This is a genomic window from Mariprofundus ferrooxydans PV-1 (assembly GCF_000153765.1).
GTDB classification, from domain to species: domain Bacteria; phylum Pseudomonadota; class Zetaproteobacteria; order Mariprofundales; family Mariprofundaceae; genus Mariprofundus; species Mariprofundus ferrooxydans.
The window spans coordinates 1143863-1198938 of record NZ_DS022295.1 but is presented as its reverse complement, the minus strand read 5'-3'; the positions used below and the strand labels follow the sequence as shown (position 1 = coordinate 1198938).

53 protein-coding genes and 1 tRNA gene are annotated in these 55076 nt (G+C 47.3%); 41 read left to right on the top strand and 13 right to left on the bottom strand.

Going from position 1 to position 55076, the window contains the following annotated elements; translation table 11 throughout:
* The 3 genes from SPV1_RS12400 to SPV1_RS12390 all read left to right on the top strand — a co-directional run.
* Nucleotides 1-858, top strand: an 858-nt coding sequence (locus SPV1_RS12400) for an AAA family ATPase (RefSeq protein ID WP_009851574.1), incomplete at its 5' end; no start/stop codon positions are given.
* 14 nt (nucleotides 859-872) lie between these two features.
* Nucleotides 873-1583, top strand: coding sequence for a metallophosphoesterase (locus tag SPV1_RS12395; RefSeq protein ID WP_407942779.1), 711 nt, complete (start codon nucleotides 873-875; stop codon nucleotides 1581-1583).
* Between the two features lie 605 nt (nucleotides 1584-2188).
* Entirely contained in the window at nucleotides 2189-2773 is a 585-nt protein-coding gene (locus tag SPV1_RS12390; RefSeq protein WP_009851571.1) for an NIF family HAD-type phosphatase, read from the top strand.
* Nucleotides 2774-2799: 26 nt separating this feature from the next.
* On the opposite strand, the gene SPV1_RS14410 is transcribed toward SPV1_RS12390, so the two are convergent.
* The 4 genes from SPV1_RS14410 to SPV1_RS12375 form a co-directional block, all read right to left on the bottom strand.
* Nucleotides 2800-3582: a hypothetical protein gene (locus SPV1_RS14410; protein WP_155806681.1), complete on the bottom strand. Its 783-nt coding sequence runs from the start codon at nucleotides 3580-3582 to the stop codon at nucleotides 2800-2802.
* Between the two features lie 490 nt (nucleotides 3583-4072).
* Nucleotides 4073-5089 (bottom strand): AcrVA2 family anti-CRISPR protein, encoded by a 1017-nt coding sequence (locus SPV1_RS12380; RefSeq protein ID WP_009851569.1) that lies wholly within the window; start codon nucleotides 5087-5089, stop codon nucleotides 4073-4075.
* 60 nt (nucleotides 5090-5149) lie between these two features.
* Complete coding sequence (locus tag SPV1_RS14405) at nucleotides 5150-5608, bottom strand: hypothetical protein (protein ID WP_155806679.1); 459 nt, start codon at nucleotides 5606-5608, stop codon at nucleotides 5150-5152.
* A 138-nt stretch (nucleotides 5609-5746) separates the two neighbouring features.
* Complete coding sequence (locus tag SPV1_RS12375) at nucleotides 5747-6457, bottom strand: hypothetical protein (RefSeq protein WP_009851568.1); 711 nt, start codon at nucleotides 6455-6457, stop codon at nucleotides 5747-5749.
* A 250-nt stretch (nucleotides 6458-6707) separates the two neighbouring features.
* Between SPV1_RS12375 and SPV1_RS12370 the strand changes: the two genes are divergently transcribed.
* The 11 genes from SPV1_RS12370 to SPV1_RS14400 all read left to right on the top strand — a co-directional run bounded on the left by SPV1_RS12370 (nucleotide 6708) and on the right by SPV1_RS14400 (nucleotide 20212).
* The gene (locus SPV1_RS12370) at nucleotides 6708-8426 is read left to right on the top strand and encodes a type I restriction-modification system subunit M (RefSeq protein ID WP_009851567.1); all 1719 of its coding nucleotides are present in this window, start codon (nucleotides 6708-6710) and stop codon (nucleotides 8424-8426) included.
* The gene (locus SPV1_RS12365; protein WP_009851566.1) at nucleotides 8426-8836 is read left to right on the top strand and encodes a hypothetical protein; all 411 of its coding nucleotides are present in this window, start codon (nucleotides 8426-8428) and stop codon (nucleotides 8834-8836) included. The genes SPV1_RS12370 and SPV1_RS12365 overlap by 1 nt, the downstream gene beginning before the upstream one ends.
* Nucleotides 8826-10043, top strand: a complete 1218-nt coding sequence (locus tag SPV1_RS12360; RefSeq protein ID WP_081442006.1) for a restriction endonuclease subunit S — start codon at nucleotides 8826-8828, stop codon at nucleotides 10041-10043. The genes SPV1_RS12365 and SPV1_RS12360 overlap by 11 nt, the downstream gene beginning before the upstream one ends.
* Before the next feature lie 3 nt (nucleotides 10044-10046).
* Complete coding sequence (locus tag SPV1_RS12355) at nucleotides 10047-10958, top strand: toll/interleukin-1 receptor domain-containing protein (RefSeq protein WP_009851564.1); 912 nt, start codon at nucleotides 10047-10049, stop codon at nucleotides 10956-10958.
* A gap of 5 nt (nucleotides 10959-10963) precedes the next feature.
* On the top strand, nucleotides 10964-12166 hold the full coding sequence (locus SPV1_RS12350; protein ID WP_009851563.1) for a hypothetical protein: 1203 nt from the start codon (nucleotides 10964-10966) through the stop codon (nucleotides 12164-12166).
* Nucleotides 12167-12268: 102 nt separating this feature from the next.
* Nucleotides 12269-13195, top strand: a complete 927-nt coding sequence (locus tag SPV1_RS12345) for an Abi family protein (RefSeq protein WP_009851561.1) — start codon at nucleotides 12269-12271, stop codon at nucleotides 13193-13195.
* Entirely contained in the window at nucleotides 13180-13596 is a 417-nt protein-coding gene (locus SPV1_RS14040) for a hypothetical protein (RefSeq protein ID WP_155806677.1), read from the top strand. The genes SPV1_RS12345 and SPV1_RS14040 overlap by 16 nt, the downstream gene beginning before the upstream one ends.
* A gap of 15 nt (nucleotides 13597-13611) precedes the next feature.
* Nucleotides 13612-15696 carry a DUF262 and DUF1524 domain-containing protein gene (locus SPV1_RS12335; protein WP_009851559.1) on the top strand — a complete coding sequence of 695 codons (2085 nt, stop codon included), beginning with the start codon at nucleotides 13612-13614 and terminating at the stop codon, nucleotides 15694-15696.
* Entirely contained in the window at nucleotides 15697-18657 is a 2961-nt protein-coding gene (locus SPV1_RS12330) for a type I restriction endonuclease subunit R (RefSeq protein ID WP_009851558.1), read from the top strand. It abuts the gene before it with no gap.
* Entirely contained in the window at nucleotides 18654-19361 is a 708-nt protein-coding gene (locus tag SPV1_RS12325; protein WP_009851557.1) for a M48 family metallopeptidase, read from the top strand. The genes SPV1_RS12330 and SPV1_RS12325 overlap by 4 nt, the downstream gene beginning before the upstream one ends.
* Nucleotides 19358-20212, top strand: a complete 855-nt coding sequence (locus SPV1_RS14400) for a trypsin-like serine protease (RefSeq protein WP_155806675.1) — start codon at nucleotides 19358-19360, stop codon at nucleotides 20210-20212. The genes SPV1_RS12325 and SPV1_RS14400 overlap by 4 nt, the downstream gene beginning before the upstream one ends.
* Here SPV1_RS14400 and SPV1_RS12320 read toward each other — a convergent pair.
* Together SPV1_RS12320 and SPV1_RS12315 are read right to left on the bottom strand one after the other, a co-directional pair.
* Nucleotides 20184-21431, bottom strand: coding sequence for a DNA polymerase Y family protein (locus tag SPV1_RS12320; protein ID WP_231288397.1), 1248 nt, complete (start codon nucleotides 21429-21431; stop codon nucleotides 20184-20186). The genes SPV1_RS14400 and SPV1_RS12320 overlap by 29 nt on opposite strands.
* Nucleotides 21403-21987 carry a LexA family protein gene (locus SPV1_RS12315; protein ID WP_009851555.1) on the bottom strand — a complete coding sequence of 195 codons (585 nt, stop codon included), beginning with the start codon at nucleotides 21985-21987 and terminating at the stop codon, nucleotides 21403-21405. Before SPV1_RS12315 ends, SPV1_RS12320 begins: the two co-directional genes overlap by 29 nt.
* A gap of 129 nt (nucleotides 21988-22116) precedes the next feature.
* Between SPV1_RS12315 and SPV1_RS12310 the strand changes: the two genes are divergently transcribed.
* Nucleotides 22117-23043: a UPF0149 family protein gene (locus SPV1_RS12310; protein WP_009851554.1), complete on the top strand. Its 927-nt coding sequence runs from the start codon at nucleotides 22117-22119 to the stop codon at nucleotides 23041-23043.
* A gap of 13 nt (nucleotides 23044-23056) precedes the next feature.
* Here the strand turns inward: SPV1_RS12310 and SPV1_RS12305 are convergent, their stop codons facing one another.
* Nucleotides 23057-23596 carry a 3'-5' exonuclease gene (locus SPV1_RS12305; protein WP_009851553.1) on the bottom strand — a complete coding sequence of 180 codons (540 nt, stop codon included), beginning with the start codon at nucleotides 23594-23596 and terminating at the stop codon, nucleotides 23057-23059.
* A 205-nt stretch (nucleotides 23597-23801) separates the two neighbouring features.
* Here SPV1_RS12305 and SPV1_RS14395 point away from each other — a divergent pair, with 205 nt between their 5' ends.
* The 5 genes from SPV1_RS14395 (at nucleotide 23802) to SPV1_RS12280 (ending at nucleotide 29626) form a co-directional block, all read left to right on the top strand.
* Nucleotides 23802-23966, top strand: a complete 165-nt coding sequence (locus tag SPV1_RS14395; protein WP_155806673.1) for a hypothetical protein — start codon at nucleotides 23802-23804, stop codon at nucleotides 23964-23966.
* A gap of 313 nt (nucleotides 23967-24279) precedes the next feature.
* Nucleotides 24280-26427: an AlbA family DNA-binding domain-containing protein gene (locus SPV1_RS14035; protein ID WP_050754742.1), complete on the top strand. Its 2148-nt coding sequence runs from the start codon at nucleotides 24280-24282 to the stop codon at nucleotides 26425-26427.
* Nucleotides 26428-26990: 563 nt separating this feature from the next.
* The gene (locus tag SPV1_RS12290; protein ID WP_155806671.1) at nucleotides 26991-27938 is read left to right on the top strand and encodes a hypothetical protein; all 948 of its coding nucleotides are present in this window, start codon (nucleotides 26991-26993) and stop codon (nucleotides 27936-27938) included.
* A gap of 366 nt (nucleotides 27939-28304) precedes the next feature.
* The gene (locus SPV1_RS12285; protein ID WP_040881872.1) at nucleotides 28305-28673 is read left to right on the top strand and encodes a hypothetical protein; all 369 of its coding nucleotides are present in this window, start codon (nucleotides 28305-28307) and stop codon (nucleotides 28671-28673) included.
* The gene (locus tag SPV1_RS12280; protein WP_009851546.1) at nucleotides 28673-29626 is read left to right on the top strand and encodes a hypothetical protein; all 954 of its coding nucleotides are present in this window, start codon (nucleotides 28673-28675) and stop codon (nucleotides 29624-29626) included. Before SPV1_RS12285 ends, SPV1_RS12280 begins: the two co-directional genes overlap by 1 nt.
* Before the next feature lie 59 nt (nucleotides 29627-29685).
* Here the strand turns inward: SPV1_RS12280 and SPV1_RS12275 are convergent, their stop codons facing one another.
* Nucleotides 29686-30861, bottom strand: coding sequence for a tyrosine-type recombinase/integrase (locus tag SPV1_RS12275; protein WP_009851545.1), 1176 nt, complete (start codon nucleotides 30859-30861; stop codon nucleotides 29686-29688).
* 150 nt (nucleotides 30862-31011) lie between these two features.
* Here SPV1_RS12275 and SPV1_RS14390 point away from each other — a divergent pair.
* The 4 genes from SPV1_RS14390 (at nucleotide 31012) to SPV1_RS12260 (ending at nucleotide 34561) form a co-directional block, all read left to right on the top strand.
* Nucleotides 31012-31074 (top strand) — tRNA-Arg (locus SPV1_RS14390).
* Nucleotides 31075-31322: 248 nt separating this feature from the next.
* Nucleotides 31323-33476, top strand: coding sequence for an FAD-dependent oxidoreductase (locus SPV1_RS12270; RefSeq protein ID WP_081442004.1), 2154 nt, complete (start codon nucleotides 31323-31325; stop codon nucleotides 33474-33476).
* 4 nt (nucleotides 33477-33480) lie between these two features.
* Nucleotides 33481-34275 (top strand): DUF547 domain-containing protein, encoded by a 795-nt coding sequence (locus SPV1_RS12265; RefSeq protein ID WP_009851543.1) that lies wholly within the window; start codon nucleotides 33481-33483, stop codon nucleotides 34273-34275.
* Between the two features lie 94 nt (nucleotides 34276-34369).
* Nucleotides 34370-34561 carry a CPXCG motif-containing cysteine-rich protein gene (locus SPV1_RS12260; protein WP_009851542.1) on the top strand — a complete coding sequence of 64 codons (192 nt, stop codon included), beginning with the start codon at nucleotides 34370-34372 and terminating at the stop codon, nucleotides 34559-34561.
* A gap of 208 nt (nucleotides 34562-34769) precedes the next feature.
* On the opposite strand, the gene SPV1_RS12255 is transcribed toward SPV1_RS12260, so the two are convergent.
* The 5 genes from SPV1_RS12255 to SPV1_RS12235 form a co-directional block, all read right to left on the bottom strand.
* On the bottom strand, nucleotides 34770-35303 hold the full coding sequence (locus SPV1_RS12255) for a P-loop NTPase family protein (RefSeq protein WP_018294570.1): 534 nt from the start codon (nucleotides 35301-35303) through the stop codon (nucleotides 34770-34772).
* Between the two features lie 295 nt (nucleotides 35304-35598).
* Complete coding sequence (locus tag SPV1_RS12250) at nucleotides 35599-36087, bottom strand: DoxX family protein (protein ID WP_050754756.1); 489 nt, start codon at nucleotides 36085-36087, stop codon at nucleotides 35599-35601.
* 5 nt (nucleotides 36088-36092) lie between these two features.
* Nucleotides 36093-36863, bottom strand: coding sequence for an HvfC/BufC family peptide modification chaperone (locus SPV1_RS12245; RefSeq protein ID WP_009851539.1), 771 nt, complete (start codon nucleotides 36861-36863; stop codon nucleotides 36093-36095).
* Nucleotides 36838-37707, bottom strand: coding sequence for an MNIO family bufferin maturase (bufB, locus tag SPV1_RS12240; protein WP_040881871.1), 870 nt, complete (start codon nucleotides 37705-37707; stop codon nucleotides 36838-36840). Before bufB ends, SPV1_RS12245 begins: the two co-directional genes overlap by 26 nt.
* Nucleotide 37708: 1 nt before the next feature.
* Nucleotides 37709-37969, bottom strand: a complete 261-nt coding sequence (locus SPV1_RS12235; RefSeq protein WP_009851537.1) for a BufA1 family periplasmic bufferin-type metallophore — start codon at nucleotides 37967-37969, stop codon at nucleotides 37709-37711.
* A 331-nt stretch (nucleotides 37970-38300) separates the two neighbouring features.
* Between SPV1_RS12235 and galU the strand changes: the two genes are divergently transcribed.
* From galU to SPV1_RS12150, 17 genes are all read left to right on the top strand, one after another.
* Nucleotides 38301-39137: a UTP--glucose-1-phosphate uridylyltransferase GalU gene (galU, locus tag SPV1_RS12230; protein WP_009851535.1), complete on the top strand. Its 837-nt coding sequence runs from the start codon at nucleotides 38301-38303 to the stop codon at nucleotides 39135-39137.
* Nucleotides 39137-40051 carry a hypothetical protein gene (locus SPV1_RS12225; RefSeq protein ID WP_009851534.1) on the top strand — a complete coding sequence of 305 codons (915 nt, stop codon included), beginning with the start codon at nucleotides 39137-39139 and terminating at the stop codon, nucleotides 40049-40051. The genes galU and SPV1_RS12225 overlap by 1 nt, the downstream gene beginning before the upstream one ends.
* A complete protein-coding gene (locus SPV1_RS12220; RefSeq protein WP_009851533.1) occupies nucleotides 40048-40899 on the top strand; it encodes an HAD-IIB family hydrolase in 852 nt (283 codons plus the stop codon). Before SPV1_RS12225 ends, SPV1_RS12220 begins: the two co-directional genes overlap by 4 nt.
* Nucleotides 40892-42115 carry a glycosyltransferase family protein gene (locus tag SPV1_RS12215; protein WP_009851532.1) on the top strand — a complete coding sequence of 408 codons (1224 nt, stop codon included), beginning with the start codon at nucleotides 40892-40894 and terminating at the stop codon, nucleotides 42113-42115. Before SPV1_RS12220 ends, SPV1_RS12215 begins: the two co-directional genes overlap by 8 nt.
* The gene (locus SPV1_RS12210; protein ID WP_009851531.1) at nucleotides 42112-43860 is read left to right on the top strand and encodes a sugar phosphorylase; all 1749 of its coding nucleotides are present in this window, start codon (nucleotides 42112-42114) and stop codon (nucleotides 43858-43860) included. Before SPV1_RS12215 ends, SPV1_RS12210 begins: the two co-directional genes overlap by 4 nt.
* Nucleotides 43861-44220: 360 nt before the next feature.
* On the top strand, nucleotides 44221-45312 hold the full coding sequence (locus SPV1_RS12205) for a putative urea ABC transporter substrate-binding protein (RefSeq protein WP_009851530.1): 1092 nt from the start codon (nucleotides 44221-44223) through the stop codon (nucleotides 45310-45312).
* 127 nt (nucleotides 45313-45439) lie between these two features.
* Nucleotides 45440-46321, top strand: a complete 882-nt coding sequence (locus SPV1_RS12200; RefSeq protein WP_009851528.1) for a DMT family transporter — start codon at nucleotides 45440-45442, stop codon at nucleotides 46319-46321.
* Nucleotides 46318-47109, top strand: a complete 792-nt coding sequence (locus SPV1_RS12195; RefSeq protein WP_009851527.1) for a hypothetical protein — start codon at nucleotides 46318-46320, stop codon at nucleotides 47107-47109. The genes SPV1_RS12200 and SPV1_RS12195 overlap by 4 nt, the downstream gene beginning before the upstream one ends.
* Complete coding sequence (locus SPV1_RS12190) at nucleotides 47102-48160, top strand: isopenicillin N synthase family dioxygenase (RefSeq protein WP_009851526.1); 1059 nt, start codon at nucleotides 47102-47104, stop codon at nucleotides 48158-48160. The genes SPV1_RS12195 and SPV1_RS12190 overlap by 8 nt, the downstream gene beginning before the upstream one ends.
* Complete coding sequence (locus tag SPV1_RS12185) at nucleotides 48157-48918, top strand: MBL fold metallo-hydrolase (RefSeq protein ID WP_009851525.1); 762 nt, start codon at nucleotides 48157-48159, stop codon at nucleotides 48916-48918. The genes SPV1_RS12190 and SPV1_RS12185 overlap by 4 nt, the downstream gene beginning before the upstream one ends.
* 265 nt (nucleotides 48919-49183) lie before the next feature.
* The gene (locus SPV1_RS12180; protein WP_009851523.1) at nucleotides 49184-49963 is read left to right on the top strand and encodes a creatininase family protein; all 780 of its coding nucleotides are present in this window, start codon (nucleotides 49184-49186) and stop codon (nucleotides 49961-49963) included.
* Nucleotides 49953-51314: a type III glutamate--ammonia ligase gene (gene glnT, locus SPV1_RS12175; protein WP_009851522.1), complete on the top strand. Its 1362-nt coding sequence runs from the start codon at nucleotides 49953-49955 to the stop codon at nucleotides 51312-51314. Before SPV1_RS12180 ends, glnT begins: the two co-directional genes overlap by 11 nt.
* A gap of 211 nt (nucleotides 51315-51525) precedes the next feature.
* Nucleotides 51526-52311 (top strand): TorF family putative porin, encoded by a 786-nt coding sequence (locus tag SPV1_RS12170; protein WP_231288396.1) that lies wholly within the window; start codon nucleotides 51526-51528, stop codon nucleotides 52309-52311.
* Nucleotides 52312-52446: 135 nt separating this feature from the next.
* Complete coding sequence (locus tag SPV1_RS12165) at nucleotides 52447-53271, top strand: ABC transporter permease (protein WP_026195496.1); 825 nt, start codon at nucleotides 52447-52449, stop codon at nucleotides 53269-53271.
* Complete coding sequence (locus SPV1_RS12160; RefSeq protein WP_009851519.1) at nucleotides 53268-54089, top strand: ABC transporter ATP-binding protein; 822 nt, start codon at nucleotides 53268-53270, stop codon at nucleotides 54087-54089. The genes SPV1_RS12165 and SPV1_RS12160 overlap by 4 nt, the downstream gene beginning before the upstream one ends.
* Nucleotides 54086-54835, top strand: a complete 750-nt coding sequence (locus SPV1_RS12155) for an urea amidolyase associated protein UAAP1 (RefSeq protein ID WP_009851518.1) — start codon at nucleotides 54086-54088, stop codon at nucleotides 54833-54835. Before SPV1_RS12160 ends, SPV1_RS12155 begins: the two co-directional genes overlap by 4 nt.
* A gap of 13 nt (nucleotides 54836-54848) precedes the next feature.
* On the top strand, nucleotides 54849-55076 hold a 228-nt coding region (locus SPV1_RS12150), incomplete at its 3' end, for a DUF1989 domain-containing protein (RefSeq protein WP_009851517.1).

Sequence of the window (55076 nt, the reverse complement as noted above, 5' to 3'; positions counted from 1 at the left end):
GTCGCTCAGCCGGATGGTTACGAGGGTATCCTGAATGCGCTTGAACTGAAGTATCCGCATTTTGGGAATGTTACTGATTTCCTCCGGAATCGGATGCGGCTTAATGCTCTGAAGAAGCATCCTATTCTGAACTTTGGAGCCAACTTGTTGCTTAATGGTCCTGCCGGTTGCGGGAAGAGTTCGTTCATGCTTGAACTCGCTGAGAGCTTTGAAACTAAGTTTGTATCCGTTTCATGCGCCTCGGCCACGAATGGTTTTGACCTGACTGGATTAAGCGCCGGTTGGGGGAATGGTAAGGCCGGAAAGATACATGCTGTGCTTGCTGACGAGCGTTGTCCTAACCCATTTGTGCTGCTGGATGAGCTGGATAAAACCGGCGATGACAATGATAGGCATAGCTTTACTGGTGCTCTTTTTGGCTTACTTGAGAAAAATAACGCCAAAAAGTTCACAGATGAGTTCGTTGGCGTTGAGATGGATGCAAGCATGATTAACTGGTTTGGTACCAGTAATGATACGGCGTGCATGGATACAGCGATTCTGGACCGTTTTACGGTGCTTCAGGTTAATGCACCCAGCAAGAAGGATTTGCTGAAAATCATTCCGCATATATTCCGCCAAACAGTGTTACAACATGAGCTACAGGAGGTGTTCACAACAGAAATAAACGCTGATGTTGTTCAAGCTTTATCGACCCAAGAATCGGTCTCAATTAGGCGAATCAAAGCATCTCTTGAGACCGCCCTTGCGAATGCTGCTGTCAGGGTTAAGAAGGATGGGAAGAAGGTATTCCTAACCACCGAAGATTTGCCGAAAGAGAGTGAGAAAAATGTTAAGCAGCGAATGGGGTTTATCTGATGATTAGGATACGAGTGTTGTCGGATATTCATCTTGAGGATGGGGATTTCGATGTGCCTGATGTTGAGGCTGATGTTGTTGTTCTGGCGGGAGATATCGGTGTTGGTGTTGAAGGTATTCTGTGGGCCAAGGAGAGCTTTGATTTGCCGGTAGTGTATGTAGCTGGCAACCATGAATATCATGATTCTGTGTTTACCATGGATGAGCATATGGCGATGATGAAGGCAGCGGTGGAAGGGTCGAATGTCAGGGTTCTGGATAATAATTCTGTTGTTATTGGTGGTGTGAGGTTTTTGGGCACAACGCTATGGACTGGGGCGAGCCAGCTATTGCCATGTGACCAGAATATCATGATGGATTGGGATGTGGATGATGGTTATTTTTCAGTTGATTCATTGCAGCGTATTCATTCGCAGAATGTTGAATGGCTCGAGCGGGAACTAAGCAACTCATATGGCGGTAAAACCGTAGTCATTAGCCACCATGCTCCTTCGTTGAGCAGTGTTCACCAGAAGTATGATAAGCACCCTCAGAAAGATTGCTATGTCACCTCTCTGGAATGGTTGATGGGAGATAACATTGCTTTGTGGGTGCATGGCCATACGCATGATAGTTTTGATTATGCTGTTATGGGAACAAGGGTTGTTTGTAACCCAAGAGGTTATTCTGATTGCAATGGCTCTGAAAATGATGCCTTTGATGGAATGAAGGTAATTAATATCTGATGTGCAGCACCCGCAGCACCATATGTTTTTATACGTGCAGCGGTTGAATGCGTTGTGATATATAGGATTAAGCGATATGCAGCACATGCAGCACGTTTCTATAGGTCTCTGTAGATTTATATAGAATGCTAAAACAGAGATGGCATCAAATGTGTATTATTTTATGCATGAGCTTATGAACCACTATCTCCCCTGATGGCAGAGCTTGTGATAACAGGGGGAGAGAAAAGGCATTAGCTAATTGTTATTTGACTAATTTTTATCATATGTAAAACCGTACTGCATGTGCAGCAGGTGACAAAAAATTCATAAATAGCAACAAATTTACCGCAGCACATCGAATCAGCATGCGTGCAGCAGGTGCAGCAGCTCAATCTCTCCTCTCAGATAACATTCAGGGCAATGGGAGGATAGTGGTCCCCAGAGGCAACGATTAATGAATAAAATAAACTACATCATCATGGCAGTAGCACTATTAATGCAGCCAACAATAACTGAGATTGCAGTTGATATCGGCTTCTCAGACAGCAGGTTGTTCCCCAGCATAATAACCTCCATCCTGTGGGTTGCATGCCTGCTAATCACAATCGAATTTCGGAGACGCAATGCAAAATAAAAACAAGAAGCTATTGGTTATCGTCCCTGAAGATGTCCTATTATGCAGAGCCTTCGGAGGCGTGAAGCCATGGTATGAACCCAGCTACAGATTTGGCACCGGCATGACATCCTACCCAGTATTCCTCCGCCCTCATCTCAATGAATTCCTCAACTTCTGTCATGATAACTTCCGAGTCGCCCTCTGGTCAGAATCTTCTCCAGAATTCATTCAGGATGCCCTCCAGCGCATCTATGGTGATAAGCTGACCCCAGACACGTTCGAATTCATCTGGGGTGTTGATGAATGCGTGCCGCCATCTGATGGTAGGTATAATGTTGAAGGCATCGTCCACCGTACAAGATGCAAATCATTCGACAGAATCATTGATGCAGGATACTCAGAAGATGAGATTATCATTCTCGACGTAAACCCCAAGCACTGGGAGCCTGTATATGAGATACCAGATAGCTGCTGGATATCAGTTCTACCAATCCACAAGGTCTTCGGAAATGTCACCATTGGAGGAGAGTCTTATAGTCCAGACGATGAGACTATTCTTGACGTGATTGATGAATTGAAGAGGAAAGGCTGACTTTTGGTCGGCCTTTCTGTACCAGGTTAGAACTCATCGAGTGCATCTGGTCCAATTAATCCCAATATTGGGTCATAGCTCAAATTGGGATTATCAACTACGATATAGCCATTCCTAATTCGATAATATCCCAAAACTGCTTTTACAGGCATGGGGCACAAAAAGTCACCTTCTTTTCCTTTTTCTGAGAATGCCTCATCTTCATGTCTAGAAAGAATAGCAAGTATTGAATGCCCACAATCTGTTAAGTAGCAGTACCAACTATTTAATTCCGCAGGAAGTTGATTGTGATATTTTTTGTGTTTGTTGTATACGCCCCTAAGTCCAGACAAGATGTTAGACCTATCAATTTCTTGTTGACTTCGTTTCTGTATAGATTCTTCTGGAGTTTTATCGCAATTCCCATGTGATGTGGCATAAACCGAATCTTTAGTGTCGGAAACTGGATAAAGACATGTTTTTTTAAGTTCGTTTTCCAGCCATTCGCCAAGACTAAAACCATCTGCTGCATATGGTAGTAATTCTCCATATTGATTTTCATAAATATTACTAAAAAGTGCATTATAGATATCTATGGTATTATCAGTCGAATCACTATCAATGAGAATCCAATCATCCTTAAATGGTGATGAGCTTGCGCCTTCTGGAATAGGAATCCCTTTATCGTCAAGCTGCATTTCTGGTGTGCGAGCTAATGCTTTTAATGTCTGGTTACCAAACTTCACATTGAATCTTGCGTACCAAGTTCTGGCAGTTCCATCTGGTGTGGTTGCTTGCAGAAATTCGGGGTTAGAAAACTCAACGCTCATGACTGAAACTCCTCCTTTTTTGAGATATTTACGCAATCATTTTCAATTATTAATGGGGTCATAACTTTTGCTCCTATAAGCAGATTAACTACGATTGATAGGAGCAATTATGGGCTGGAGGAGCCTTGGGTCAGGATTTTGTAGCGTACCCCCTATGCTGCAAACAATGAGACAGAGGTCGTTTGCTTGATGTCCTGCTGCTAATTTGGACTTGTCTCATTGATGCAATCATAGGTGGTTCTTTGTCCAATTTGAGCATATACAATATCTGCATACGATATATCAAACCAAGAGCCACTCTTGTTGTTTTCCGTCAAGCTAGTCGAACTGAATCTGGCGCGACGTGACTGGTCTGAAGTGCGGCAGTAGCTGTATTAGAAGCAAAGCTGAAATTTTTTGTATTTTAATAAGGGGGTGTAGATAAATGGAGGCTGGGAGGTTTTCTCCCGGCCTATTTTCAACGAAACTTCGATTTCAAGTTTCTAAAATTTCATGTTGCTACCTTTCTTATAGTAGGTTTTAACTCTTCAGATTGCTTGAATGCAACAAGAGTTGGGGGTAGCCATTTTGCTATTAGCTTCTTTCGACCCGTTTTTGAATTTTCAATTTGCCAGTAATGGTGCCAGTGTGCACGTCTCACATGTGGTCTTTTCGTACCCTTTATTTTTGAGGACTGTTTATTGTAATTTCTAATTACTTTTCCTAGGTTGAACCCTGTTTCCCAAATGGTGGTTTTTTTTGCAGCGAAAGTTTTTTTACCTTTTCTGCGTGTCTTCTTAGGAGAAGGGTTCTGCGGTTTCATCGTTGGGTTTCTAGGGTTAATAATATCTGCATCACTGGAACAAATGTACATAATTAGAGATAACAAAGGTTCAACATTCATCGCCATGAAATCATAGAAGTTTGTTGGTATGAATTTATTTATCATTCCTAATCCATGAGCATCTCCTTGTTTTATGGCTTCAGATTTAACTGAATTCAATGAATTATTTATTGTTCCTTTTATAAGATGGAGCGGCACAGAAAGAAGCTCATCATCGGTATCGATAAGTAACCTTAGTTCATGTCTTGCACCATTACTATTTACATCCCATTCTAAATGAGCGTAAAAGCCATACATTTTCTTTCCCATCCATTGAGAATCAGGTGTTTCAATATATACACACCATTCTGGTAACTGGTAAAATATATCAACCGGTATTTCATCAATCTTGGAATTCTTTATAGATTGATATGTGTCTGGGTCAAATCTATAAATACCTTGCGTTGAGCGCCATGCAGATAAAGCACTCAATATACTATAATCTTGTACGGCAAATAAACTAGATAACATTGAGCCTTTCGTAACAATTGCAGCCGATGCAGCCATTGGGGCAAAACACCAATTGGGCCACGTTGGGATACCATCTTTACCTTGGCTGTTTCTGAACATATCCATGTGTTTCCATGCATTAGGATATTTTTGAGAAATCTCAAGTAAATGTTTTTGTTGACGTGTCTGTTTCATTATATGCCTCCAATTAGTAGTGAAAAAGTGTTATAACTTTGAGATTCGGGGTGAAAACATTCAGATGTTATCTGTATAATGTTTTTTCCTTTTATGTATAGGAAATGGCTTTAAGCAAGGGAGTTTTTTTACTAAGCGTAAAAAACATGGAAGCGTTCTTTGCTTTCCTGAGGCTGTCCAAATACTAAATTCAAATTCTCGTCCAGAGTCTCTATTTGCAGGCAAGAAATCACATTGAGAAACCTCAGTATGTATTGCATAAGGAGAACCTGTATAGTCTTCAAACATTATCTCTATAAAGTCATGTTTACCTATTGATGGGTATGCCCCTCTCGAAATGACTACATGCTCTGTTGACTGAATTTTATTCAGCAAATTCATTTGTAAATCAGGAAGAAGTAGTCTGATAGCTCCTGCATTACAACTTAAATAGACATATACTGCCTTTCCTTGCTCAATGTCAAAATAATTCGTGTATGAGATATTTACGCCATTATTTGCAATTATTAATGGGGTCATAACTTTTGCTCCTATAAGCAGATTAACTGCGATTGATAGGAGCAATTATGGGCTGGAGGAGCCTTGAGTCAGGATTTTGTAGCGTACCCCCTATGCTACAAACAATGAAATAGAGGTCGTTTGCTTAATGTCCTGCTGCTAATTTGGATTTGTCTCACTGATGCAATCATAGATGGTTCTTCGTCCAATTTGAGCATATACAATATCTGCATACGATATACCAAGCCAAGACCCACTCTGTTGTTTTTTTACTTCATGTAATTCAGGCCAAAAAAGGCGAGTAAGACTCGATGCGCTATGTCCATCATTCCACAGGTGTCTTTTTTCTATAATGGCTTGGATTTCTTTGCATGCTTTGTCTCTAAATGGAGACCGATTACCCTTTGAAATCTTGCCACCTATTGAGCCGTTCTCCTGATAGAATTCCAAACTGAATTTATCAGGAAGCTCTTTATCATGAAAACCAATAACCTTGCCAATTATTAGATTTGCCTGAGACATTTCCTGCCATGCAAAACTAATGGCCATTCGGTCAAAAAGAAGAATAGATTTTTCGATTCTTTTTATTGCTTCACATACAAGAGCTATGTCAAAAGGAAGTTCCTTACTCTTACTTTTCCAATATTCATTATCTTTGTTTGATGTTAGGCCATTTACTATATTGGCCGTTGCTTCATTCGTGCGAAGCACATCCTTATAGGTAAAACCTTTTGGGAGATGTTTTACTGACAGTCTTGCTACTTGTTGGGCTGCGGCGAAAAGAGGATGCGATTCATTATATGGATATGAGGTAGAAATTTTTGGCTCTAACCAATTAAATTTGAAACCAAATAACTCTTCACTATTCATAAGCCAACGCTCCTCCCTGAAGTGTGAGAGGAAGGTTATGCAAATATCCGGCGGATTCCATTTTTCTTTATCATTCGGAACGAAGAGCTTCGCCTCAGGACTGCCTGAATGATTTATATTTGATGCAATCCATCTTCATTGATGCTGACAAATGCCATAATGAACACACCCTTGCTTCAAATTTAAATCAAAATTCTTCCCGAATAAAAAATAAAGGGTAACCTGTTGCGGACGATTGGGAGGTCATCCATTGAGTAAGATTACACTTCAACAGCTTGAATCATTCCTGTGGGAAACAGCAGATATTCTTCGTGGCAATATGGATGCCAGTGAGTTCAAGGATTATATCTTTGGTATGCTGTTCCTGAAGCGCCTTTCTGATGCATTTGAAGAAGAACAGGAAAAGGTTGTTGCTCACTATCTTAGCGTTGGCAAAACACAAGCTCAGGCTGAGGAATTGGCTCAGGACGAGGATGAGTATGACAACACCTTCTTTGTGCCGGAGCGGGCACGCTGGAGCTATCTGAAGGACCTACATCACGATATTGGTGCAGAATTAAACAAAGCTACTGAGGCGATTGAAGAAGCGAACACCACCTTGGAAGGCGTGCTGGTCTCCATCGACTTCAATATTAAGAACAAGCTTTCCGATAAAAAGCTACGTGACCTGATTTCCCACTACAGCAAATACCGCCTCCGAAATGAAGACTTTGAAAAGCCGGACCTGCTCGGAACCGCATACGAATACCTTATCAAAATGTTTGCCGATTCAGCGGGTAAGAAAGGAGGAGAGTTCTATACACCGAGCGAGGTCGTGCGTCTCTTGGTGTCACTCCTGAAGCCGGAAGCTGGCATGAGAGTCTATGACCCGACCGTTGGTTCAGGTGGCATGCTGATTCAGACACGCAACTATCTGGCATCTCATGGTGAGAACCCCCGTGACCTTGCCCTATATGGTCAGGAAATGAACCTGAACACATGGGCAATCTGCAAGATGAATATGTTCCTGCATGGCGTATTCAATGCGGACATACGCAAGGGAGATACGCTTAGAGACCCTGCACATATTCAGCATGGCGAACTGATGCATTTCGACAGAGTAATAGCCAATCCTCCTTTCTCTCTGAAGAAATGGGGTAAGGATGAAGCCGATAATGATGCCTATGGTCGTTTTCCATATGGCACACCGCCTAAGGACGCTGGAGACCTTGCATTCGTTCAACACATGATTGCCTCTCTGAATGCAGAGGGAAAGATGGGTGTGGTCATGCCTCATGGCGTGTTATTCCGTGGCTCCAGTGAGAAGGCTATTCGCAAGGGCATCCTCCAAGATGATTTGCTGGAAGCTGTGATTGGACTGCCTTCAGGCTTGTTCTATGGCACAGGAATTCCAGCGTGTCTGTTGATAATTAACAAACAAAAGGCAGATGAGCGTAAGGGCAAGGTGTTATTCATCAATGCTGAGCTGGAGTATGAAGAGGGCAAGAACCAGAACAAGCTCAGAGATGAGGATATTGCCAAAATTACTGCGACGTTTGAGAACTATGAAGAGATTAAGCGTTATTCTCATATCGCTACTCTGTCAGAGATTGAGGAGAATGATTTTAACCTGAATATCCGTCGCTATGCTGATACGTCACCGCCACCAGAAATCTACGATGTTAGAGCCATCCTGCATGGCGGTATTCCCGTTCGTGAAGTTGAGGATGAATATATTCAGGAAGAGATACTGGATGGGTTTGATGTATCTGTGGTATTTAATCGAAGAGATGATGACTACTACGAGTTTAAGCCTGAGATTGAGAGCAAAGAATCTATTCGGGAGTTTGTTGGACTGGATGACCAGAAGGTTATCGCTCAGATTGAGCGCTGGTGGGATAAGTACAAGGTGAGTTTGAAGGAACTGGATGCTGAGGTGGATGAGGCTGAAAGCGTGATGAAGGGGTATTTGCAGGAGCTTGGGTACTGATGCCTGTATTAGAGCTAAGCGCCAGTGAATGGTTATCAATTATCAGCCATGCAAAAAAGTGGCTTACCAACCTGAGGAGAGCGAAGGAAAGCAGAAAGGAAGAGTCCAAGGAGGCTATTCGGGCTGTAATTACTGCTATCCGAAAAACAACATTGTATTTACGACAGGCAGAGCAGGAAGGTAAGTCCTATGAACGTGAAGAAGGCTTATCTATGGAGTGGACAAGGCTATCATTTAAGCTCGAAGACTTGGGATTAAAGGACTTGGCAAGGAAATGTATGCTTAAAGGAAAATATTGGGCGGACCCTAAGACAATTGACTCTAAAACATTAGAACGGGCTGAGATGAAGTTGTCCGAAGTGGAGGCCTTAGCAGCTTCCCTGTTAGAGGAGTTCAGTAATGATTCCTGAAGGGTGGAAAAAATATCGAATTGAAGATATTTGCGATGTCGTTGGTGGAGGAACCCCCGAACGGTCAAGGTCGGACTTTTGGAATGGTTGCATTCCTTGGGTCTCTCCAACAGAAGTAACATCCCTTTCTGGTCGATATATCGAAAAAACAAAGGAATATATCTCGGATGAAGGGTTGGCAAGGAGTTCCGCTAAATTACTCCCTGTCGGGACAGTTTTAATGACCAGCAGGGCAAGTATCGGATACCCTGCAATAAATTCTGTACCTATGACAACAAACCAAGGGTTTCAATCTTTGAAGTGCAGGGAAAAAGTCTATAACGAGTATCTTTATCAATTAATATTGTTTGTTAGGCCTGAATTAGAGAAGATGTCTGCTGGTAGTACGTTCCAAGAAATTTCAAGTACTAACGTAAAAGCAATAAAACTTCTACTCCCCCCTCTCCCCGAACAAAAGAAAATCGCTTCCATCCTAACCTCCGTAGACGAAGTAATAGAGAAACAGGAAGCCCAAATATCCAAGCTCCAAGACCTGAAGAAAGCCATGATGCAGGAGCTGCTTACCAAAGGAATCGGGCATACTGAGTTCAAGGACAGCCCTGTTGGGATGATTCCGAAGGGGTGGGAGGTGGTTAGGCTTGGCAAATATGTAAAGCTTCAAGGTGGGTATGCATTTAAGAGTGAAAACTTTACAGATAAAGGTGTACCAGTAGTTCGGATATCAAATATTTCTAAGTCAGGCGATGTAGATTTGTCTAATGCTGCATTTCATGATGAAATAAATATTTCGGAAGCTTTTGAGGTCAGTCATTCAGATAGTCTAATAGCAATGTCTGGAGCGACAACAGGCAAAGTTGGGAGATATAACTTCAGGGAAAAAGCATACCTCAATCAACGTGTTGGTAAGTTTGTATCAAAAGGAATGGTTGAGATGAGTTATATCCATCACGTCGTAAGCTCTTCATCTTTTACTGAGAAGCTCTTGATAGATGCGATTGGAGGAGCACAACCTAATATCAGTGGTGGACAGATTGAGGGGGTGGAAATTGCATTTCCACCATTGGATGAGCAAAAAAATATTTCGTCCATATTGGACTCAATTGATAATGCAGTAGGTGCAAAACAATTGAAATTAATGCATATCAAGTCTTTAAAAAAATCCCTGATGCAAGACCTGTTAACAGGTAAAGTAAGGGTTATGGTTTAACAGATGACCATATTTATTAGCTATTCGCATGCAGATAAAGATAGAGTTGATTTACTTGCAGGAAATATGGTTAAAAGAAATGCTCAGGTATGGGTGGATAGATGGGAGCTGAGTGTTGGTGACTCATTAATTCAGAGAGTCCAAGAAGCCATAACAGAATCCGATGCGCTTCTAATTGTTCTGTCAAAAGCATCAGTAGAGTCTGAGTGGTGTAAAAAAGAGCTAAGTGTAGGTCTAATTAGAGAGCTTGAAGAGAAACGAGTAGTTGTTCTACCTGTGCTTTTAGAAGATTGTGAAATCCCATTATTTCTTCGTGATAAAATGTATGCAGATTTGAGGGTCGATTTTGATGCAGGTCTGCACTCAATTTTGGAAGCAGTAGCAAAGGTCTCAAATCCAAACCAAAGCAGATTTTCTGGTGACGAAGGGTATGTGGATTGGGCTGTTGACTGGGGAGATGTTGACGGTCTTTTTTTTCTTAGGTTTACAATTATCAATGCAAACGTAGCTACGAATTTGAAAATGACTTTTCTAATAGAAATTAATGTCATTTGTAATGAAGTGTTAACAGCCAGGCAAAAACAATTTCAGAATGCAGGACTTGATTGGGTAGGTCGGAATATAATAGCTGAAGCTCTTTTTGATTTTGGAGATAAGGAAAATTTCCATTTGGTTCTCGATAGTACTTTACCTAAAAAGTTTGAGGGGGCGATAGGTGATATCACGCGTGGAGCTGTGTATGATGTTGTTGTAACTTGTCGTAGGCTTGGTGAAGATAATGGTAAAGACCAAGTGATTAATATAAGTAATTACCTTAAAGATATTAGAGAGTACATGCACACTATCTCTAAGAAGTTAACACCCGACGAGCAGCAAAGGCTTATGAAGATAATTGCTACTCCCATGGGGACATAGTTTGCATGAGTAAAAAGAAGTCGTTAATTAAGCTTATAAGGCAAAAGCCTATTGGTAGTATCGATACTGCAATAGGAAAAGTATTTTTATTTCCAGATGTGTCAGTGAGTGACTTAACAGGCATTAGCGAGGACCTTGCTGATGGGATTGAAAATATTGAGTCGGAAGCTTATGTGAGGGTTTTGTTCAGGTATTTATGCCATAGAGAAAACTCTCTTGATAATGATAAATCAAAACCAAATAAACCAACGCTTACAAAATCAGATATTGATATGTTATCTGTTGAAGAATTGGAAGAAATAGCTTCTGTTTATCTCAAGCATAATGAACGTCTATACAAAAAAGAAGAAACTGATGCAGAAACAGGTATGCGTGTGTTCGGCAATGTTGAGCATCCTAAAGAAGATAATGAAAGCAACGTGTCTTACCTTTACCGCTTATCAGTAATCGACCATGAGAAACGTAATAAACAAATCGAGGCGATATGGAAAAAGTTTTCTGGAGCTTCAAACTTTTCTTCAAAATTAACTGAAACCTTATCTGAAACACTTCACATGGGAGACTCTTTAAAGGCATCGGTTGAGCGAATTAGAAGAGCCTCGCAGTTGCCAAAAATTGCAGTCCAACCTAAAGATTTAAGCAATGAATTAATACTGCGACAGCAAGAGTTATATCAACTGGAAGAAGAGAAAAGAGCTAAACCCTTCAAAGACTTAGCCGAACGACTTGATTTGCTAATTGATACTTCTACGCAGTCGGCTGAATTTATGGCAGAGGCAAATAGCAATCAGGTGCAGATTGCAAATGAGATAAAATCATCTGGAGATAGTGCATCAAAGTTTTCAAAGTGGAGTATCTTTTTTACTGTAGTAGTGATTTCACTTTCAATATATACAATCTGGAGTGATATTCAGGCTGGAAATATTCAGCAAGAACTTTTGAAAAAGTATTCTGAAGAAATTTCAGAAAAATTGGTTGGCATTAATTCAGGATTGAGTCGAAGAGAGTCTCAAGCTGCTAAAGAAATAGAGTTATTAGGAAAAAGTATCGACTATTCTGCCATGACTCAATCTGAAACAGTTGCGTTAATTAATCACCAACGAGATGAAATTTCAAACTTAACAAAATCGAATGCAGCTCTGGAAAAGATTATCAAACAGCTTGAAGAGCGCCTTAAGGCACTTGAAAAGCAAAAAGAAAGTAAATGATGGACAATATAGATATTGAAATGTTAACACCAGTCAACTATAATGCGGGGCATCAACACCCGCCTCGCCTCTCCCTGAAGCGCATTTTTGGCGGGTTTTTTTATGCCTGAAAAACAAGCCTACGATAAGCCAGCTCTTACCATTGATGAGCAGATTGACCTGCTAATTAACCGTGGTTTATCCGTTCCTGACAGAGAACGGGCAGCTCATTACCTTCGTTACATCAGTTATTATCGACTAAGCATTTACGCTCGAACCCTACAAGTTTCAGAATCCACAGAGCATCAGTTTCAAGATGGCACAACTTTCGATGATGTACTCAAGCTGTACACTTTCGACAGAGAACTCCGCCTGCTGGTTATGGATGCCATTGAGCGGATTGAAGTGGCGCTACGTGGCACAATAGCATATGAGTTCTCCATTGGTGCCGGACCAAACTGGTATGCCGACCCTTCCTTGTTTAAAGACTCCTATCGATTTAACCATGCCAAAGAGATGTCACGCATCGAAAAGCTCTGTAACAAGTCTCACGAAGTATTTATGAAGCACCATAGGGAAACCTATGATTCATTACCGCCAAGCTGGAAACTGGTTGAAGCAATGACTGTTGGTGAAATCGAACGCATCTTTTTTAACATGGATGCCAACAACAAAACAGTTAAAGATGCCCGATACCGCATTGCCAATAGCTTGGGTATTCCGGTCAGGTTGTTGCTCTCATGGTTCAAACCTATTTGCCTGCTTAGAAATATTTGCGCCCATCACGGAAGGTTGTGGAACCGAAAACTGATTTACCGATTCGATATACCTCGGAACCCGAATATTCCATGGGTTAGTCATGACGTGGGAGACAGGCAGAAGGTATATGCATACTTGTGCATGGTGGAAGCGTTGATGAAGCGCATTAATCCACACTCAAGCTGGAGCAAGCGATTAATTGAGTTGCTGGGTAACCATCCGGACATTCCGATTCAATATATGGGGTTTCCGGAGGGTTGGAGCGATGATGAGTTTTGGGGCATGAAATAGCTATGGGACATGGGCTTTGTGTTGAGTGCAAGAACTGTGATTATGGTGAGAGCTTTATGCTTGGTGTTGGTATGCAGTATAACTCTCTTATGAATGTGATTTCATGTCTGAAGGGAGCGGCCAGAAATAAGGTTGTAGATATCTTGGAAAACCACCATGTTATGGACGGTGAGTTTGAGCACCGGCTCTACGCATGTCCGAATTGTAATACGCTGCATGAACGCTTTTATGTGCATCTAGAATATGATGACGGAAAGGCTTTTGAGGTGGCTTTTCGGTGCGGTAAATGTAGGACTCCTCTTGAAGTTGTCGATGAGAATGTGCTGGTGCTTGAAAGATATGCCTGCAAGTCATGTGGTAAGAGGGAGCTGGAGAGAGGAGCAGAAATGTTATGGGATTGAACTGGAGGGAGTTAGATGATTGCTAATCAAGCGGCTTTCTTATCGCTGTTGGATGGAAAAAAACAATTCAATATACCAATTTACCAAAGAACTTATTCATGGAAGTTGAAACAATGCCAGCAACTATTTGATGATATATTGATGGTTGGTGGGAATGCTGAACAAAAGTCCCACTTCATCGGTTCTGTTGTTTATTTTCAACCAAGTGTTGCACCGACTACCAGTGTTCCAGAATATTTGGTTATTGATGGTCAACAACGTTTGACAACAGTTTCACTACTTCTGTTGGCTCTCATTCACTTCTTGAAAAAACACGATGATGACCTGATTGAAGAGGAGTCATGGGAAGAAATTCAAGAGTCTTACCTCGTAAATAGGCATAAGAAAGATGACAGCAAATATAAGCTCCTGTTAACCAGAAGGGATAAAGAAACTTATTCAGCTATTGTGAATGAAATGGAAGTCTCCTCTGATGATTCTTCAAGGGTAGTTGAGAATTACGAGTTCTTTAAAAAGAAGCTAACAAAAGAGAATATAGAACAAGTATATCATGGCATAAAGAAACTTATCATTGTCGATGTAATACTTGAAAGAGACAAGGATGACCCGCAGTTAATTTTTGAGAGCTTGAATTCCACTGGGTTAGATTTGTCTCAAGCAGATTTGATAAGAAACTATATCTTGATGGGTCAACCAGTATCTGTGCAAACAGAGCTGTATGAAAAATATTGGTATCCAATGGAGAAACTATTTGGAGATAAAATTGACTGGTTGAAATGGTTTTTCAGGGATTACCTAACCATGAAGAAGAACGAGATACCAAAAATCGAACATATATACGAAGCGTACAAGGATTTCTTAAAGGGCGAAAATGGTCCAGCATCAATTTCTGATGCAGTGCGTGACTTATATACATTCTCTCAATATTACACTCAGATGGTCTTACATACTGAAAAGGACCAAGAGTTACTGGCTCTATTTAAAGAAATATCAAAATTAAAAATGGATGTTGCCTACCCATTCCTAATTGCTTGTTACCACGACTATAAAAATGGGCATATAGAGAAATCTGAACTTATTGAGATATTGCAAATAGTGAAAAACTACGTGTTTAGAAGGGCAATATGTGGAATCCCAACGAATAGCCTGAACAAGACATTTGCTTCTCTGTATAAGAAGGTGAAAGTCGAAAACTATCTTGAATCCATCAAAGCTGCATTCGTATTAATGGACAGCTATAGAAGATTCCCGACAGACTCTGAGTTTGAAGAAGAGTTTATGCTCAAGGATGTTTATAACTTCAGGTTAAGGAACTATTTGCTTGAATCATTAGAGAACTATAAACGTAAAGAGCTTGTTCAGGCGGATAACTACACGATTGAACACATAATGCCTCAAAATGAAAACGTATCGCCACAGTGGCAACAAGAATTGGGAGAAGATTGGCGTTCAGTCCATGAAAAATATCTTCACACCATCGGAAATTTAACACTTACTGGATACAACTCAGAATTGAGTGACCGCCCATTTAGTGAGAAGCGAACGATTAAAGGTGGATTTAACCACAGCCCTTTGACCCTCAATGACTCAGTAAGAAAAGAGGATGTATGGAATAAGGATGCCATAACACGAAGAGCTTCAAGTTTAGCGGCAATGGCTGCAAGTATTTGGACTTATCCAGACATTGATGAGCAATCGCTTGCAAGGTTTAAAGAAGTTAAGACGGGTAGAGAAACTCAAACCTATACCTTGGAACAATATGAGCATTTGAAGGGAGATATGCTTGCTCTATATGAGCACCTTGAGAAGCGTGTGCTAAATATTGACCCAAGCGTAAGAGTAGAATTTAAGAAGTTATATATTGCGTTCAAATCCCAAACAAACTTTGTGGATGTTGTTCCCCAGAAATCAAAACTAAGGCTGTCATTAAATATCGACTTCGAAAGTATAATTGACCCTGAAGGAATTTGTCGGGACATCTCTAATCTTGGCCGTTGGGGAAATGGAGATGTTGAGGTCGCTCTGGAGACAAGCACTGACATGGACTATGTAATGGAATTGATTCAGCAAGCATTCGATATCCAAGTTGAGTCAGAATAAATGAATTCGCTCGAATACGAAAAAGTAGAACTCCCTGCAATTGAACAACTCCAGTCCCTCGGCTGGCGCTACATTGATGGCCGGATGCTTACCGACGAATCCGATGAACGTGATTCCATGCGTGAAGTGGTTCTCAAGAACCAGCTCGAAACCTCACTGAAGCGCATCAACCCTTGGATAAGCGACGATAACCTTCGCAAGGTGATGCGGGACATCATTTTGCCTCAGGCAGCCACGCTGATGGAAGCTAATCAGTCCATCTGGGAAGCCATGGTTCAGTACCAGTCAGTCGAGCAGGATTTGGGGAAAGGTCGCCGTGGGCAGACGGTTAAAATCATCGATTTTGATAATATCGAAAACAATGAATTTATTTGCTCGAATCAGTTCAAGGTTGAAGGCATCAACCAGAACATCATTCCAGACATCATTCTATTCGTGAATGGGCTTCCGCTGACAGTAATTGAGTGCAAGTCACCATACATCACCAATCCAATGGAAGCAGGCATCAATCAGCTTCTGCGTTATGCCAATCGCCGTATGCCACATGAGGATGAAGGTGCTGAGAAGCTATTCTGGTATAATCAGATGATGGTCTCCACTCATAGAGATAAAGCCCGTGTTGGAACCATCAGTTCCCGCATGGAACATTATCTGGAATGGAAAGATGCCTATCCACTGAAGGTAGATGATTCCCTATCGTCTCAGGAAGTCCTGATTAGTGGACTTTTTAATAAGAAAAACTTCCTCGATATCATCCAGAACTTCACCGTATTTGAGCCAACCGATGGCAAAGTCATCAAGAAGATTGCTCGGTACCAGCAGTTCCGTGCTGTGCATAAAACGATTGAACGCATTAAGACAGGGAAGACGAAGAAAGAACGTGGAGGTGTGGTCTGGCATACCCAAGGTTCTGGCAAGTCTCTGACGATGGTTTTCCTTGCGGTAAAGATGCGCAGAGATGCTGAACTGAAGGATTATAAGCTGGTGTTTATGACCGACCGGACGCAGCTTGATAGTCAGCTTACTGCAACCTTTGAACGTGTTCAGGGTGAAACCGTGTATCGAGCTAAGAGCGTGGCACATCTCAAGGAGTTGTTACAGAAAGACAGCTCTGACCTGATAACCGCAATGATGCAAAAATTACAGGAAGAGGATGATTTCAACTTTCCTGAGCTGAATGCGTCAGAGAAGATTGTGGTATTGGCAGATGAGGCTCATAGGACGCAATACGGCGCATTGGGTGTAGCTCTGAATGCTGCTCTTCCCAAGGCAGCGAAGATTGCATTTACTGGCACACCGTTGATTGCCTCCCAGAAGACCAACAACGAATTCGGTAGCTATATCGACACCTATACCATTGAGCAGGCTGTTGCTGACGGTGCAACGGTTCAGATTCTTTACGAAGGACGGGAAGCAAGAACCAAGGTAACAGGCGACTCTTTGGATAAGCTCTTTGATGCTTATTTTCACGATAAAACCGATGATGAGAAATTTGCAATCAAGAAGAAGTTCGGCACGCTATCGGCAGTGCTGGAGGCTCCTCAGCGTATCAGATGGATTTGTATCGATATCCTTGAACATTACAGAGAACATATTCAACCCAATGGCTTTAAGGCGATGATTGTTACCAGTTCCCGCCGTGCAGCAGTGTTGTACAAGCAGACGCTTGATGAACTCGATGGACCTCAGACTGAAGTAATTATCTCAGGCAATCACAATGACCCTGAGTTCTTCAGTAAACATACAGATTCGAATAAACAAAAAACGGTGATTGAGGCATTTAAGAAACCACTGGCTGAGAGCGCCATCTCAATATTGGTAGTGAAGGATATGCTTCTGACAGGATTTGATGCACCTATCTGTCAGGTGATGTATCTGGACAGGAAGCTGACTGAGCATAACTTGTTGCAGGCTATCGCCAGAGTGAATCGAACCTATGCTGGCAAGTCTCGTGGTTTCATCGTGGATTATTATGGATTGAGTGATTATTTGACCGAAGCACTTGAAATGTTTTCCTCTGAAGATATTGAAGGGGCGTTGAAAGACCTCAAGGACGAGATACCAAAACTGAAGCAGATGCATACCCGTGTGATGGGACACTTCAAAGGTGTGGATAAAGCCGATATCGATGAATGCATTTTGCATTTAGAAGATGAAACACGGCGGCAGCAGTTTGAAATCGATTTTAAGAAGTTTGCTAAGGAAATGGATATCATCATGCCGGATGCAGCAGCAAAACCGTTCCTGAAGGACTTGGTGTTCCTTGGTAAGGTCAATCAGGGAGCACGGAACCTATATCGTGATGAGCAACTCGATATTTCGGGGTGCGGAGAGAAGGTCAGGAAACTCATCGATGAGCATCTTCGAGCTGTTGGCGTTGATGTTAAGATTCCTCCGATTGATTTGTTGGCAGCAAATTTCAAAGAGAAGCTTCAAGAACATAAATCATCTCGAGCCAAGGCATCAGAGATTGAGAATGCCATCAAACACCATATCAATGTGAACCTTGAAGAGGATGCTGAATATTATAAGAAACTCAGTGAACGGTTGAAGGCAATTGTTGAGCAACATAAAGAGCATTGGGATGAGTTGGTTCAGTTGCTTCTTGAGTTCAGAGATTCGATTGAGATTAATCACAAGAAAGAGGCTGAGGATATTGGGTTATCTCAGACTGAATATGCCTTCCATAATATACTGGTATCAGAAGTGGCTCGTGTAACCGGCAATGAGTCCATTGATGAAGCTACTCATGATGAGGTGATTCAGGTAACGAAAGATTTAGTGGTAATGCTTGATGAGGCGACTGCCATTGTGGATTTCTTTAATAAGCAGAATGAAATAAGTTCTGTGAAAAAGAAAATCAAACGACGGGTTATTGAGACTTCATTTGATGATGCTGAGCTTCGGAAAGCTGTGATGGATAGGTTTATGGAGCTGGCTAAGGTGAAGTTCGGAAAATGAGTGCAGTTGCTGAATTCATTCAGGGTAATGGCTTTCTCGCTGAGGTGATTAGAGCTAACCGCCGTAAGACTGCAACCATAAAAGTGGAGGCAGGAAAGGTCTCGGTGGTTGCCCCTGCTGGACTGTCAACATCCCGCATCGAAGAGGTCATAGCCAAGAAGAACCGCTGGATAAAAGAAAAGCTTCTTTTACATAGCCAAGTCATGGCTGTTAAGCCGAAGGAATACGTCAGCGGAGAATCATTCTCATACCTTGGCAAGAATTACCGTCTGAAGGTTATTAAAGGTTCGCCTGTTTCTGTGAAGCTTGTACAGGGCTACTTGATGGTAGTAACCCCTGAGCCGCTGAATCCAATAAGGACTAAGAAGCTTCTTGAAGGGTGGTATCGTGAACATGCCGAGAAGAAGCTGAAAGAGAAGAGCAATCGCTTTGCTAAGCAGATGGGAGTGCATTTTGCCTCGGTCGGGATTAAGAGCTTTAAGTCACGCTGGGGGAGTTGTTCCAGTGATGGGCATATCCAGTATAACTGGCGAATCATTATGGCTCCGAATCGGATTGTGGATTATGTGGTTGTGCATGAGCTGTGTCATTTGATTCACCATAATCATTCGCCGGAGTTTTGGAGAGAAGTTGGGAAGGTGGTTCCGGATTATGGAGAGGCTAAGGGCTGGTTGAAAGAGAATTCTAAGGTGTTATTTTTTTGAGTACCGGAAAAATTAAAACTGTTGCTGAGGCTACTTTTGATAGGATGAACGAATGTAGTAAGGAATTAGCCAAGCAGTTCTTGAAGTCTGTTCGTTCAATTTATGGAAGTACTAAGTATGGCAAGCCTTCTCATATTGGCTCAGGGGTTCTAATAAGTTATGGAAGTAATAAAATACTACTGACGGCTGCTCATGTGATGGACCATAATGAATTAACAACCTTATATATTAGTGGTGAAAGAAGCCTAGTGAGCTTAACTGGTCATTGTAGTTTGACTGTGGCTCCTAATGGTAATAGGCGAATGGACAAGCTTGACTTTGCATTATTGCTTCTTTCAGATGAAACTATCCAAAAAATGGGGCAAGTTGAATATCTTGATGAACATCAATTTCAGGTAACTGATTTACCTCCAAATGAGCGATGTTGTTTGGCCTTAGGGTTTCCAAATTCGAGGAATAAAAGGTGTAACAACACGAATATGAAAGTGAAACAAGAGCCATTTGTTTATACTTCAGTTTTAAAAACTGATGACTTCTTATATAGAAGTTTATCAGCTAATCCTGCCTATCATTACTTATTGGATTATTGTAGTAATCATTCTAAGGATGAAGAAAATAATACTGTAAATTCAGTATCACCAAAAGGGGTTAGTGGAGGTGGACTTTTTCTTATAGAGGGCATGGCAAATCCAGAGAGTTATAAACCTAATGCAAAATGCAATGGTAAGTTATTAGGCATATTAATCGAATATCATAAAAATGAAAAAGTTCTGTTGTTTACTAAGCTTTCTGTAGTCTTGAAGTATCTACAAGAAAACAATATCACCTCGCCACAAGCAACGGATACATAAACCTAACCCGTCCGCCCAACCCAGTCTTATCAAAAGCCCCAGCCATCTTCACAGCCCCAGCCCCATAGCGCTTATTAATCCTATCAACAGTAAGAAACAGGTCAGCCTGTTTCTCATCCCGTTTCACCTTACCAAACAAGTCAGGAACAGCATCTTCAGAGCGGGTGATTTGTTGAGCGGTAATACCGCAGGCACGGTATAGCTCGCCGGTCTGGTAGAGGTCGTTAAGCATGTTGCGGACGGCGCGGCTGAGTTGGAAATAATTGTTTGTTGGGTAGCTAAAGTCAGCCTTAGCGGATACAGCATTGAAGTCCTTTTGTTTGAGGAAAACAGTGATTCGCTTTGTGAGGTACTTCTTCAATACCAGTTCCGTTGCCAGACGGAAGGCATGACGAGTCAGATGGGCAGCAATAGTTTGCCGGTCGGATGTGACCTCTCCCATGCTTGCGGTTCTGGATATGCTCTTGGGAAGTTGGGGGTGTGTTTCTAAGCCCATGATTGAGATGCCCTGAAGCTCATGCCAGAGGTCAGTTCCAGATTTGCCCAGCAGACGTTTGATGATGGATACATCCGTATTCACAAAATCTACCGGCGTTTGAATGTTGAACTTGTTCAATGTCGCCAGCCTGTTTCGTCCAATGCCGCATATGTCAGATAGCTCAGAGCGTTCCAAAAACATCTTAATCATATGCTGTGGAACAATGGCTACGCCGTTGGGTTTATTATATTCCGATGCCATTTTAGCCAGAATCCGTGTAACAGAAATGCCGACCGAAACAGTAATGCCTACTTCTCGATGAACGGTTCTCCGGATGTCATGAGCAATACCTTGATAATCCTTTTTCCAAAGCGCCTGAGTACCATTTAAATCAAGGAAACCTTCATCAATGGAATAGACTTCAATATCAGGGGAAAATCGGCTCAAAATTGAAAACATCTTTTCAGATAGTAAGCCATAAAAGCGAAAATCAGCAGACAAGTAAGAGGCATGGGGCATTAGTTTTTTGGCTTCCCACACCGGCATGCCAGTTTTAATGCCTGCCGCCTTCGCATCATAGGTCTTGGCTACGATGCATGCATCCTGGCTGGATAGGACGCAGAGTGGTTTGCCTCTTAGTTCTGGTCGGCGAACCAGTTCACAGGAAGCATAGAAGCAATCAGCATCAACATGGGCAATGGCGTTGGGCCAGTTACTCATCATATTTGCGGAATTGTCCAACAACGACTCCATACATTTGCAAATCATTATCTGGTCGGATGATGGGATACGCAGGGTTGGCAGGCTCTAAGAAGTAGCCTTGCTTATCTTTGCGTAAATATTTGATTGTAAAATCACCATCGACAATAGCGACAATAATCCGGTCCACTCGTGGTCTTGATTCTCTGCGTACAATCATGATGTCGCCGCTGTTAATGCCTGCACCTATCATTGAATCGCCATCAACCTGCACTAACACAGTAGCTGATGGATGTTCCACCAGATAATCATCAATGCTGATAGCATCACCCAGAGCCTCTTCAGCAGGCGAAGGGAAGCCTGCTGGGGCGGAGCCTACAAGGGGGCGTTCAAGGAACTTGGAGGTTGGTACAAGGCGGCGTGGTACCTTGTTGTCGAGATATCCATTTTCCTTCAGGCGGGAGACTAATTGTTGTACGGAAGCTCTGGATTTCATGCCCAACAACTCAGCAATGCCTGCATAGGATGGTAATACCTTATGCTCTGCATAGTAGTCTTTCAGCGTGTTGAGGTGCTCATTATCTCGGTTGATTCGCATGGGCGAAGGATAGCGTACATTTGTACGCCTATAAAGGTAGGGAGTTGATTCAAGCTCTGTATGTATTCTTGTTATTGCCATCACTTATAATAATGGTAGCTGTTATCGTCCGATGCGAGAGGAGCCTATATGAGCGAAGACTACGAACTGATGTCGTCACCATTATGCCAAGATGTTTCTGCCGATGGAGAAACCGTTAGGGTTGAAATATACCGTGGTGTTGACGACAAGGGCTGGGTTCTTGAGGTCGTGGATAAATATGGCAATTCCTCGGTCTGGAACGACCTGTTCGACACAGATAACGAGGCATTCAAAGAGGCTCTTAAAACGATTGAGGATGAGGGTATCCAGTCATTGATTGGTTCGCCGTCTAACTCTGACACAGGGCTTCCTATTGATAGTAAGCTTCAGGCCCTTGATGACATTCTATGTTCCGACAATGTGCCTGAGACGGCGATGGATGCATCTACGCTGGAAGGGTTCTTAACAGCATTGGTAATTGGCCCTGAATTGATTCCTCCATCAGGCTACATGCCTTGGATTTGGGACATGTACTACGGCAAGGAACAAATTGTTTATGATAGTATGGAACAGATGCAGGAGACGATGGGTTTGTTCATGGAGGTCTGGAATGAAATTGCCGAAACCTTTGCGACTAATCCTTCAGCATTTGAACCAGCCTATTTCCGCTCAGCCGAATGGGGAGCTGCTGAATGGTGTGAAGGCTTTCTGCTTGGCTCCCGCTTGTTTGGCGAGGCATGGGTAACGCTTTGGGCTGATAACCCCAAGCTTGTGACGCCACTGAAGAGGCTTGGTGATGATTTTGGAATAGAGATTACCAAGAAAGAAGGCGATGCCGAAAAGTGGATGAATGCGGTGCCGGATGCGGTGGTTTCTATTCACGCATACTGGCTTGAACATCGAACCAATCCTGCTGCTGGGCTTACATCAATGCCGGTACGGCGTGAGCAGAAGGTTGGCAGGAATGACCCTTGCCCATGTGGTTCGGGAAAGAAATATAAGAAGTGCTGTGGAGCGCCTCCGACTATCCATTGAAGCAGGTTGCCGGTTACAACTCGGCATCGTTTTCCGGATGCATATGCCGGTATACATGCAGTGCCGCAACGCAGTCGGCAATGGCTCTATGCGGCAACATTCCTTCAGCAGGAACATAGCCAGTGCGCCTTGCTGCATTAGCAAGTGACTGCCATTTCCAGTTCTCATATTTGGGGTTCCACTCGCCAAAGAATTTGGCATATTCAAGCATGACACACCTGACTTCTGCTGGTTCCAAATTTATTTGTACTTTGGATTTTCTGGCGCTCTGGCGGAGTAGTCTTAAATCATAGTCGGCATTATATATCAGCAATATCTTGCCCTGAATCAGCCCCTCTAATTCCTCAACAACATCAGCAAAGACAGGAGCGTTGAGCAGGTCATTATCAGTGATGCCATGAATGGCAGTAGCCTCTTCTGGAATCGATATGGTGGGTTTCACAAGAGTATTCATGACTGTCTCACCACTGCCATTGATAATGCCTATTTCAATGATTTCAGCGTCATCACCTAAGCCGGTGGTTTCGGTATCGAGAACAAGAATATCTGACATGGTTTGTATGCTATGCGGAATTAGGATTCAGACAAAGGGCATCCTGATGAGGCTGTTATCGGGAATAGGTAACAGTTGGATGGGAGACTGTTTACAGCATCAGGTAACAGGTGGATTTGGGTACCTATTCAATATAATTTGTGATTGTAGAACCAAAGAGCGCACATTATCTTGACAGCGAGCATGTTCGAAACATCCTATCATGATGACCACAATCCATGAAACACGAGGGGGGGCTTCTGTGAAAATTGGGCAAATTTTTGATAAAATTGATGATAAACAGTTGTTTGTCCCCGCTTTTCAGCGTGAATATATTTGGAGAGAGCATGCTAAAGACCTTATCTACGGCACTTACTTTGCTGGTTTGTAGGCAAATACCTTTTTTGCCAATCCTTATGCATCATGGGAAAAAGAGCTTAACGAAAACAGCAATGGCTTGGTGCGGCAATACATTCCCAGAAATCGTAAATTCAACACTGTTTCACACCAAGAGATTGACTTCATCATGCATAGACTCAATTATCGATATCGAAAAACGCTGGGATAAAGAACACCTCATGAGGTGTTCTTTAATACCAAAACGAAACTCACTTGAGTTGCACTTAGCAGTTGAATCCGTGCTTTCCATATATTCAGCCCATTTTTGTTTGATTGAATTGTGAATTCACTAGAACAGAGGAAGTATGAAAAAAAACAACATTATAAGTATACCTGTTAGCAATGTAAGTAATAAAGGCAACTATTTCAAACAAAAACAATGGGAAAATTTATTACTCTGGTGCTCAGCTTGCATTGAACAAAGAAGTGTTGATTCAGATTTATTGCAAGAGATAGAAAGTTTAGAATTGGTTGAACGTGCCGATATATATCATGTATCTTTATATCTGCTGAAAATCGTTGATTTTTATAAGGAGCGATGGGCGACTAATGGAAATCAAAATATTCCTGAAATGGGAAACTCTGAGAAAAGTGATAGTCAGGTGGATTTAGAACCTTTTAGTGGAGTCCGGCAAGTACTTGATAGGTATCGAGATGAGTTTGATTCGAACGGAGGCTTTGGAAGCTTCTTTTCTTTTGAATTTGTCGCTGAATCCTCAGACTGGAAGGTTAGCAGCGACAAGAATTCACGATACAGCAAATCTCCGCTTAAAACAATTGATGTTTATATTGGGAGTCATTTTCATGGAGCTAAGAACCCCCTCTCAATCAAGTCAGAAGACAATAATGCTGGTGATGTTCCAGCAGCTCAGGTTTTTTATTATGAAGTAGTGAAATATATATCTGCAAGACTTATGACAAAAGAGTCAGTTACTTTATGGGGTGGTTGTACTGCTAGGCATATTTCATTAATTTCATCACTATGGGCATTGCTAAATCTTGGGGGGCGCAACAAGTTCGATAATATTAAGACTTTGTCTGAGCTTGCGTTAGCGTCGTGGTCACTGCTTGCTATAGAGGCTCATGAATCGGATGTTACTAGTAAAGAACATATAATAAATAATATTATAAGATTTATTATAGTAACAAGTAGAGAACTAGCACTAGTGTCAAAACATGTTGGAATAACTAAAATCTCTAATGAGCTTACTGCGGGGGGGGGCTTATTTGAAGAAAACATGTTTATTCCTATGGTTATTTCATATATTGAAAGATTATCGGATAACCCTGTTGAAAATAGGATATATATTGAGGCAGCAGTAAGTTTACCAGATATTCTTTTGGGGGACTATGGCTATGATATTGCTTGGTATTTAAGCGATAATGACTGGCTTCGGTTTAACAAGGCTATAGAAAAATTAAATAATTATTCAGTAGTAGAAGAGGGTAAACCATTCTTCCTCCCAATAGATTATTATTGGGCATGGGTACATCATAAAACGCCAGAAGATATGATAAAGGAAGTTTTTAACTTCGAATTGCAATTAGCAAGTATATGCTTTGATTCATATGGCTGTGATTTGCATATGGACACAGATACTAAAAACCATTCTTGGTATTTTAACAATAAATTTTATGCAAAATTTGCCCAAACAGCTTTAGAAAGATGTGACTTTGATATAGCAGAGTCTATTATTCTCATAATGTTATACAGAAGCTTGTCAGAAGGGGTGGCTCTGGAGCCTTGGAAAGAAACTGCCAATGCAATAGTCAATGTGATTAATGACTCAAATGAAGAGTTTTCAAAGTTTGTATGGAACTTATTAGATACGTATGAAAAATTATATCCAGCAAACACAAATACCTTATTACGCATGAGGCTTTGTCAGATTAAAGATAAATGTAGGGTTTCTATGCGTGGTGATAGAAGTCTTAAATTAATAAGTCAGATTCACCCTCATAGAGTTGAAGATATGATTAACGAAGGTGAAAATAATAAATTAGAGTTTAAGTCATCACTTCGGTGGAGTTATAAAGAAGGTAAAATTAATAAGAAGCTTGAAGAAGTGATTCTTAAATCTATTGCTGCATTCAATAATGGTGATGGTGGTACTTTATTGATTGGTGTTGATGATGGGGGAGTATCGCTCGGTCTTGAAAAGGACTACTCGTCATTAGGGGGGGCAAAGGATGAGTTTGAGTTACACTTAAGGAATCTGGTTAATAAAGAATTTGGAGTATCATTCGCCACTAGAAACCTCAGAATTACATTTCCAGTTGTAGCCGAAAATGAAATTTGTCGAATAGATATTAAGCGCGGAACTAGGCCGTTGTATTTAAAAGTAACTGATAAGAACGGCGTTAAGTCTGAAAAGTTTTATGTTAGAAGTGGAAACTCTTCGCAAGAAGTGCCATTAAGTGAGTTGCACGCGTACATTGCAGATAGATTTTAGCTTTGCTTGTGAAGTGCCAATTCAGCATTGATACCAGCATCCAAAATTCCACTTTTCCTTGATAGAGCCTATCAAGGAAAAGTGGAATTCCTCCGAATGAATCGACAACAGGCAAGCCTATAAAATGCCAGAATCAGCCTCTCAAGAGTCTGTTCTCAGGCACTTCTAAGTTCCGTTCTCGAACACTCCGAGTATCCGGAATTCGGATACTCAATACTGTAGGTAACAGTCTCCCGTGTAACTGTTTACTGAATGAGGTAACACCCTCTGGAAAGGAGAGGAATGGGCATCCTGATGAGGCGGATTAGGCAACCCTCAGGAATCTGGCATCATCGTCTACAGACGCAATAATAGAAATGTACAAGCAAAACCCGCCTGTAGGCGTGTTGCTTGCTCATGAGGCTCCGCCTCCCGAGACCCTCCAATTATTTTGAAGATGGTCGCTATAAATCCATAATCCTACATGAACTATTTCCATGTCAGAATATATCTGCTGCTGTTCTGCGGCTAGATAAAGGGTAGCATCCTTTTTATTCAAACTTGCTATATAGTAAGAGGTAAATATGAGCTTATATGAGACAACGATACAGAGGTTGGCCTTCATCAAGGCAGTTTATTCTTCTGCGGTTAATCAATCACTATCACCAGAGCCACTAAATTGTATGTCGCTACTTTCATTTCACGATGCCATCGAATTGTTTCTTCAACTGGGTTCTGAGTATTTAGGCGCAAATGCATCCAATGCTAATTTTCTTGACTACTGGGAAATAATTTCAAAAAAACTTTCTGAAACAGAACTCCAACAAAAAGAATCTATGCGAAGGTTGAATAAGAGCAGGGTGATGCTAAAGCATCATGGAACATTACCATCAAAGATTGATATTGAATCATTCAGGGCAAGTGCAACGAGTTTCTTCGAAGACAACACGCCTTTAGTTTTTGGCATACCATTTTCCACTATTTCATTAATTGAGTTGGTTGCTTCTGCTGAGGCTAAGCATCACTTAAAATTGGCTGAAACTCATATAGAGGAGAAGCGATACAAGGAAGCATTAGAACAAGTGGCTTTATCGTTTGATGTGATAATCAGGGATTATGAAAACAGCAAAAGCGCCCCATTTTATTCTTCACCATTTGAATTTGGACATGACCTCACCTTTTTAGACCATGACTTCCCAATAACTGATAAAGAAGAATTTGAAGGGCTTCGACGTTATATGAAAGTGCTTACCGATACTTTGGGGGACATGCAAAGTGCAATGAAAATATTTGCATTAGGGATTGATTATCGTCGATATGGCCGGTTTAAATATTATGTTCCACAGGTGAATAGAGCAGCGGCTGGCAATTATCAAATTGTTTGGACTCAACGCCAGAGGTCATTTTCATTCGAAGAAGTACAATTTTGTTTTGATTTTGTAATCCAATCGGCCTTATTGCTGAGTGAATTTGACTATGATGCTCCTGTTATTGAGATGAGTATCCCTGACACAATTCCTTCATTTAAGTAAATTTATTAAGATGCTTCCAAGGTGGTTTGCCGTCTTTCCAATCAACTCTCGAATGGCTAAAAAAACTGGATGCGCCCGTCATTGCCCTTCGCAATAGACAAGAAGAGGTCTAACTAAGCCTGTCACCAGCCTATGCGAAAACCGGCTAAATTGATTATCGTTCTTTACCAAGGTCTTTAGAAGGTCCGCCTATCCATTGCATCACGGCGTTGGGGAGCTTTTTCAATATATTAATTAGAAAGTAAAAGTCAATATATTGTAATAAAAACAATAAGTTAGGGTTGTTTTAATTTTCCGTATCCGGTATAATCTAAAGACGCATACAGAAATTGGATGCAAATTTATATTATGAATGGAGACAATATCATGGAACAGAAAAAAGCAGGAAAGAGCGAGAGCATATATTTCAATCAAAGGGAGGTAGAGCAAATAGCCGAAGAGGCGCGGGCATTGGATATTAGCCCCAAAGAACTAATCAAGGCAAAAAGCCTTGCAAAAGATGGCGCTGTACAAGTAATGCACCGAGTTAATTTTGGACACGAAATGAATCAGGCTATGATTGATGTGGGCATTGGACTACGTGAACTGAGTTACTTCTTCGCTTCACTTGATTCAGCCAATGATGAGTTAGTCGTACATGAAGACATCAAGAAGATGTGTGCACATTACGACCTTACGATGCAGGTATTCCATGCGACAATTCAGGAAATGAAATCGAAGTACATGAGCAGCTAATGTTGGTTAAATTTATACCAACAAAAAAGTCGGGAACAAGCATAGATGCTGTTCTCGCCTACGTTTTCCAAGAGAAGGACGCTGACGGCAAACCCCGCCCAGTCGTAAAACAAGTCACTGGCACAATGCCCGAGCTACTCTCTCTCATGTCTCTCGATATCCCCAGCAAGACTCCATACACGCATTCAGTTTTATCATTCTCGGACTCTGATATGGAACGCACAACAGAAGCCCAGCGCCTTCAGATTCTGGATTCGTATATCGATGAGCTTGCAGCAGGGTTATGTGATAAGGGGAGGATGCCCTATATGGCTGTAAGTCATGGGGACCATTATCATGTTGTGACATTACGTTACGACTTGGGTAGTGGGAAAGTGTATCAGCCGTTTGTGACTGCGAGGGGCGATACGCAGAGGTTCAACGCGTGGAAGGATGTTGTGAATGCCACGTATGGGCTGGATGCGCCTTGTAAGTCAGGGACATTGTTTCGATTATCTGCTAAGCATGTTGCCGAGGATATTAAGAATCTTCTGTGGCTGCTGAATGATGAAGGGAGATATGTGTTCGATGGTGCTGATGGTGAAATTACAGCACATGAGTTGCTGAATGAATTAGAGCCGTTGATTCATGAAGAAGGGTTTGAGATTGCACGAACTACCACGTCAGGGTTTTCAGTTACTACGTCGGCAATGAAGCGGAATGTGCGTATCCAGTTTACTCGGAAGGCTCTGGGATATGCTGATGAGGAACGAGATGAGGATGTTTATGAACTGAAGGAGAGGCTTGCCTGTTTCAGGGAGAAATTGATGTGCAGTATGGGGAGGTATCATGAGGGAGTGGTGCCGGAATTTAGGAGCGGTTCGCATTTTTCCGCTTTTCAGTGTTACTTTGCAGACAACAAAAGGCGGAATGAAACTGCCATTCCGTCTTTTGCTGCTGCGGCGTTACAATGAAAATCCGAAAAATCAGCACCTTGTTGGTGAGGTGGGTGGGGTGCTGCGAACCGAGTTAATTAAGCAATAATTTCTTCCAGTTTAACACCCCAAGCCTCCCAAGCTTTTTGCTGTTCAGTGAAATACTCATATTTATCATACACCGCTGTGACACTCTTGCCCTGTGAGTGATTTAACATTAGAGACAGAACAAGTCTATTTGCAATTTTTGATTTGGTTAAAAAAGTGGCTGCGGTTCTCCTCAAATCATGGGGTGAAAAGTCCTGAACCATTAGTGTCTCCATATTTCTTTTCACCGCTTTGGACAATGCATCTGGACGTATATGCTTGCTTCCAGCACCACAAGGCGAAGGAAATAGGAATGGTGAATCCTTAGAGTATGACTTAGCCTCGATTAATAGTTTTTTAGCGAACTGAGATAAATGAACGTCATGTCGTTTTTTGTTCTTGGCGGTTCCAGCAGGAATAACCCAAGTATCACCATGGATATCATTCCAGCGAGCAAGGGCTACTTCCTTTCTTCGCTGAAGTGTAATAAGCTGAAATTTAAGTGCGTTTTTTGTGCTTGAATGCATATTGGTGCAATCAAGTTGATGCCAGAAAGTCTTAATCTCATTCGCCGTTAGCACCCTGTCTCTTGATGTTTCGGTTGCAGGAGGGGTAATCTCATCACAAGGGTTATTCGTAACATATCCCTTTTCTTTTGCATAATTGAACACCTTTTTTAGTACCGCCAGAAGTCTATTTGCCCCAATAGGAGCACCTCGCTCGATTAGGGTATCAAGTACAGCATGTACATCCGACTTATTAATCTCAATTGCTTTCCTGTTCTTCCACCTCGGTAAAATGTCTTTGTTGAGTTGTCGCTCATCTTCTTCCCATGACGTTTTTCGTACCTTGGCATATTGGTTGATGTACAGCTTGATTAGCTCAGGAATGGTCACTTCATTCTTTTCAAGTTGAGATTTTTTGGCCTTGATTAGAGCTGGGTCATTTCCTTTTTCCAACTCTAATTTTGCTTCTTCATATAGGAGGTGTGCTTCATTGAGCGACATCGCTGGGTATGTTCCAAAACTAAGCCGTTTTTTTTGTCCATTGATTTTGTAAATAAAAACAAATGTCTTGGTTCCAGTTGTCGAGACACGAACTGCGAACCCCGTTCTCCCTGTCTCACGAACCTCAAAGCGTTTTCCTGTTGGTCTAATAGACTTGATACTTCTATCGGTAAATTTCATGTTGCCTCGAAATATATGGGTTCCCCTTGGGGTTCCCTTTATAGCGTAACAAGGTGCCGTATCGTGCAACACCATGAATAGCCATCATTATGTAAATTGTTATTAAATAGTCAAATAATCATGTTTCATTATTGTCATGGTGTTTCATACTGTTCAGTGACCACCTGACTACGAATCAGAAGGCCGGGCGTTCGAATCGCTCAGGGAGCACCATATAAAACAAGGGTCCGGCAGAAATGCCGGGCCCTTTTTCTGTTTCAGCCTCAGACAGCTGCTTTCAGTGGGCTAAACCTGCACAAGGCAAAGCAGCTTTAGATCAGCATCCGACAATCCTTCCGTTCACCTGAATCTCCTTGTAAGCATCTGCTTAAAACGCCGTCTAATGGCTGTGTGCTGACTATTTGGGCTAAAAGCGTCATATTTGCATCTGTTGCCTGCAGCGCACCATGAGGAGAATGTTGATGAAAAAACTGTTTCTGGTTCTGCTGATGGTGCTGGCGGTGAGCCTGTTCTTTTACTTTGATCTCAATAAGCTGCTTACGCTTGACGGGATGAAGGCCAGCCTCTCCACCTTTGAAGCCTGGCGGGCATCCAGCCCGCTATTGGCGGCAGGCCTCTATTTCCTGATCTATGTGCTGGTGACGGCACTCTCCCTGCCGGGGGCGGCGATCATGACGCTGGCCGGCGGCGCGCTGTTCGGCCTGCTTACCGGTACTATCATCATCTCCTTCGCCTCAAGCGTGGGCGCCTTGCTCGCTTTTCTGGTTTCCCGCTATGTGTTGCGCGATACGGTGCATGCAAAATTTGATGGTGAGCGTTTGCGCGCGATCAATGCGGGCATCAGACGTGACGGCGCCTTTTACCTCTTCACCCTGCGGCTGATTCCGGCATTCCCGTTCTTTCTGATCAATCTGCTGATGGGGCTGACCGCGATCCGGGCGGTGACATTCTACTGGGTCAGCCAGCTCGGTATGCTGGCCGGCACCATTGTCTATGTGAATGCCGGTACGCAGCTGGCACAGCTCGATTCGTTATCCGGCATTCTCTCGCCGGCGCTGCTCTTCTCGTTTGCCCTGCTCGGACTCTTCCCGCTGCTGGCCAAAAAAGCCGTGGCGCTGATTAAACGGCGTCGCATTTATGCACGCTGGCAGAAGCCGGCCGGTTTCGATCGTAACATGATTGTGATTGGCGCAGGTGCCGGCGGCCTGGTCTCGGCCTATATCGCGGCGGCGGTGAAGGCCAAAGTTACGTTGATTGAGGCCGGCAAGATGGGGGGCGATTGCCTCAATTATGGTTGTGTGCCGAGTAAGGCCCTGATCCGCAGTGCGAAACTGGCCCACCAGATGCGACATGCCGATCACTACGGCCTAACCGGGGATGAGCCGCGCTTCTCCTTTAAACAGGTGATGGAGCGGGTGCATGAGGTGATCGGCAAGGTGGCGCCGCACGACAGCGTGGAGCGCTACACCGATCTCGGTGTCGAGGTGTTGCAGGGCTATGCCCGCATTGTCGATCCGTGGACGGTGGAGGTGACACTGAACGGCGGTGAGGTGCAGCGGCTGACCACGCGCACGATTGTGATTGCCACCGGTGCCCGGCCATTTGTGCCGCCGCTGCCGGGCATTGATGAGGTCGGTTATCTGACCAGCGATACGTTGTGGGATGCATTCGCCAGACTCGATACCGCGCCTGCACGGCTGGTGGTATTGGGTGGGGGCCCGATCGGCTGTGAGCTGGCCCAGAGCATGGCCAGGCTGGGATCACACGTTACCCAGATCGAGATGGCACCGCGCATCATGGCTCGTGAAGATGAGGAGGTGTCGGCGCTGGCGCGCGCTGCGCTGGAGCGCGATGGCGTGCGCGTGTTGACCGGTTACAAGGCGTTGCGCTGTGAGGTTAAAGAGGGGCGCAAGCTTATTGTCGTTGAGCATGACGGAGAGGAGCTGGCCATTGAGTTTGATGAGCTGCTGTGCGCGGTCGGCCGGGTTGCACGGCTTGAGGGTTACGGGCTGGAAGAGCTGGGCATCGAAACCGGGCGCACGATCAATACCAATGAATATCTGGAAACCATCTATCCCAATATTTATGCCGCCGGTGATGTGGTCGGTCCCTATCAGTTTACCCACACCGCCGCGCATCAGGCATGGTATGCGTCGGTCAATGCGCTGTTCGGTCATCTGAAACGGTTCAGGGTCGATTATCGGGTCATTCCGTGGACTACATTTATCGATCCGGAAGTGGCAAGAGTAGGGCTCAATGAGCAGGAGGCGAAAGCGCAGGGTATTGCTTATGAGGTGACGCGCTACGGGCTGGATGATCTGGATCGTGCCATTGCCGATGGTGCGGCTCACGGCTTTGTGAAGATATTAACTCTGCCGGGTAAGGACCGTATGCTCGGCGTCACCATTGCCGGCGAGCATGCGGGCGATCTGCTGGCCGAGTTTGTACTGGCGATGAAGCACGGGCTGGGCCTGAACAAGATTCTCGGCACCATTCATACCTATCCTACGTGGGCTGAGGCCAATAAATATGCAGCCGGTGAGTGGAAGCGCGCGCATGCGCCGAAGCGGGTTTTAAGCTGGCTGGCTCGCTATCACACCTGGCGCAGGGGGTAGGGCAATGTTGCGCGCATCTCTGCTGCTGCTATGCAGCTGGTTTCTGGTGCCTGCAGCCGGTGCCGAGCCGTTCGATCACGGTGAGTGGGATGCGTTGCTTAAAGCGTATGTGCAGCCGCAGGGCGCGACCACGGTTGTCGATTATGCAGGCTTTGCCGCGGCACAAACACGTCTTAAGGCGTATCAGGATCGACTCTCCGGCGTGAAGCCGGATGAATTCGACCAATGGGACAATAAAGAGCAGCTGGCCTTTCTGATCAATGCATATAACGCCTGGACGGTGGCTCTGGTGCTGACCGCTTATCCCGATATCAAATCGATCAAGGATACTGGCTCTCTTTTCTCCTCCCCCTGGCACAAGGCGTTCATTCCGCTGCTGGGTAAAACCCGCTCACTCGATGATATCGAACATTACCTGATCCGCGGATCGGGCCGCTATAACGACCCGCGTATCCATTTCGCCGTCAACTGCGCCAGCATCGGCTGCCCGGCCCTGCGTCCCGAGGCCTATAGCGGCGACCGGCTCGATACCCAGCTGGATGAGCAGACGCGTTTGTTTCTCAGCGATCACAGCCGCAACCGCTTAGAGGACGGCATACTCAGGGTTTCATCGATCTTCAAATGGTACCGGGAGGATTTCGAAAAGGGGTGGCGGGGACTGCACGCGCTACCGTCGTTCTTTGCCCGCCATGCCGCAGCTCTCGGTCTCTCGGCTGCCGATACCAAACGCCTGCTGGCCGGCCACATCGACATCGAATATCAGGACTACGACTGGCGTCTGAATGCAAAGCGTAGCTGAATAGACAGGGTGCTTAAGCCCCTGGTCAGCGTATTTCTGTCCATGTCTACAGCTGACACAATCAACCCGGCCGAATCACTGCTATAATGCGCTTATGAACGCCCTTGAATCCGTCAATACCCGTTGCCCCTATTGCGGCGAAGAGATCCGGCTGCAGGTAGATGCATCCGCCGCCGGTTCGCAAGCCTATACCGAGGATTGCTCCGTTTGTTGCCGGCCGATGGTGGTTGCCGTGTGTGTGGACGAAGATGGCATTCGTATCGACGTCACCAGCGAGGATGATTAACCGCCGTTTGATAAACCAAAGCGCAGCCCGAGGGCTGTTACATGGTGCTGGTGGTTGCATGGCTTGAATGACTTAAACCGGCCAAGTGCGGACATTCGTTTGAGGGACTGAAGGGGCACCCCAGAACTTGTGAGCTAACGTCGCAGCGCAACTCGCGAATGCCTGCCTCGCCAGAAAATGTGAGCGTAGCCAGTATTTTCCGATGCTGCTACTTGTTGGTTGTCTTGAATTCCACATGATTCTCAACAAAGGCATTTAATTCAGACATTGACCGAATTACATATAACGATTTGTTTGTCGATATTGCTTCTAATTTTTTCATAAAATCATCATTCCAAAACTTGGGACACAGTTTTAACGTTCTATAACTTGCCAAAGTTCCTTTTAATATTGAACTACCATCAGGCCAACCCTCGGGCTTAACAACCAACCCTTTTAGAAGTCGCTTTGTCACTAGCCAATAGCTGTCCCTATAAGGTAGATCTATATAGATCAATGTATCAGCTACATCCAGGCGCTTATTAAATGACTCAATTGGCCCAAGGCCATCAATGATCCAACTATCAGAGGATAGTATATTTTCATGCGCGCTGTCGTACGTCTTTCGGTCTACCAATTCGCCATCTTTTTTATACACAATTGAATCTAATGGATGCAATTGTATACCTGTAGCTGATGCCAGATTTTTACTTAAAGTGGACTTACCACTTCCGGGCTTACCGAAAACTGTTATTTTTTTCATACTACCTCCATTATCTGAGACAAATCCCATGAGGCAGAAATAGAAAACCCGCCTCTTCGGCGGGTTTGATAAATTATAAGCGCATCAAAAACCCACCATTCCTATGGAATGATGGTAATAATTAGGCAAGAAGAATGCGCAACTTTCAATTTCATGCGCCATAAATTATTGGCCGGACATATCGGTGTCAAGTGCGTTTCACCAGGGTTTTCTAAGAAGGCTAGGTTTGAAATCAATATTAATCTGACCGGATAAATGCCGGTATCCGAACAAGTCTATAACTGATTGGCTTTAACTACCGGCAAGCTGAGATGCGCGGCGAGAGCCAGCGGGCGATCACTGCATCAAGCGATAGTTTTCCCGGTCCGTAGAGCGTCAGTGCCAGCAGCATCAGTCCCCAGGCCTTATGATCGATAAAGTCGTTGCCCCACAGACCGACCCAGAAGCCGTGCGGCCACAGATCGGGATAGGAGATGACGGCGACAATATTGTAGACGAACAGAAATGCCGCCGACATTCGCCCCATCAGGCCCAGAGCCAGCAACCAGGGAAAAACAAGTTCGATGCCGGTACCCAGCTGGGCGGCGAGATCGGGTGAGAGCAATGGCACATGATATTCATAGTTGAACAGATAGGCCGTGCCGCCGGGATCGTTTAATTTAACCACACCGGCTCGCCAGAAGGCCAGCGCCACCCACAGGCGAAACAGCAGCAGGCTAAGCGGACCGGTTCGCTCAAGTAGTAGTGCCACATGCATGTAGGCTGCATGGATTGATATCATCATGTTTTTCATGTTGTGTGCTCCTCAATCGCGCAGATCAGTTGATGATGCAATAGCAGGGTGATCAGTCCCTGCAGGTCGAACTCCGTCTCATCCTCTGTGGCTTTGGCGTAAGCCTTGTCCATGCTGGCGCCCTCAATGAGTGCCGCGATAAAGCGGCTTGCGGGTTGATCGATGGCCTGCATGGCGACCTGATCTTTGTCGCGCCATACCAGTATGTGCTGGCCGCCGGTGCCCAGGCTCAGGCCTTCAGGGGAGGGGGCCTGGCTGAAGCGCCAGATATCGAGAACAGGGTGCAGGGAGCTGATCAGGTGCACGTCCGGCCTCAGTAACAGGTGCAAACCACTGTTTACAACAGCACCCGCCCGGCTGCTATCAAGCGGCGCACTCTCACCGGCCAGATAGGCTTGCTGTCTGGCCCACTCCAGCCGGGCCACATCAGCCAGATAGTCGAGCGAAAGCGCCTCGGGCATGACGGCAAGAAAATCCGCAAAGTGCGCGCCGTAATCCTGCAGGTTACCGCTTTGTGACGGATAGGTGCGCAGATAGCGGGTGGCGGCCACGCTAAAGAACTCCTCGCCGACCAGAGCGAGCACGGCCGGGTAGCTTGTACGCAGAACATCCGTAGCGGTGATCATTACTATATTACGGTAGACCTGTAATCGCTGTTCGGCTTTAAGCCCATGCGGGCGCACACATGCCGCCAGAGGATAGTGCTCCCCCAGCATTGAATCAGCGAAGGCACGCTGCAACTCAAGCAGTGATGGCGATTGGGGCATGCATCAACTCCTCGGCCAGAGCGGCCTCCGCTTGTAGTACAGAAAAATCCGGAATCTGCTGATCCCATTCGATCAGCGTCGGCTTTGGCCCGAGCAGGCGCACAGCAAGGTCGAATAGGGCCCACACCTCGGGAGAGACGCGCCGGTCATGGGTATCGATCAGGAGCGGTACATTCAGATGCTCCTTGCGTGTATGTCCGGCCAGATGTATCTCGGCTACCGCATCGGCGGGCATAGCCCGGATGTAGGCCTCCGCATCAAAACCGTGATTGATGCTGTTGACATAGACATTGTTCACATCAAGCAGCAGGCCGCAGCCCGAGCGCCTACTCAGGGCTGCCACAAATTCCCACTCGGGGATGGTGGAGTGACTGAATTCTAGATAGCTGGAGAGATTTTCAAGCAGGATGCGGCGTCCCAGAAATTCCTGCACAACAAGCACGCGTTCAACCATAGTATCGAGTGCTTCTTCGGTGTAGGGCAGTGGCAGCAGCTCGTTGAGATGGACATTGCCGATGGCACCCCAGCAGATATGTTCCGACACCAGACCCGGTTCAATACGCTCGATCAGCCGGCTGAGTTTTTCCAGGTGTGCCATGCGCAGACCATCGGCTGAGCCCAGTGAGAGGCCGACACCGTGCAGGCTGACGGGGTAATCGCGGCGGACGCGCTCAAGCAGACCGATCATTTCGATGCCGCCGAAAAAGTTTTCGCTATGGACCTCAAACCAGTGCGCGTCCGGTTTTTCGTCCATTACCAGTGCCATATGCGGGGGGCGCAAGCCGATCCCGGCACGTACCGGGATCGACACAGGCCCCGACAACGTCGGTTCCATTGCAGACATATTACTTGCCGGCTGATGTGCTGCCGCCATCAATTTTGGCGCACAGACCGGCTGGCACTGCGATAAATGCTTGCGGGTCTCTGGCTGTGGCATCCTGACCGGCGCAGGAGTGACCCGGCGACCTGCAGTCGTTTTTATAGGCTGCATTGATGCCATAGCATTTTTCCATAGCCATGCCCGATTTGGCATTGGCTACGGTGGTGGTGCCGGCCATCGCTAATGCGCCAAGCAGGGCGGTGCTGACAATGATGTTTGTTTTCATGATATTGAACCTCCGAAAAATAGTGTCGGGGTTTCTCCCCGCACAGGCCTTGGTCTCTCGTCGGAACAGATTCTTACAAAAAAGTGAGCAACACATTTTCTTACAAGTCGAATGGCTGCTTGCGCGGAAGATATGGGCACCTCTGCCTGAATAATGGGCAAAGTATCTGCGACAGCTTGCCGGATTCTCTGTATGCCTGCTGATAGTAAGTTTTTTTGTGATATGTGCGGCTGGCATGTATACTGCTAGTTTATAGGGGTTGGCACGCAATGGACTGCAACCGTGGCCAAATACAATTCCTTTATTCATCAGGAAACCAAGGGAGTCTAATATGATAGTCAAATGCCTTTTTCCCGTTGCAGGTTATGGCACACGTTTTTTGCCCGCAACCAAGGCGCAACCGAAAGAGATGTTACCGATATTAACCAAACCATTGATTCAATATGGTGTTGAAGAGGCGGCTGAAGCCGGCCTGACACAGGCGTGTTTTGTGACCGGCCGCAACAAGCGGGCCATTGCAGATCATTTTGATACCGTCTACGAGCTGGAAGACCAGATCAAGGGAACCAGTCGCGAGGATCGGTTGGCATGTATCCGGGGGCTGATTGAGGAGTGCAGCTACTCCTATACGCGCCAGAACCAGATGCGCGGACTGGGCGATGCGATACTTACCGGTAAGATACTGATTGGTGATGATGAACCCTTTGGCGTGATTCTGGCGGATGACCTCTGTGTGGGAGAGGAGGGCATCATGTCGCAAATGCTGAAGGTGTACGAAAAGTATAAATGCTGCGTAGTTGCTGTTGAGGAAGTGCCCATCGAAGAGGTGAGTAAATACGGCGTGATCAGCGGTCAGACAATTGATGACCGGCATACCATCGTGGAGACAATGGTTGAGAAACCGACTCCCGAGGAGGCGCCTTCGAATCTGGCCATTATCGGGCGCTATATCCTGACACCGGCTATTTTCGATACGATTTCCCGTACACCTCCGGGTGTGAATGGCGAAGTACAGCTGACCGATGCGCTGCAAACGCTGGCAAAAGAGGAGATGGTGGTGGCGTATCGCTTTGAGGGCCGGCGTTTTGATTGCGGCAGTATCGATGGCTTTGTAGAGGCGACCAATTACTTTTATGCGAAGATGAAAGAGGCGGAGAAGAGCGCCTGATGAGCAGTCCTGCGACCTGTCGGGAAGCGGATGATCTGCTGACGCAGTTTGTTCGCGATCACCGTTTGCCGGATGAGTACCGGCAGCTCGCTGCCGAATACTGGTTGCCGCTGTCGAACAGGCTGGCATCGATGTTTGACGGCCATACTCTGGTAGTCGGCATCAACGGTGCACAGGGTACCGGAAAATCGACGATGGCAGCGGCGCTCGCCATGTTTCTCGGCAACCTGCACGACTTGAAAACGGTCGTGATATCCATTGATGATCTCTACCTGACAAGAGCGGAGCGCAGTGAGATGGCGCGCGTGCTGCATCCGATGTTTCAGACTCGCGGCGTACCCGGTACGCATGATCTACGGTTGGCTATGGCGTTGATCCGTGCGCTGAAAGCTGCGGGCAGCGAAAGTGATATTGCCATTCCGCGCTTTGACAAGGCGGTGGATGACAGGCGCCCTGAAGCTGCGTGGCATCATCACCATGGCAGGGTGGATATCATCCTGTTTGAAGGCTGGTGTGTCGGCACAACCGCAGAGCCTGCCACGCAGCTGAAGCAGCCGATCAACCGGCTGGAAGCCGATGAAGATGCTCAGGGGATCTGGCGCAGCCATGTGAATGCATCGCTCGCCGGGGAATATAGCCAGCTTAATGCGATGATTGATTTTCTGGTGTTGCTGCAGGCGCCGGACTTTGAAACGGTCTATGCATGGCGCGGATTGCAGGAGGAGAAGTTGCGTGCATCCATGCCTGATGGCACTCACCTGATGGATCAGAGCGCACTCACGCGATTTATCCAGCATTATGAGCGGCTGACGCGTCACAATCTGGCCACGTTGCCGCAGATGGCGGATGTGGTGTTCAGCCTGGATAAGCGACACTGTATCAGGCGGGCCCGTTATCGTGAGGGGGTGTCATGACGCGGGATATCATTCTGTTTACCGATCTGGATGGCACGCTGCTGGATCATCACAATTATAGTTTTGCGCCGGCTAAAGAGGCGATTGCAGCACTAAAGCAGGCGGGGATTGCCTGGATTCTCAACTCCAGCAAAACACTGGCGGAGCTTTGCGAATTGCGTGCCGAACTTGGTCAGGTTGATCCGGTGATTGTGGAAAACGGCGCAGGCATTGCCATCCCCTGCGATTATCGACACCGCTTATGGCAGCTGCCCGATGGTGATCTGCATGAACAGGATGGTTTCCTGTTGAAAAAAACCGGCCGCTCCCGGGATGAGATTCTGCAGCTGTTACAACCGCTGAAAGCGCACTACCGCTATACGGGGTTTGCCGATATGACGACGGCAACGCTGTGCGAGCTGACCGGCCTGCCTGTTGGCGGTGCTGTGAAGGCCATGCAGCGCCACTTTTCGGAGCCGATCCTCTGGCAGGATAGCGAGCAGGCTTATGATGCGTTTGTGTGCCAGGTTGAGGCTTGCGGTCTGAGCGTGCTACGCGGCGGTCGCTTTATTCATATTATGGGCGGAGCAGACAAGGGCAGGGCCATGCAGTGGTTGCTGGCCGGCTACAGCCATGCCGGGGTGGGCTTGATGAGTGTTGCACTCGGTGACAGCCACAATGATCTGGCCATGCTGGAGCGGGCGGATATTGCCGTCATCGTGCGCTCGCCGGTACATGCGCCGCCACAACTGCCGGATCATCCGCATCTGATGCTGACCGAAGCGACGGGGCCGGCAGGGTGGAACAGGGCGGTGCTGGAGATTCTTAACAAATATACCCGAGATCGTGCAGGAGAGAACAATGAGTGACTTTTATCAAAACGGCATCGTTACAACGCTGCATAACTTAACCAACCGGACGGTAGAGGATCTGGAGGCTGAGTTGTTGCGCTATGCGAAGGTCAGACCCATGTCGCTGGTGTTGCCGTCACTCTACTCGGAGTTGCAGGGATCGGCGCTCTCCACGATCGTGGATCATCTTGCCAGCGTCCCCTATCTGAATGAAATTGTCATCGGTCTGGATCGGGCCAGCGAGGATGACTATCGTCATGCACTGGAGTTCTTTTCGCGTCTGCCGCAACATCATCGCATCCTGTGGAACGACGGGCCGCGCCTGATGGCGCTGCATCAGGAGATAGCTGCCATAGGGCTTGCTCCGACTGAACTGGGCAAGGGGCGCAACGTCTGGTACTGCCTCGGTTATGTACTGGCTTCGGGACGTGCAACATCGGTAGCGCTGCATGATTGCGATATCGTCACCTATGACCGGGAATTGCTCGCCCGGCTGATCTATCCGGTTGCCAACCCGAATTTCAACTATGAGTTCTGCAAAGGTTATTACGCCCGTTTTGCCGGCGGTCGCCTTAACGGCAGGGTGACCCGTCTGCTGGTAACGCCGCTGATCAGGGCCCTGAAAAAGGTGGTTGGCACGAATGATTACCTCGATTTTATGGACAGCTTCCGTTATCCGCTGTCAGGTGAATTCTCGATGCGTACCGATGTGATCAGTGATATCCGTATTCCCAGCGACTGGGGACTGGAGATCGGTTCGCTCTCGGAGATGCATCGCAATTATGCCACCAATCATCTCTGTCAGGTTGATATTGCCGATAGCTATGATCATAAGCATCAGGATGTCTCGTTCGACAGTGAGGACGGTGGACTCTCCAAGATGTCGATCGATATTGCCAAGGCGCTGTTTCGCAAGCTGGCCACGCATGGTGTCGTGTTTAGTGAGGAGACCTTCCGCACGATCAAGGCGGCCTACTTCCGCATTGCACTGGATCTGGTGGAGACCTATCGCAACGATGCAATCATCAACGGACTGATACTGGATGTGCACGAGGAGGAGAAGCAGGTAGAGCTGTTTGCCCGTAATATTATCAACGCCGGCTCCCATTTCCTTGAATATCCTATGGAGGCGCCGTTTATTCCCAACTGGAATCGGGTGATCAGTGCCATGCCTGATGTGCTTGAACGCTTTGAGGCGGCTGTCGAGGCTGACTATCAGGAGTTTGGTCAGTGACGCCGCTGGCAGGCTTGCAACTGCGTCTGCAGGAGCAGCTAAGTCTGCTCTATGGCGAGGCAAGGGCAGCAGATCTGGCCGATCAACTGATCGCGGTGATGGATTTCGCACCTGATCTGGTTGAGCCCCTGCAGCGCCAAAACAAGTGGGATCAGGGTGATGTGATGATGATTACCTACGCCGACAGTATTCGGCGTAGGGGAGAAAAACCGCTGCGCACACTACGGCAGTTTTGTAGTGATCATCTGGGGGACTGCATTAGCTGGCTGCATATCCTGCCGTTTTACCCCTACACCTCGGATGATGGCTTTGCCGTCAGTGATTACGATGCAGTCAATCCCGAGCATGGTGACTGGCATGATATTGAGGCCATCTCAGCCGATTTCCGGCTGATGGTCGATATGGTGATCAACCACTGCTCGAGCTCGCATCACTGGTTTGAGGCATTTAGTCGCAATCAGCCGCCATACGATAACTATTTTGTGCAGGCCTCACCCTATGATGATCTGAGTCAGGTGGTCAGGCCGCGAACCAGTCCGCTGCTGCAGGCGGTGAATACGCCTGAGGGGCTGAAGCATGTCTGGTGCACATTCAGTCATGATCAGGTTGACCTGAATTTTGCCAACCCGGAGGTGCTGGTCGAGGTGGCGCGTATTCTGAAGCTCTATATGCAGCACGGGGCAACGATCTTCCGCCTGGATGCCATCGCTTTTTTATGGAAAGAGGCCGACAGCAACTGCATCAACCTGCCGCAGACGCATGCAATCATACGCCTGCTCAGATTGCTTGCGGAGTATCGTCACCCTGATGCGGTCATCATCACTGAAACAAATATTCCCAATCGTGAGAATCTGAGCTATTTCGGCAATGCCAATGAAGCGCACCTGATCTACAATTTTTCTTTTCCGCCGTTGCTCTTGCATGCGATGCTTACCGGCAACTGCTGTTATCTGCAGCACTGGATGATGAGTATGCCGCCTGCGCGCAACGGCACGACCTACCTGAATTTTATTGCCTCCCACGACGGTATTGGCCTGCGTCCGGCAGAAGGCCTGCTCAGCGATGAGGAGATCGATCAGGTGGCAGCTGCCATGCGCAGTTTCGGCGGTCTGGTCTCATCGCGAACGGTGAACCAGCAGCAGAGTCGCCCCTACGAGATTAATATTGCCTTCTATGATGCGATGAAAGGGACGCTCAGTGGTGAAGACGGGTATCAGTTTGAACGCTTTATCTGTGCTCATGCGATCATGCTCGCGCTCGAAGGTGTGCCGTCGTTCTATGTGCACAGCCTGTTTGCCACCTGTAATGATACCGAACGGGTAGAGCAGACCGGTAGCAATCGCGCCATCAACCGCCATAGCTGGGATCTTGAGATGCTGGAGGCCGCATTACAGGATAAGCAGTCCCATCACGCGCGGGTATTTGTTGCGCTGCAGCGTCTGATTGCCCTGCGCGCTGAACAAAATGCATTTCACCCCAATGCCACGCAGTTCACCATGCATCTCGGGCAGGCGTTGTTCGCGTTCTGGCGCCAGAGCATGGATCGGGAACAGAGTATTTTTTGTATCAACAACATCACAGATCGCGAACAGGTGATTCCGCTCTCGGCGCTGAACCTGATCGTCACCGACGAGTGGCGGGATCTGATCAGTGGCCGGCATTACGATGAGCACTATGGTGATCTGGTGCTGGCTCCGTACCAGACGGTCTGGATATCCAACGCGACCGATCAGACCGCTGCCTGATAGGGTAGTCGTGAAGCCAATCGAAAGGCCCGGAAAATCAAGGTTTCCCGGGCCTTTCGATTGTTGCCGGGAACTGATGCGATACATGGCCCGGGCAACTGCCTGGTAGCCGTTGATGAAATATCTATGCGTTGGCTGCAGAAACACTAACTGCCTTATTAATAGGCATAGTGGATTAAGAATTAATCAGATAATCTGCCTGAAAACAGGGTGTAGATATCGTGTTGTAATCAAGAAAACCTATATGTATTTAATAATAAAGGATAAATTCAATATAAAAAGTACACATCAGGCAGTCTCATGATCTGGCGCCCTTATTGCTGAGTGTAGTCACTCAAGCCAAACATCAAGGAGATATGCATGGAATTGAAACAGGTAAAGAAATCGATAGTGAAGCTTATGGCGGGCGCCTTTACCGCACTTGCTTTGACTTCGGCAATGGTTGTACCAAGTGATGCTTATGCAAAAGATAGCTTCAAGGTTGCCTGGAGTATCTATGTAGGCTGGATGCCATGGAAATACGCACAGGATCACGGCATCATCAAGAAGTGGGCTGATAAATACGGGATCAATATCAAGGTTGTGCAGATCAACGACTATATTGAATCGATCAACCAGTATACCGCAGGCGGTTTTGATGCGTGCACGATGACCAATATGGACGCACTGACCATTCCTGCCGCCGGCGGCGTGGATTCCACAGCACTGATTATCGGCGATTTCTCCAACGGTAATGATGGTATTGTACTCAAAGGCAAGGACAAACTGGCCGATATCAAGGGGCAGAATGTGAATCTGGTGGAGCTTTCGGTATCCCACTATCTGCTTGCCCGCGCGCTTGAATCTGTCGGAATGGCGGAGAAGGATGTTAAAGTCGTCAACACTTCCGATGCGGATATTGTTGCTGCATTTGCATCACCGGATGTCACGGCTGAAGTCACCTGGAACCCGCAGTTGAGCGAAGTGCTCAAGGCACCGGAAGCACACGAGGTATTCAACTCCTCGCAAATTCCGGGCGAAATCATTGATATGCTGGTCGCCAATACCAAAACCATCAGGGAGAACCCTAACTTTGCCAAAGCGATGGTTGGTGCATGGTATGAAACGATGGCACTGATGAGCGCGGCCGACGAGAAGGGTACAGCGGCCAGAGCGGCGATGGGCAAGGATTCCGGTACGGATCTGGCCGGTTATGAGAGTCAGCTGAAGTCCACGATGATGTACTATACCCCCAAGAGTAGTTTTGAGTTTGCCAACAGTGAAAAGCTGCCGGAGACCATGGATCTGGTTCGTAAGTTCTCGTTTGATCATGGACTGCTTGGCGAGAGTGCGCGGTCGGTTGATGCGATTGGTATTTCTTTCCCAAGCGGTAAGGTGATGGGTGATAAAGGCAATGTGAAGCTGCGTTTCGATGCTTCTTATGTCGGCATGGCTGCTGACGGAAAGCTCTGAGATGAGCTGCTGCAAATAGCAGCCGATAAGGATACCGGCACAGCCATGCTGTGCCGGTATCTTTTTTTGCGGATGAAATGGTTGCCCTGTTTCTGATTGATAAGCATACAAATGACTGGAGGTTTGAATGAACTCAGCGCTTTGGGGTGCTGTGGCGGCACTTGCCTGGGGAGTATCTGATTTTATCGCCCGTTTTACCGGCCGTTCACTGGGGCCTCCGCGTGCCATGTTGGGCTTGATGGGGGTCGGTTGCGCAATTCTGGGAGGCTGGTTGTTATATCAGGATGTGACGATCCCGTGGCATAGAATCAACCTGCTGACACTGCTGGTAGCCTCTGTGGCTGCCTTGATTGCACCATTAATGCTTTATTACAGCCTGACATACGGGCCGATGTCGCTGGCGGCGCCGATTGCCGCTGCCTATCCGGCTCTGGTGGTGCCTGCTTCACTATTGATGGGGGCTCGCCCGGAGCTGCCGGAGTGGTTGGCAATGATCGTGACCGTAGCCGGGGCTGTGATCGTTGCCCGCAATGCCGATGAGGACCCGGATGAGACGATTGCATCCGACCTGAAAAACCGTCGGCGGGCGATTATCGCGGCTGTTGCCGCAGGAAGCTTTTTCGCTGTTGCCCTGCTTGTCGGCAAGGATGTGGCTGACACCCTGGGTAATGTTCAGATGTTGTGGTTGGGACGATTTATTGGTTTTACGACACTGCTGGCCATTCTGTTGGTCAGGCGGGGCGGACAGGGAGTGCTGATTCCGATCGCTGTCTGGCCGCTTATCCTCGTGCAGGGTATCGGAGAGGCGACGGCATATTTGCTGTTTTTTATGGCCAATCAGGGTGAAGGGGCGGCGATTGCTTCGGTAACGGCATCCGGCTTCATGGTTGTGGCTGTTCTGCTGGGCTGGTTTTTTCTGCGTGAGCGTATTTCGATTGCCTGCGCATCCGGTATCGCGATGGTTTTTTCAGGCGTTGCCGTGCTCGGTTATCTGGGTGGCGAGTTATGACGCAGCCGCTGGTCGCAAGCGGACTATGGCGCCGCCTGGCTATCGAGAACCCGGATGGATCCGGCGATACCTCAACGCAGGTGTTCTGGTTGCAGGCCGGCAGCTATTACGCGGACATTCGCATTCCCGCTGACAGGCCTGCGGTAGCAGAGGGGGAGATAGAGCTATCCAATGATCTGTTGCGGGCACTGGCCCGGCAGCAGGGATTTGCCGGTGAAACTGTTGCCGCAGGTGAGCTGTGCCTCTGGCAGCGCTGGCTGGATTTTCAGCCGCCGGCACTTGTTCCCGATGAAGGGCGGCTGGAATTTAACGGTCGTATGCTGGTCGAATACGGCGTTCATGCGCCGTATATCGAACACTGGTGGTATGAGGAGGATGCCAGTGGTCACTATGCCGCATTTCGCCTACAGGGTGAATGCAGCGGTATGTTGCTGATTGCAGGTGGCTATTTCATGCGTGCCATCGGACGGGCTCAGGCACTTCCGCAGGGTATGGCGCTGGAATATCTGATCGAGCAGGCGGCAGGCAACAGGCAACAACTGGCGAACTTACTGGATTGTGAGATCTCCTTTGGTCGTTGTGACGGCGCTCCACGCTCATGGCGGATCACGCATTCGACGCTGCCCTGGCTGGAGGGAGACAAGCTCTTTGCCGCTGGCGCTCCTGACTGGCAGGGGCGAGAGCAGCTGGTTGAGCCGCTGGCCGAAACAGGAGAGCGGCTCTGGCTTAGATGTGAATCTACGGATTCAGGTATCTCTGTTTTTGACCGGGAGGCTTACGATGCATGAGATGAATATCGACGGGCAAGCTCTGCCCGTCATCGATATCGCTCCGATGTTGAGCGGAGAGGGTGATGACCGGAAACGGGTCGGTGAGGCGGTCGCTACAGCCTGTTGTCGCCATGGTTATTTTTATGTGATTAATCACGGCATAAACCCCGCTCTTGTTGAGCGGCTGGTTGAGCAGTCAAAGCGTTTCTTTGCTCTGCCTGAGCGGGAAAAAATGCGCTATTACATCGGCCTGTCGACTAACCATCGTGGTTACGTGCCTGTCGGCGAGGAGGTCTTCGGTGATTACGGCAAATCTGACCTGAAAGAAGCATTTGATACCGCCCGCGACCTGCCTGTTGAGGATAAGGATTATCTGGCCGGAAATCCGCTGCTGGGACCGAATGTCTGGCCATACGGTATGCCCGGTTTCAGGGATGCGGTGACCGGTTACTATGATGAGGCGATGAGGGTCGGCGATGCGCTGTTTCGGGCATTTGCCCTGGCTCTGGGACTGGATGAACATGCCTTTGGCCCCATGCTCACCAGGCCGACGTCGCAGTTGCGTCTGATTCACTACCCGGCAGGCCCGGCGACAACTGCCGAAGAGGAACAACTGGGGATCGGCAGCCATACCGATTACGAATGTTTCACACTGCTTTATCCGACGCGACCCGGTCTGCAGGTGCTCAGTGATGCGGGGGCGTGGGTGGATGTGCCGCTGATTCCCGGCTCGTTTGTTATCAATATCGGCGACATGCTCGAGGTGTTGTCTAACGGGCGTTTTGTTTCAACCTCGCACCGGGTGATAAGCCATGGCGTGGAGCGCTTTTCATTCCCGTTGTTTTGTGCCGTCGACTACGATGTAGTAGTTGAGCCTGTTGCACACTGTGTAGATGAAAATCACTCGCCACGATATGGCCCGGTCAGAGCTGGCGAGCACCTGTTTGCCGAGACAGCACGTACATTCCGTTATCTGCGCGACAGGCTGGAGAGCGGGGAGCTGATCCTGGATGAAAGCGTCCGCGAAGAGCCGCAGTTCGGGCGTTCACGCAAGGCTGGGCGCGTGTGAGGGCTACAATATCCGGGGGTGACAACGGCTGGTATGACAGCACCGGTGTCGGTGGTGACATAACACTGATTCGGGAGCTGGCGATCAAGCCGTTTTATCGTTGCAATATCTGGCATGTGCGGGGAAGCGACCGGGATATGCTCGTAGACAGCGGTATGGGTATTGTCAGCCTCAGAAAGCATCTGCCACTGCTCAACGAAAGAGCACTGATTGCCGTGGCGAGCCATACGCATGTTGATCATATTGGATGTCACCACGAATTTGAGCATTGCGCCGTACATGCGGCGGAAGCTGCGATCCTGCAACAGCCGGATCGCCATAATACCATCGCCGATGTCTATCTGACGGACCGGATGTTTGAGGGTGCGATACCGCACGGGTTTTCGTCAGCGTCCTATTCGGTCAGAGGTGTCGAAGCCGCCATGCAGCTGGCCGACGGTGACAAGATCAACCTGGGAGACCGGGTCTTCGAGGTCCTGCACCTGCCCGGACATTCTCCCGGCTCGATTGCACTGTGGGAGCAGGCGAGCGGGGTACTGTTCTCCGGCGATGTGTTGTATGACGGGCCGCTGATCGATGATTTCTATCATTCGGTTGTTGATGACTATATCACCAGTATGGAGCGATTAAGGGCATTACCGGTGCGTATCGTTCATGCCGGCCACTTTGGCAGTTTCGGACGGGCCAGGATGATTGAATTGATCGACGAATATATCCTGGGTAAACGCGCACCGGGTTGCCCGAAGGTATTGATTTGATGATCAGTGGTGCCGCAGCGCGTGTGATCCAGATGCTTAATATTTACGCACGCCAGATTCTGTTTGGCTAAATAGTAACCGCCTGCAGCCCGGTATTATCCGGTTCACCTGTTGCAGGAACAGGAAAAAAGCCTCAACAGAGCAAAAAAAAGTCATGGCACACCGGTTGCTCTCTATTGTCAGACAGACGCTCCACAATTCGAATGATGAAGAACAGTGAAAATATATGATGAACAGGAGTAGCCCGTTGAATAACTGGTATCAGATGACATGGGAAGAGATCGGTGAGCTGCCCCGGAGAGGTATGGATGCTGCAATGCTGCCCGTCGGCGCAACCGAACAGCACGGGCCGCATCTCGGATGCGGCATGGATGCCGAAATCGCCGGGAAGTTGTGCGATCAGGTGGCGGCTGCAACCGATATCGCTCTGCTGCCACTGCTGCCCTATGGCTGCTCAATCGGTCACTCCAAACGCTGGCCGGGAACGCTGGCCCTGCAGCCAAAAACCCTGATCGATGTGGTGAAGCAGATTGGTGACTGGGTTCATGCCGCGGGATTCAAGCGGCTGTTTATCGTCAACAGTCATGTGACCAATCTGGCACCGCTGCGTTGTGCGCTCGAAATGCTGCGTGCCGACTACGACGATCTGATGGTCGCCCTGATCAATACCGGCACCCTGAGCGCCCGAGTGCGTGAAAGGCATTTTCAGGATGCCGAGGACTGGCATGCCAATGAAGCGGAGACCTCGCTGATGCTTGCGGTGAGTCCGCAGATGGTGAGGCCGGAGCGTCTTGCCGACAGTGATGACGAGGATCGCACCGGTGACTGTGTCTTTTCGCATCCGGTGAACAGAACCAGCCTAAACGGGGTGACCGGCACGCCGAGCCTGGCAAGCCGGGAGCGAGGGGAGGAGCTGTTTGCCTGGATGGTGGAGGATTTAAGTGAACTGATACGCAAAGGTATGGCGGAATCGCCGCCACTGCCGCATTCCTATTTTACCAGAGTCGAAATAAAAAACATGGAGTTAACAAGCAATGAAAAGTGAATCAGAGATCAGGAAGATCAAACAGGAACTCAAGGATAAGGGCGTGAAATACTGTATAGGCGCCTATGTCGATATCCACGGCATTCCGAAGGGCAAGGTGGTCCCGATCGAGCACCTTGAGCATATGGCGCATGGCTCCGAGCTCTACACCGGTTATGCGCTCGACGGGCTGGGACAGAAACCCAATGATGATGAAATCGCTTCGGTACCGGATCTGGACCATATTATTCAACTGCCATGGCAGCCCGAAGTGGCCTGGATGCCTGCGGACAATACCCTGTATGGCGAGCCGTACCCGCTTAGTACGCGTGTGGCACTAAAGAAGCAGTTGGCGAAGGCGGCCGAGATGGGTTTCGGTTTTAATCTCGGGATCGAGGCCGAAGTCTATCTGTTGAAGCAACATGCCGATGGCTCCCTTGAGGTGCCTGATCCCGACGACAAACTGGTGAAGCCCTGCTACGACGCGCGTGCTTTCCTCGGCCAGTTCAGCTGGCTGGACAAGATGGCGACGACGATCAATGACCTCGGCTGGGATCTTTACTCCCTTGATCATGAGGATGCCAATGGCCAGTACGAATTTGATTTTATGTATGCAGACGGGCTGACAAGCTGTGATCGCTATACCTTTCTGCGCCTGATGGCCAAGGAGTACGCCAAACAGGAGGGGTTGATCGCCACCTTCATGCCCAAACCGTTTGCCGATAAAACGGGTAATGCCGCCCATTTCAATATGTCGCTTTATGATCTGGAAACCGGTAAGAACCTGTTTGCCTGTGATCCGAAAGATGATCCGCGCGGTCTTGGTCTTACCGAATTGGGTTATCAGTTTATCGGCGGGATTATCAAACACGGTAAGGCATTGTGCGCTGCATTTGCGCCAACGGTAAACAGTTACAAGCGTCTGGTGCGCCAGGGTGATATGCCGTATTTCACCTGGGCTCCTGTGTTCAATTCATTCGGTTCGAATAACCGCACTAACTCGATACGCGTGCCGATGGGCGGCGGACGTTGCGAATCACGCAATGCGGATGGTGCCGTGAACCCCTATTTTGCTGCAGCGCTGGCGCTTGCAGCCGGTCTGGAGGGTATTCGCGAGGGCATTGATCCGGGCAAACCTCAGGAGGACAACCTCTATGAGCTTTCTGAAGGCGAGCGTGAGGCGCGAGGTATTGAGTTCCTGCCCAAAAACCTCCAGGAGGCCGTCGATGCCTTTGAGGCCGATCCGTTTGTTACAGAAACTCTGGGGCAGGAGCTGCGTGATGAGTTCATTACCTACAAGCGCCGGGAATGGAATACATACCACCAGAACGTCACCAGCTGGGAAATTGAGCGATACAGCCACCTGTTTTGATCAGTAAGTTCCTGTACTCCGGTGTGCAGCCGGGGTGGCGGAAGCAGTGAGTTGATGTGTATTGACTGTGCAGTAGTGCCTTAATAATAGGCATTATATTTTCAGATTTATCTGTAAATCGTTTAAATACAATAAATACAGGTGTGGCATGGCCCTTGTTTGGTAAGTTGTATGAGCGGCCAAAGCCGACACCAGGATAGGAGATCATAATATGAAAAGAATGAATAAGGGTATACTTGTTGCAGGATTGATGGCGCTGGTAACGGGTTCTGTATCTGCTCAGGCAGAGGAGTCTACCGGTCCAAGTTTCTCGGGAGATATCGGTGTCATGAGCCAGTATGTATTCCGTGGTGTAACACAGACGACGGGTAAACCGGCGGTGCAGGGTGACCTTAACCTTGGTTATGGCGGTTTTACCGTATCGACCTGGTTCTCGAACGCCTATCCGTCGCCTGCTCCGCAGTTTGCCGGTCGCGATACGGTAGAATTTGACTTCGGTCTGGATTACTCGGGTTCCGTTGGTGATGTCGGTTACTCACTGGGTGCGGTGCAGTACACCTACCTGTATGACTCGGCCTCGAACTATGCCGAAGGCTATGCATCACTCTCCTATGACGCGATCGTTTCTCCGTCGGCAAAGGTTTACTACACAATCGGTCAGTCCCAGAACAAGGCTTTCCTGTCGGGTGATACCTGGGTGGATCTTGGCCTGTCGACATCCTATGCCGGCCTGGACTTCTCCGGCTCGGTTTCCTACGCACGCTGGAAAAAAGATTCGATCAACCGTCCATTGGCCGGAACCGTGAACATGTACAAGGATGGCTTTAATCTGGTCACGCTTGGCATGAGCAAGGATGTCACCGTCGGCGACGCAACCCTGACCGCCTCACTGACCGGTACGATGCCGGTTGGCAAGAAGCAGACGGACGGCGAGCGCTACATCTACGGCGTGGCGGTCAAGCCTGAAGTCGTGGCCGGCCTGAGCCTTAGCTACTAAACAGATACTTTGCGCGCTCAGATAGTGGATCGGGGGGTGGCTCTTTTCACCCCTCCGGTCCCCTGTTTGCTGCGAAACAGGGGGCCTGAACAAGGTGCCTGATATTTCGATACCGGATCAACAGGGCCATAAGATATGAAGCGAATTATAAACATACACCCATCTGACGGTGTGAAGCTGATGCTCGGCATATTACCATTTATCCTGGCACTGCTTGCTTACATGATCGCCTCGGACATGCGACTGGCGGAGAATGCCGGCGACAAACTGTTGCCCTCATTCTCTTCAATCGGTGAAGCCATTCAGCGCTTTGCTTTCGAGCCGAGCAAACGTACCGGTGAGATATTACTCTGGGTCGATACGGCCTCGAGTTTAAGCCGGCTGGCAATGGGTGTGGGCGTGAGTGCGGTTATCGGTTTCTTTGTTGGTGTTGCCTGCGGCGTGGTGCCTTATGTCCGGGCGAACCTTTCTCCATTTGTACGTGTGTTATCCATGGTTCCGCCAATTGCACTGTTGCCTATCCTGTTTATCGTTTTTGGTCTGGGTGAAGTCTCCAAGGTTGTGCTGATCGTACTTGGCATAGCACCGTTTATTGCCCGTGATGTGCAGCAGCGTGTCGAAGAGCTGCCTCACGAACAGATGATCAAGGCCCAGACGCTCGGTGCATCGACATGGCAGATTATTATCCGGGTAGTGATTCCTCAGGTGATGCCGCGCCTGTTAAATGCGGTACGCCTCTCGCTCGGCCCGGCCTGGTTGTTTCTGATTGCAGCCGAAGCGATTGCCTCGACTGACGGGTTGGGATACAGGATCTTTTTGGTAAGGCGCTATCTCGACATGGAAACGATACTGCCCTACGTCGTCTGGATCACACTGTTGGCCTATCTTATGGATCTGGGGCTGAAAAAAACAATCCGGGTCGCCTTCCCATGGTTTGAAGGCAAGAGGGATGATGCATGAGTATTCAAATCAAGAATGTATGGAAAGAGTATGGTCAGCGGGTGATTCTCGAAAAGGTCTCCCTGAAGGTTGAGCAGGGTGAGTTCTGCACGCTGGTCGGCGCATCCGGCTGCGGTAAAACAACATTTTTACGTATGTTGCTGGCCGAGGAGCAGCCTACACGCGGCCAAATCCTGATTGACGGTGAAGCGATGCCTGCCGAGCCCGGACCCGACCGCGGTGTGGTGTTTCAGCGCTATTCGGTATTTCCCCACCTGACGGTATTGCAGAATGTTATGCTGGGTATGGAAATTGAGCAGAGCCCGTTTTGGGGGCGCTTGAGCGGTAGTGCAAAAAAACAGGCGGAGGCGGAAGCCAGGTCGATGCTCGAATCGGTCGGGTTGACGCATGTTTGTAATCACTATCCGGACGCACTCTCGGGCGGCATGCAGCAGCGTCTGGCTATTGCTCAGGCATTGATCAAGAAGCCGCGCATACTGCTGCTCGATGAGCCATTCGGCGCCCTTGATCCGGGCATCAGGGCCGATATGCATGATTTGATCCTTGATCTCTGGAAGCAGACAGGGATCACTATCTTTATGGTAACCCACGATATCAAGGAGGCGTTCCATCTGGGATCGCGCCTGCTGGTATTCGACAAGGTACGTCACGACCCGCAGGAGCCGGCCGCCTACGGTGCCTCGATCACCTATGACATACCGCTGGAAACAAAGGGCAGCCGGCGCATGTACCCTGAAGTCAGAAAGGTGGTAACAGTCAGCGAACATAAAGCAGACCGGAATTCGGCCATGCTACTACTACAAAAGGAGGCGGCATGAGCAGCAACCCGACAAACAAGGAGACAGTGATTTTCAGCGAAATGCTGATTGGCGGAAGCCACTGGTCCGGCGTAATCCGGCGCGGTACGACATTGCGTCTTACCGATCTGGAGGGAGGCGCAAATGTCTCTGCACTGTTCTACAATGTTGAGGAGAAACTCGAGCGCTACAATATGGCCGATACGCTGAAAGGTCAGCATACGGCATGCCTGAGCAGCGGAGATGTCTGCTATTCGGATATGGGACGCGTACTCTGCTCGATTACCGCCGACACATGTGGCTGGCATGATACCATTTGCGGCGTTTCCGATGCGGCGATGGTCGAGGCCAGATATGGCAGGTTAGCCTATCAGCAGGGACTCAACGAATATTACAAGAACGGATATGACAGCCTGATCAATGAGCTGGGAAAATACGGTATGGGTAAACGCGATATCGTTTCCAATATCAACTTTTTCAGCAAAGTGATTGTCGATGACAACGGTAGCATGCATTTTGTCGAGGCTAACTCGCAGGCAGACGACTATGTTGATCTGCGCTTTGAAATGGATTGTCTGGTGGTGCTGTCGACCTGCCAGCACCCACTCGATCCGGCTCCGGCCTATAGCCCTAAACCTGTTGATATGACTGCACGGTATACAGGCACGGCACCTGCAAATGATGCCTGCCGCCTGTCCTGCCCCGAAAATGAGCGGGCATTTATCAATACGGAAAGATTCTACGGACTTACAGTCCGGGCGAAATGACGGAGGCATTCAGATGACAGGTTTGACAGAAAGTACGTTTGATCCGGCACAGGCGGTATTCCGTGAAACGGTGCCGGCAGGCGAGCCGTTTATCCGGGTTGTCAAAAAAGGGGAGGTGTTCCGCATTCTTGACCTTGAAGGTAACCAGGCCGTGGATACGCTGTTTTATAACGCTGAAAATCCGGATGAGCGGTATAGTGCCACGAACACGATCAGCAGCCAGGGTAATATCTACCTGAGC

Excerpts from the sequence above, each read along its gene's own strand:
- SPV1_RS12390 (WP_009851571.1), top strand. The coding sequence starts at position 2,189 with ATGCAAAATAAAAACAAGAAGCTATTGGTTATCGTCCCTGAAGATGTC.
- SPV1_RS14410 (WP_155806681.1), bottom strand. The coding sequence starts at position 3,582 with ATGAGCGTTGAGTTTTCTAACCCCGAATTTCTGCAAGCAACCACACCA.
- SPV1_RS12380 (WP_009851569.1), bottom strand. The coding sequence starts at position 5,089 with ATGAAACAGACACGTCAACAAAAACATTTACTTGAGATTTCTCAAAAA.
- SPV1_RS14405 (WP_155806679.1), bottom strand. The coding sequence starts at position 5,608 with ATGACCCCATTAATAATTGCAAATAATGGCGTAAATATCTCATACACG.
- SPV1_RS12375 (WP_009851568.1), bottom strand. The coding sequence starts at position 6,457 with ATGAATAGTGAAGAGTTATTTGGTTTCAAATTTAATTGGTTAGAGCCA.
- SPV1_RS12365 (WP_009851566.1), top strand. The coding sequence starts at position 8,426 with ATGCCTGTATTAGAGCTAAGCGCCAGTGAATGGTTATCAATTATCAGC.
- SPV1_RS12360 (WP_081442006.1), top strand. The coding sequence starts at position 8,826 with ATGATTCCTGAAGGGTGGAAAAAATATCGAATTGAAGATATTTGCGAT.
- SPV1_RS12355 (WP_009851564.1), top strand. The coding sequence starts at position 10,047 with ATGACCATATTTATTAGCTATTCGCATGCAGATAAAGATAGAGTTGAT.
- SPV1_RS12350 (WP_009851563.1), top strand. The coding sequence starts at position 10,964 with ATGAGTAAAAAGAAGTCGTTAATTAAGCTTATAAGGCAAAAGCCTATT.
- SPV1_RS12345 (WP_009851561.1), top strand. The coding sequence starts at position 12,269 with ATGCCTGAAAAACAAGCCTACGATAAGCCAGCTCTTACCATTGATGAG.
- SPV1_RS12335 (WP_009851559.1), top strand. The coding sequence starts at position 13,612 with ATGATTGCTAATCAAGCGGCTTTCTTATCGCTGTTGGATGGAAAAAAA.
- SPV1_RS12330 (WP_009851558.1), top strand. The coding sequence starts at position 15,697 with ATGAATTCGCTCGAATACGAAAAAGTAGAACTCCCTGCAATTGAACAA.
- SPV1_RS12325 (WP_009851557.1), top strand. The coding sequence starts at position 18,654 with ATGAGTGCAGTTGCTGAATTCATTCAGGGTAATGGCTTTCTCGCTGAG.
- SPV1_RS12315 (WP_009851555.1), bottom strand. The coding sequence starts at position 21,987 with ATGCGAATCAACCGAGATAATGAGCACCTCAACACGCTGAAAGACTAC.
- SPV1_RS12310 (WP_009851554.1), top strand. The coding sequence starts at position 22,117 with ATGAGCGAAGACTACGAACTGATGTCGTCACCATTATGCCAAGATGTT.
- SPV1_RS12305 (WP_009851553.1), bottom strand. The coding sequence starts at position 23,596 with ATGTCAGATATTCTTGTTCTCGATACCGAAACCACCGGCTTAGGTGAT.
- SPV1_RS14395 (WP_155806673.1), top strand. The coding sequence starts at position 23,802 with ATGACCACAATCCATGAAACACGAGGGGGGGCTTCTGTGAAAATTGGG.
- SPV1_RS14035 (WP_050754742.1), top strand. The coding sequence starts at position 24,280 with ATGAAAAAAAACAACATTATAAGTATACCTGTTAGCAATGTAAGTAAT.
- SPV1_RS12290 (WP_155806671.1), top strand. The coding sequence starts at position 26,991 with ATGAGCTTATATGAGACAACGATACAGAGGTTGGCCTTCATCAAGGCA.
- SPV1_RS12285 (WP_040881872.1), top strand. The coding sequence starts at position 28,305 with ATGGAACAGAAAAAAGCAGGAAAGAGCGAGAGCATATATTTCAATCAA.
- SPV1_RS12280 (WP_009851546.1), top strand. The coding sequence starts at position 28,673 with ATGTTGGTTAAATTTATACCAACAAAAAAGTCGGGAACAAGCATAGAT.
- SPV1_RS12275 (WP_009851545.1), bottom strand. The coding sequence starts at position 30,861 with ATGAAATTTACCGATAGAAGTATCAAGTCTATTAGACCAACAGGAAAA.
- SPV1_RS12270 (WP_081442004.1), top strand. The coding sequence starts at position 31,323 with ATGAAAAAACTGTTTCTGGTTCTGCTGATGGTGCTGGCGGTGAGCCTG.
- SPV1_RS12265 (WP_009851543.1), top strand. The coding sequence starts at position 33,481 with ATGTTGCGCGCATCTCTGCTGCTGCTATGCAGCTGGTTTCTGGTGCCT.
- SPV1_RS12260 (WP_009851542.1), top strand. The coding sequence starts at position 34,370 with ATGAACGCCCTTGAATCCGTCAATACCCGTTGCCCCTATTGCGGCGAA.
- SPV1_RS12255 (WP_018294570.1), bottom strand. The coding sequence starts at position 35,303 with ATGAAAAAAATAACAGTTTTCGGTAAGCCCGGAAGTGGTAAGTCCACT.
- SPV1_RS12250 (WP_050754756.1), bottom strand. The coding sequence starts at position 36,087 with ATGATGATATCAATCCATGCAGCCTACATGCATGTGGCACTACTACTT.
- SPV1_RS12245 (WP_009851539.1), bottom strand. The coding sequence starts at position 36,863 with ATGCCCCAATCGCCATCACTGCTTGAGTTGCAGCGTGCCTTCGCTGAT.
- bufB (WP_040881871.1), bottom strand. The coding sequence starts at position 37,707 with ATGTCTGCAATGGAACCGACGTTGTCGGGGCCTGTGTCGATCCCGGTA.
- SPV1_RS12235 (WP_009851537.1), bottom strand. The coding sequence starts at position 37,969 with ATGAAAACAAACATCATTGTCAGCACCGCCCTGCTTGGCGCATTAGCG.
- galU (WP_009851535.1), top strand. The coding sequence starts at position 38,301 with ATGATAGTCAAATGCCTTTTTCCCGTTGCAGGTTATGGCACACGTTTT.
- SPV1_RS12225 (WP_009851534.1), top strand. The coding sequence starts at position 39,137 with ATGAGCAGTCCTGCGACCTGTCGGGAAGCGGATGATCTGCTGACGCAG.
- SPV1_RS12220 (WP_009851533.1), top strand. The coding sequence starts at position 40,048 with ATGACGCGGGATATCATTCTGTTTACCGATCTGGATGGCACGCTGCTG.
- SPV1_RS12215 (WP_009851532.1), top strand. The coding sequence starts at position 40,892 with ATGAGTGACTTTTATCAAAACGGCATCGTTACAACGCTGCATAACTTA.
- SPV1_RS12205 (WP_009851530.1), top strand. The coding sequence starts at position 44,221 with ATGGAATTGAAACAGGTAAAGAAATCGATAGTGAAGCTTATGGCGGGC.
- SPV1_RS12200 (WP_009851528.1), top strand. The coding sequence starts at position 45,440 with ATGAACTCAGCGCTTTGGGGTGCTGTGGCGGCACTTGCCTGGGGAGTA.
- SPV1_RS12195 (WP_009851527.1), top strand. The coding sequence starts at position 46,318 with ATGACGCAGCCGCTGGTCGCAAGCGGACTATGGCGCCGCCTGGCTATC.
- SPV1_RS12190 (WP_009851526.1), top strand. The coding sequence starts at position 47,102 with ATGCATGAGATGAATATCGACGGGCAAGCTCTGCCCGTCATCGATATC.
- SPV1_RS12180 (WP_009851523.1), top strand. The coding sequence starts at position 49,184 with ATGACATGGGAAGAGATCGGTGAGCTGCCCCGGAGAGGTATGGATGCT.
- glnT (WP_009851522.1), top strand. The coding sequence starts at position 49,953 with ATGAAAAGTGAATCAGAGATCAGGAAGATCAAACAGGAACTCAAGGAT.
- SPV1_RS12170 (WP_231288396.1), top strand. The coding sequence starts at position 51,526 with ATGAAAAGAATGAATAAGGGTATACTTGTTGCAGGATTGATGGCGCTG.
- SPV1_RS12165 (WP_026195496.1), top strand. The coding sequence starts at position 52,447 with ATGAAGCGAATTATAAACATACACCCATCTGACGGTGTGAAGCTGATG.
- SPV1_RS12160 (WP_009851519.1), top strand. The coding sequence starts at position 53,268 with ATGAGTATTCAAATCAAGAATGTATGGAAAGAGTATGGTCAGCGGGTG.
- SPV1_RS12155 (WP_009851518.1), top strand. The coding sequence starts at position 54,086 with ATGAGCAGCAACCCGACAAACAAGGAGACAGTGATTTTCAGCGAAATG.